The sequence below is a fragment of the Oceanobacillus sp. FSL K6-0251 genome (assembly GCF_038004725.1).
GTDB classification, from domain to species: Bacteria; Bacillota; Bacilli; order Bacillales; family Amphibacillaceae; genus Oceanobacillus; species Oceanobacillus oncorhynchi.
This window is the reverse complement of sequence record NZ_JBBORS010000001.1, coordinates 4520159-4577829: the sequence shown is the minus strand read 5'-3', so window position 1 is coordinate 4577829 and position 57671 is coordinate 4520159. Positions and strand designations below refer to the sequence as shown.

50 protein-coding genes, 1 pseudogene and 1 riboswitch (2 of these 52 running past the window's edge) are annotated in these 57671 nt (G+C 37.6%); of the genes and pseudogenes, 43 read left to right on the top strand and 8 right to left on the bottom strand.

Annotated elements, in window-relative coordinates:
- Positions 1–1584, bottom strand: the 5' portion of a protein-coding gene (locus MKY45_RS22235; RefSeq protein WP_341173415.1) for a sigma-54 interaction domain-containing protein. It extends 66 nt beyond the left edge of the window; 1584 of the gene's 1650 nt are visible here — the first part of the coding sequence; the start codon lies at positions 1582–1584; its stop codon lies beyond the left edge, outside the window.
- A 180-nt stretch (positions 1585–1764) separates the two neighbouring features.
- Here MKY45_RS22235 and MKY45_RS22230 point away from each other — a divergent pair, with 180 nt between their 5' ends.
- The 30 genes from MKY45_RS22230 to MKY45_RS22085 all read left to right on the top strand — a co-directional run bounded on the left by MKY45_RS22230 (position 1765) and on the right by MKY45_RS22085 (position 36500).
- On the top strand, positions 1765–2745 hold the full coding sequence (locus MKY45_RS22230) for a thiamine pyrophosphate-dependent dehydrogenase E1 component subunit alpha (RefSeq protein WP_341173414.1): 981 nt from the start codon (positions 1765–1767) through the stop codon (positions 2743–2745).
- Positions 2746–2762: 17 nt separating this feature from the next.
- Positions 2763–3743, top strand: coding sequence for an alpha-ketoacid dehydrogenase subunit beta (locus MKY45_RS22225; RefSeq protein WP_256705359.1), 981 nt, complete (start codon positions 2763–2765; stop codon positions 3741–3743).
- 12 nt (positions 3744–3755) lie between these two features.
- Positions 3756–5099: a dihydrolipoamide acetyltransferase family protein gene (locus tag MKY45_RS22220; RefSeq protein WP_256705358.1), complete on the top strand. Its 1344-nt coding sequence runs from the start codon at positions 3756–3758 to the stop codon at positions 5097–5099.
- Between the two features lie 11 nt (positions 5100–5110).
- Complete coding sequence (gene lpdA, locus MKY45_RS22215; protein ID WP_256705357.1) at positions 5111–6499, top strand: dihydrolipoyl dehydrogenase; 1389 nt, start codon at positions 5111–5113, stop codon at positions 6497–6499.
- A gap of 20 nt (positions 6500–6519) precedes the next feature.
- Complete coding sequence (locus MKY45_RS22210) at positions 6520–7269, top strand: SDR family NAD(P)-dependent oxidoreductase (RefSeq protein ID WP_256705356.1); 750 nt, start codon at positions 6520–6522, stop codon at positions 7267–7269.
- 42 nt (positions 7270–7311) lie between these two features.
- Positions 7312–8742, top strand: a complete 1431-nt coding sequence (locus MKY45_RS22205) for an aldehyde dehydrogenase family protein (protein WP_256705355.1) — start codon at positions 7312–7314, stop codon at positions 8740–8742.
- Positions 8743–8754: 12 nt separating this feature from the next.
- Positions 8755–9588 carry a shikimate dehydrogenase gene (aroE, locus tag MKY45_RS22200; RefSeq protein ID WP_256705354.1) on the top strand — a complete coding sequence of 278 codons (834 nt, stop codon included), beginning with the start codon at positions 8755–8757 and terminating at the stop codon, positions 9586–9588.
- A gap of 347 nt (positions 9589–9935) precedes the next feature.
- Positions 9936–10958, top strand: a complete 1023-nt coding sequence (locus MKY45_RS22195) for a LacI family DNA-binding transcriptional regulator (RefSeq protein ID WP_256705353.1) — start codon at positions 9936–9938, stop codon at positions 10956–10958.
- 28 nt (positions 10959–10986) lie between these two features.
- Positions 10987–11763 (top strand): SDR family NAD(P)-dependent oxidoreductase, encoded by a 777-nt coding sequence (locus tag MKY45_RS22190; protein WP_256705352.1) that lies wholly within the window; start codon positions 10987–10989, stop codon positions 11761–11763.
- Positions 11764–11838: 75 nt separating this feature from the next.
- On the top strand, positions 11839–13026 hold the full coding sequence (locus MKY45_RS22185) for an iron-containing alcohol dehydrogenase (RefSeq protein WP_256705351.1): 1188 nt from the start codon (positions 11839–11841) through the stop codon (positions 13024–13026).
- Positions 12992–14440: an aldehyde dehydrogenase family protein gene (locus MKY45_RS22180; RefSeq protein WP_256705350.1), complete on the top strand. Its 1449-nt coding sequence runs from the start codon at positions 12992–12994 to the stop codon at positions 14438–14440. The genes MKY45_RS22185 and MKY45_RS22180 overlap by 35 nt, the downstream gene beginning before the upstream one ends.
- A gap of 83 nt (positions 14441–14523) precedes the next feature.
- On the top strand, positions 14524–15789 hold the full coding sequence (locus MKY45_RS22175; RefSeq protein ID WP_341173413.1) for an ester cyclase: 1266 nt from the start codon (positions 14524–14526) through the stop codon (positions 15787–15789).
- 67 nt (positions 15790–15856) lie between these two features.
- Positions 15857–17152, top strand: coding sequence for an ABC transporter substrate-binding protein (locus MKY45_RS22170; RefSeq protein ID WP_341173412.1), 1296 nt, complete (start codon positions 15857–15859; stop codon positions 17150–17152).
- A 56-nt stretch (positions 17153–17208) separates the two neighbouring features.
- Positions 17209–18087, top strand: coding sequence for a carbohydrate ABC transporter permease (locus MKY45_RS22165; RefSeq protein WP_256705346.1), 879 nt, complete (start codon positions 17209–17211; stop codon positions 18085–18087).
- Positions 18087–18917, top strand: coding sequence for a carbohydrate ABC transporter permease (locus tag MKY45_RS22160; RefSeq protein ID WP_256705345.1), 831 nt, complete (start codon positions 18087–18089; stop codon positions 18915–18917). The genes MKY45_RS22165 and MKY45_RS22160 overlap by 1 nt, the downstream gene beginning before the upstream one ends.
- 53 nt (positions 18918–18970) lie before the next feature.
- Positions 18971–20230: a histidinol dehydrogenase gene (gene hisD / locus MKY45_RS22155; RefSeq protein ID WP_256705344.1), complete on the top strand. Its 1260-nt coding sequence runs from the start codon at positions 18971–18973 to the stop codon at positions 20228–20230.
- A gap of 58 nt (positions 20231–20288) precedes the next feature.
- Positions 20289–20900 (top strand): cupin domain-containing protein, encoded by a 612-nt coding sequence (locus MKY45_RS22150; protein WP_256705342.1) that lies wholly within the window; start codon positions 20289–20291, stop codon positions 20898–20900.
- Positions 20901–21015: 115 nt separating this feature from the next.
- Positions 21016–21744 (top strand): alpha/beta fold hydrolase, encoded by a 729-nt coding sequence (locus MKY45_RS22145; RefSeq protein ID WP_256705341.1) that lies wholly within the window; start codon positions 21016–21018, stop codon positions 21742–21744.
- 23 nt (positions 21745–21767) lie between these two features.
- The gene (locus MKY45_RS22140; protein ID WP_256705340.1) at positions 21768–22520 is read left to right on the top strand and encodes an HpcH/HpaI aldolase family protein; all 753 of its coding nucleotides are present in this window, start codon (positions 21768–21770) and stop codon (positions 22518–22520) included.
- A 166-nt stretch (positions 22521–22686) separates the two neighbouring features.
- Positions 22687–24021 (top strand): amidase, encoded by a 1335-nt coding sequence (locus MKY45_RS22135; RefSeq protein WP_256705339.1) that lies wholly within the window; start codon positions 22687–22689, stop codon positions 24019–24021.
- Between the two features lie 400 nt (positions 24022–24421).
- Positions 24422–25423, top strand: coding sequence for a LacI family DNA-binding transcriptional regulator (locus tag MKY45_RS22130; protein WP_256705338.1), 1002 nt, complete (start codon positions 24422–24424; stop codon positions 25421–25423).
- Positions 25424–25595: 172 nt separating this feature from the next.
- Complete coding sequence (locus tag MKY45_RS22125) at positions 25596–26501, top strand: dihydrodipicolinate synthase family protein (protein WP_256705337.1); 906 nt, start codon at positions 25596–25598, stop codon at positions 26499–26501.
- 26 nt (positions 26502–26527) lie between these two features.
- Positions 26528–27556, top strand: a complete 1029-nt coding sequence (locus MKY45_RS22120; protein ID WP_256705336.1) for a TRAP transporter substrate-binding protein — start codon at positions 26528–26530, stop codon at positions 27554–27556.
- 223 nt (positions 27557–27779) lie between these two features.
- Complete coding sequence (locus MKY45_RS22115; protein WP_256705335.1) at positions 27780–28298, top strand: TRAP transporter small permease; 519 nt, start codon at positions 27780–27782, stop codon at positions 28296–28298.
- Positions 28295–29563, top strand: coding sequence for a TRAP transporter large permease (locus tag MKY45_RS22110; RefSeq protein ID WP_256705334.1), 1269 nt, complete (start codon positions 28295–28297; stop codon positions 29561–29563). Before MKY45_RS22115 ends, MKY45_RS22110 begins: the two co-directional genes overlap by 4 nt.
- 23 nt (positions 29564–29586) lie before the next feature.
- Entirely contained in the window at positions 29587–30549 is a 963-nt protein-coding gene (locus MKY45_RS22105) for a phosphoglycerate dehydrogenase (RefSeq protein ID WP_341173411.1), read from the top strand.
- 47 nt (positions 30550–30596) lie between these two features.
- A complete protein-coding gene (gene rbsK, locus MKY45_RS22100) occupies positions 30597–31496 on the top strand; it encodes a ribokinase (RefSeq protein WP_341173410.1) in 900 nt (299 codons plus the stop codon).
- A 167-nt stretch (positions 31497–31663) separates the two neighbouring features.
- On the top strand, positions 31664–32932 hold the full coding sequence (locus MKY45_RS22095) for a lactate racemase domain-containing protein (RefSeq protein WP_256705330.1): 1269 nt from the start codon (positions 31664–31666) through the stop codon (positions 32930–32932).
- A gap of 47 nt (positions 32933–32979) precedes the next feature.
- Positions 32980–34791, top strand: coding sequence for an L-fucose isomerase (locus MKY45_RS22090; protein WP_332094045.1), 1812 nt, complete (start codon positions 32980–32982; stop codon positions 34789–34791).
- Between the two features lie 47 nt (positions 34792–34838).
- On the top strand, positions 34839–36500 hold the full coding sequence (locus MKY45_RS22085; RefSeq protein WP_341173409.1) for a ribulokinase: 1662 nt from the start codon (positions 34839–34841) through the stop codon (positions 36498–36500).
- Positions 36501–36768: 268 nt separating this feature from the next.
- Here MKY45_RS22085 and MKY45_RS22080 read toward each other — a convergent pair whose 3' ends face one another.
- From MKY45_RS22080 to MKY45_RS22065, 4 genes are all read right to left on the bottom strand, one after another.
- Positions 36769–37545 carry a sulfite exporter TauE/SafE family protein gene (locus MKY45_RS22080; RefSeq protein ID WP_212929220.1) on the bottom strand — a complete coding sequence of 259 codons (777 nt, stop codon included), beginning with the start codon at positions 37543–37545 and terminating at the stop codon, positions 36769–36771.
- A gap of 124 nt (positions 37546–37669) precedes the next feature.
- Positions 37670–38998: an amidohydrolase family protein gene (locus MKY45_RS22075; RefSeq protein ID WP_341173408.1), complete on the bottom strand. Its 1329-nt coding sequence runs from the start codon at positions 38996–38998 to the stop codon at positions 37670–37672.
- A 99-nt stretch (positions 38999–39097) separates the two neighbouring features.
- Positions 39098–39547 carry a hypothetical protein gene (locus MKY45_RS22070; RefSeq protein ID WP_212929218.1) on the bottom strand — a complete coding sequence of 150 codons (450 nt, stop codon included), beginning with the start codon at positions 39545–39547 and terminating at the stop codon, positions 39098–39100.
- A complete protein-coding gene (locus tag MKY45_RS22065; RefSeq protein ID WP_212929217.1) occupies positions 39544–40407 on the bottom strand; it encodes a DUF3100 domain-containing protein in 864 nt (287 codons plus the stop codon). Before MKY45_RS22065 ends, MKY45_RS22070 begins: the two co-directional genes overlap by 4 nt.
- Positions 40408–40664: 257 nt before the next feature.
- Positions 40665–40766: riboswitch (purine riboswitch) on the bottom strand.
- Positions 40767–40981: 215 nt separating this feature from the next.
- Here MKY45_RS22065 and MKY45_RS22060 point away from each other — a divergent pair.
- The 4 genes from MKY45_RS22060 (at position 40982) to MKY45_RS22045 (ending at position 44993) form a co-directional block, all read left to right on the top strand.
- Entirely contained in the window at positions 40982–41662 is a 681-nt protein-coding gene (locus MKY45_RS22060; RefSeq protein WP_212929216.1) for a sigma factor-like helix-turn-helix DNA-binding protein, read from the top strand.
- A 36-nt stretch (positions 41663–41698) separates the two neighbouring features.
- Positions 41699–42271 carry an ATP-dependent Clp endopeptidase proteolytic subunit ClpP gene (clpP, locus tag MKY45_RS22055; protein WP_341173407.1) on the top strand — a complete coding sequence of 191 codons (573 nt, stop codon included), beginning with the start codon at positions 41699–41701 and terminating at the stop codon, positions 42269–42271.
- A 349-nt stretch (positions 42272–42620) separates the two neighbouring features.
- Positions 42621–43517: a macrolide 2'-phosphotransferase gene (locus MKY45_RS22050; protein ID WP_445667632.1), complete on the top strand. Its 897-nt coding sequence runs from the start codon at positions 42621–42623 to the stop codon at positions 43515–43517.
- 633 nt (positions 43518–44150) lie between these two features.
- Positions 44151–44993 (top strand): aldo/keto reductase, encoded by an 843-nt coding sequence (locus tag MKY45_RS22045; RefSeq protein WP_193064444.1) that lies wholly within the window; start codon positions 44151–44153, stop codon positions 44991–44993.
- A gap of 90 nt (positions 44994–45083) precedes the next feature.
- On the opposite strand, the gene MKY45_RS22040 is transcribed toward MKY45_RS22045, so the two are convergent.
- Both MKY45_RS22040 and MKY45_RS22035 read right to left on the bottom strand, forming a co-directional pair.
- Positions 45084–46511, bottom strand: coding sequence for an amidohydrolase family protein (locus MKY45_RS22040; protein WP_341173405.1), 1428 nt, complete (start codon positions 46509–46511; stop codon positions 45084–45086).
- Positions 46512–46545: 34 nt separating this feature from the next.
- Positions 46546–48096, bottom strand: coding sequence for a Na+/H+ antiporter NhaC family protein (locus MKY45_RS22035; RefSeq protein ID WP_193064446.1), 1551 nt, complete (start codon positions 48094–48096; stop codon positions 46546–46548).
- Positions 48097–48603: 507 nt separating this feature from the next.
- Between MKY45_RS22035 and MKY45_RS22030 the strand changes: the two genes are divergently transcribed.
- Together MKY45_RS22030 and MKY45_RS22025 are read left to right on the top strand one after the other, a co-directional pair.
- Positions 48604–49887: an IS110 family transposase gene (locus MKY45_RS22030; RefSeq protein ID WP_341035585.1), complete on the top strand. Its 1284-nt coding sequence runs from the start codon at positions 48604–48606 to the stop codon at positions 49885–49887.
- 720 nt (positions 49888–50607) lie between these two features.
- On the top strand, positions 50608–50940 hold the full coding sequence (locus MKY45_RS22025; protein WP_042528966.1) for a general stress protein: 333 nt from the start codon (positions 50608–50610) through the stop codon (positions 50938–50940).
- A 119-nt stretch (positions 50941–51059) separates the two neighbouring features.
- Here the strand turns inward: MKY45_RS22025 and MKY45_RS22020 are convergent, their stop codons facing one another.
- Positions 51060–51491, bottom strand: a complete 432-nt coding sequence (locus tag MKY45_RS22020) for a pyridoxamine 5'-phosphate oxidase family protein (RefSeq protein WP_193064447.1) — start codon at positions 51489–51491, stop codon at positions 51060–51062.
- Between the two features lie 490 nt (positions 51492–51981).
- Here MKY45_RS22020 and MKY45_RS22015 point away from each other — a divergent pair, with 490 nt between their 5' ends.
- The 7 genes and pseudogenes from MKY45_RS22015 to MKY45_RS21980 all read left to right on the top strand — a co-directional run.
- The gene (locus tag MKY45_RS22015) at positions 51982–52926 is read left to right on the top strand and encodes a sugar kinase (RefSeq protein WP_042528972.1); all 945 of its coding nucleotides are present in this window, start codon (positions 51982–51984) and stop codon (positions 52924–52926) included.
- A gap of 19 nt (positions 52927–52945) precedes the next feature.
- Positions 52946–53596 carry a bifunctional 4-hydroxy-2-oxoglutarate aldolase/2-dehydro-3-deoxy-phosphogluconate aldolase gene (locus tag MKY45_RS22010; RefSeq protein WP_212929210.1) on the top strand — a complete coding sequence of 217 codons (651 nt, stop codon included), beginning with the start codon at positions 52946–52948 and terminating at the stop codon, positions 53594–53596.
- A pseudogene (locus MKY45_RS22005) lies at positions 53596–54758 on the top strand (pyridoxal phosphate-dependent aminotransferase). The gene MKY45_RS22010 and the pseudogene MKY45_RS22005 overlap by 1 nt, the downstream one beginning before the upstream one ends.
- A 92-nt stretch (positions 54759–54850) precedes the next feature.
- The gene (locus tag MKY45_RS21995; protein WP_212929208.1) at positions 54851–55612 is read left to right on the top strand and encodes an IclR family transcriptional regulator; all 762 of its coding nucleotides are present in this window, start codon (positions 54851–54853) and stop codon (positions 55610–55612) included.
- 121 nt (positions 55613–55733) lie between these two features.
- Positions 55734–56195: a RidA family protein gene (locus tag MKY45_RS21990; RefSeq protein WP_042528979.1), complete on the top strand. Its 462-nt coding sequence runs from the start codon at positions 55734–55736 to the stop codon at positions 56193–56195.
- Between the two features lie 81 nt (positions 56196–56276).
- Positions 56277–57302 (top strand): TRAP transporter substrate-binding protein, encoded by a 1026-nt coding sequence (locus MKY45_RS21985; protein WP_042528980.1) that lies wholly within the window; start codon positions 56277–56279, stop codon positions 57300–57302.
- A 71-nt stretch (positions 57303–57373) separates the two neighbouring features.
- Positions 57374–57671 carry the 5' portion of a TRAP transporter small permease gene (locus MKY45_RS21980; RefSeq protein WP_052484858.1) on the top strand. Its footprint extends 218 nt past the window's final position, so 298 of the gene's 516 nt are visible here — the first part of the coding sequence; the start codon lies at positions 57374–57376; the stop codon falls past the right edge of the window.

The window sequence follows — 57671 nt, the reverse complement described above, 5'->3', positions numbered from 1 at the left end:
AGTTGCTGCTTTCCGAATACTTGGATATTTTCCAACCATATCCTCAATAATAGCTGCTTCATGGTTTTCTATCTGTTCTTTTAATGACTTTACTTCTTCTAATGAGATAGTCGGTTTAGTCGGATTTATATTTATCTGTAACTCTTTCTGTACATCCTTCATTTCCACTTCCGGTTCGGTGGACATTACTGCTACTCGTTCTACGAGATTTTGTAATTCGCGCACATTTCCAGGCCAGTCATAATTACGGAAACTTTGTAGAACATCTTCTGAAAACTTACGCTCAATGGCGTATTTTGCTTTTATGTCTTTTAAAAAGTGATAGACTAAAGGGATTATATCTTTTTTTCTATTTTTTAAAGGTGGTATGTGGATAGGGATGACATTCAGAAGATAGTATAAATCATTTCGAAATGTTCCTATCTCAACCATCTCAGCTAAATTACGATGTGTAGCAGCTATAATTCTAACATCAATAGGGATGGGACGAGTATCTCCTACTCTGGTAATTTCTCTTTCTTGGATAACCCGCAGTAATTTTACCTGTAAATCTTTATTCATTTCTCCAATTTCATCAAGTAATATAGTACCTTTATTAGCCGCTTCAAACAACCCGGCTTTTCCTTTTTGACTTGCACCCGTAAATGCACCAGATATGTAACCAAATAATTCTGATTCAAGAAGAGCTTCAGGAATAGCGCCACAGTTTACTTTAATCAAAGGCTTTTCACTTCTGATACTATTCTTATGAATCAATTCCACTATCTTTTCTTTTCCTACACCAGATGGTCCTTGTACAATGACGCTAGAGTCAATATGTGCAACTCGTAAAGCGCGGTTCAACACCTCTTGCATTCCCTCTGAATGTGCAATAATCGAATCTTCTGGGGACTTTTGGTGTTTTAATAGTTCCAATTCTTCGTGAATCGCTTGATTTTTCTTTTTTAGGTTCTTTATTTCTGTTTCTAGCATGTTTAATTCGGAAAGATCACGGACATTATTTACAACTTTTTTAATGTTACCATTTTTATTACGGATAGGTACAGCTGAAATAAGCACAGAAGCCCCTGTATTAATTTTCTGGATAATTGTTATTTCTTTATTATCCCGTAATGCTTTTAAACTGCTTGATTCATCAATCACTTTTTCATCCTCCAGCTCTTTCAAGCTTCGTCCAATCAGTTCTTCACTGCTTAGGCCAGTTATTTTTTCATAGGAGGGGTTTTGATGAATAATCGTACCTCTTTCATCAGATATGACAATTCCGTCAAAAGAAGAATTAATTACCTCATTTAATTCCTGACGCAGTTCTTGTAATGTTTCTTTCTCTTTTGATAACCGTACAAAATCATCCCGAGGATTGACGCAAACAACAATATATTGATTATAGTTGAAGGTGGATATCTCCGCCGGATAGTCTAATATACAAAAAGAATTATCTTCCGATATAACAGAATCAAGGATCGTTCCCAGGTAATATGTATATTGCTTTGCCAGTTTATTTTGAAAAAGTATTTTCTTTTGCTGATTTAATAGTAGAACGCCCATATGATCGACTTTAGAAACAAAATGCTCTATTTTCATAAATTGCCTCCTTGCATCAATAAACTATAAATGATGTTAATATGCAACGTTGATTCTATTATACATCAATGTAAGCGGATAACATAGGGTTATATCCTCTTTTTAAGTAGTTCGTAACTGGCATAATATTTGCAAGAATAAAAAGAAAAGGTTTACAAAAAAATGTGGGAGGTTAACTGGATGGCAGATATAAAGGAACTTGGATATTCTCAAGAAGAATTAAAAAAGATGCTTTACGACATGATGTTGATTAGAAGTTTTGAAGAAAGGGTTGAAAAGCTCTTTCAGCAAGGTAAAATTCACGGAACAATGCACTTATGTATTGGACAGGAAGCGACTGCGGTAGGCGCCTGTGTTCCGCTAACGAAAGAAGATAAGATTACAAGTAATCATAGAGGTCACGGACATAGTATTGCAAAAGGAACAGAAGTGAATGGAATGATGGCGGAATTACTTGCAAAGGAAACAGGCTATTGCAAAGGCAAGGGCGGATCAATGCATATCGCTGATTTTAATGTTGGAAATCTTGGAGCCAACGGTATTGTAGCAGCTGGATTGCCATTAGGTGTTGGAGCGGCAATGACATCGAAAATGAAAGATTTGGGATATGTCGTCGTTTGCTTTTTTGGAGATGGAGCTACCAACGAAGGGGCATTTCATGAAGCAGTCAATTTGGCTTCAGTATGGAAGCTGCCTGTCATCTTTTTCTGTGAGAATAACCTTTATGGAATGTCAGGCTCGATAAAGGAAATGGTCAATATAGAGAATATTGCAGAACGTGCAAAGTCGTATGGTATCCCTGGATGCACCATTAATGGGAATGATGTATTGGAAGTTGCTGAGACAACACGAAAGGCTGTGGAAAGAGCAAAGAATGGAGAAGGACCAACATTAATTGAAGCCCAAACATATAGATGGAAAGGACATTCAAAGAGTGATGCAAGAGAATATAGAACGAGGGAAGAAGAAAAATTATGGAGAAAACAGAAGGATCCTATTGCCCTCTTTAAAGAGAATTTAATTCAAAGCGATGTTATTACAGAAGAGTTGTTTACAGAATACGCTGAGCAGGTAGAAAAGAAGATTGATCAAGCAGTAGAATTTGCTGAAAGCAGTGATGAACCAAATGAAGACACGCTTATGAAGGATATCTATTTGTAGAGGGAGGATCATTTTCAATGAGAGAAATTACTTATGCAGAAGCTATTAAGGAATCGATGAGTCAAGTAATGCGGGAAAATAATGATGTGTTTATGTTGGGGGAAGATATTGGAATTTACGGTGGAGCTTTCGGGCTTACGAATGGAATGACGGATGAATTTGGCGATGACAGAATAAAAAATACACCCATTTCTGAAGCGGCCATAAGCGGTGCTGCAGTAGGTGCAGCTATTACAGGGATGCGCCCGATTTTAGAAATCCAATTCTCCGATTTTATTATGATTGCAATGGATAATATTGTGAATCAAGCAGCGAAAATCCGCTATATGTCTGGCGGTAAGGCGAATGTACCAGTGGTCATCCGATTACCAGGAGGTTCTGGTGCAGGATTTGCGGCACAGCATTCGCAAAGTTTGGAAGCTTGGACAGCGCATATTCCAGGGCTGAAAGTAGTTCAACCATCTAATGCTCGTGATGCGAAAGGCTTGATGAAAGCTGCGATAGAGGATGATAATCCAGTCTTGTTTTATGAGCATAAGCTGCTTTATGGAGAAAAAGGAGAAGTACCGGAAGAACAATATACTATTCCCTTAGGTGAAGCGGATATCAAAAAGGAAGGGACAGACATTACCGTTGTAGCAACTGGAGCGATGGTAAAAAGAGTTCTGGAAGCAGCTGCTGAATTAGAAAGCGATAACATCCATATTGAAGTAATTGACCCAAGAACGCTAGTACCCTTAGATAAAGAGACGATTATTCAATCTGTAAAGAAAACCAGTAGAGCGTTAGTTGTCTATGAAGCAGTGGAAAGAGGCGGATATGGGGCAGAGATTGCCAGTATGATAGGTGAAAGTGATGCGTTTGATTTTCTGGATGCACCAGTTAGTCGTTTAGGAGGGAAACCAACTCCAATACCATACAATCCTACATTGGAAAAAGCAGCTGTTCCACAAGTGAATGATATTATCCGTGAGTGTAAGAAGTTAATGAATAGATAAGGAGGTGTTGAAATGGCTGAAAACGTGTTAATGCCAAAATTAGGAGCACAGATGGAGGAAGGAACTATTGTTTCCTGGCTAGTTCAAGTTGGAGAAGCAGTCGAAGAAGGCGATCCGCTTGTTGAGGTACAAACCGATAAAATCACCATGGAAATCGAAGCAGAGACAGAAGGAACGCTTCTGAAAACCTTGTATGAAGCAGATTCAATAGTTCCTGTACAGACACCCATAGCAATTATTGGAGAAGAAGGAGAGAATATCGATGACTTAGAAGGAAGTGATTCCTCTTCTAGAGAAACAGAGTTAAAAGAAATAGAAAAAAAAGAAAAGAAAATAGATAGCGTTATAGAAAAAGAGACCTCTCCCAATCAGGCAGAAGAAAGCAAGGTGAGAAGAACTCCTGCTGCGCGAAAGCTTGCAGAAGATACTCAGATCAATCTGAGTGAAGTGCAAGGTTCCGGGCCATTGGGAAGAATTCAAAAAGAAGATGTACAGAATTATATCAATGAACATAGCAAAAAGGTAACTCCTTTAGCGAAGAAAATTGCTGAAGATCAAAATATCAACTTAGAGACGATTCAAGGCACAGGTGACCGTGGAAAAATTCAAAAGAAGGATTTATTTCTACCTCAATCGAGTCAGAGTCAGGAAGGTCAACGTAACGAAGAAAATAAGCGTGTACCATTTAAAGGAATGCGGAAAGTGATAGCTGATCGTATTTCTGAAAGCGCGTCTATATCTCCTCATGTGACATTAAACTCTGAAATTGATATGACAAGTGTGGTGAGGCTTCGTAAGCAATTACTGCCAGTGATTGAAGAGGAAGCCGGGATTCGTATTTCTTTTAATGATATCTTAATGAAGGCAACTGCAGTCGGTTTAAAAAAGAACCCAGGAATCAATATTCAGCTCGAGGGGAATGAAATTATTTATCACTCGAAAATTAATTTAGCGATGGCTGTAGCAGTAGAGGATGGCTTGGTTGTACCAGTTATCAAGGATGTGGACCAGAAGGGCTTGGCTGCTATAACAAGAGAAACAAAAATACTTGGAAAAAAAGCTCGTGATGGAAAACTTCTTCACGATGATTTTGCAGGAAGTACATTTACGGTTAGTAATTTGGGGATGTATGCAGTCGATGGATTTACACCGATTATAAACAGTCCAAATGCAGCAATTTTAGGTGTTGGAAGAATACAGAAAAAGCCAGTAGTACTGGAGGATGATATTTCTATTCGCTCTATGATGAGTTTAAGTTTGTCTTTTGATCACCGGATTATTGATGGTGCACCGGCTGCACAGTTTTTAACCGATTTAAAGGACTTGCTTGAAAATCCTTATAAATTAATGGTTTAGAGGTGATAGCTATGACAAATTTTGATGTTGTAATTATAGGTGGAGGACCTGCCGGATATGTTGCTGCCATAAGAGCTGCTAAGAATGGAAAGAAAACAGCACTGGTGGAGAGTGATTATTTAGGAGGGACATGCCTCAACAGGGGATGTATTCCCTCCAAAACCCTGTTGAGGCATACAGAAATTATTGAGGATATAAAAAAGGCGGATGACTGGGGAATAAAGGTTTCCGACCTTTATTTTTCCTTGGAAGATATGATTTCCAGGAAAGATAAAGTCATAGAAACACTTCGAATGGGGATCAATCAGCTTTTAAAAAGTGGAGATATATCCGTTTACAATGGAATGGCTAGTGTGGAAACGAACAAGCAGATAAACATAAAAAAAGCAGATAATGATACATTAACTCTATTTGGAGATAAGATTTTAATAGCAACAGGGAGTACACCAGTCATTCCGCCTATAGAAGGTGTCAATACAGTAGATTATCATACAACAGACACCATCTTTCATATTACGGAAATACCGGAATCTATCCTGATTATCGGTGGAGGAGTAATCGGTGTGGAAATGGCGAATATCTTATCCAGCTTAAATACAGAAGTAACGATTGTTGAAATGAGTGGTCGAGTTATTCCTTCAGAGGATAAAGACGCTTCGAAAGCGTTATTGAAAAGTCTAAAGAAAAAAGGAATTAAGATACTGTTGAAACATCAGGTACGTTCTATGTCTGAGAAGAACGGCGTTAAGAAAATAAATCTTTCTTCGCAAAAAGGAGAAAATAAACAAGTAGAGACGAGTGAAGTCTTAATTGCGGTTGGACGCAGGCCTAATTTATCGGCTGTTGATTCGCTTCAGCTAAATAAGAATGGTTCTTTTATAGCAGTGAATGAACAGTTGGAAACAAGCATTGATGGCATCTATTCAGCAGGTGATGTTATTGGCGGTTTACAGCTCGCCCATGTAGCAAGTGAGGAAGGGTTAACAGCAGTGGAGAATATGGATGGAAAGAAAAAAAACATCAACTATCAATGGATGCCCCGTTGTATTTATACAAAACCAGAGATAGCAAGTGTAGGTTATAATGAACAGGAACTAATAGATAGGAATATGGATTATCGTGCAGGTAAGTATGATCTCTCAGGGAATGGAAAAGCTTTGGCGATGGGAGAAACTGAGGGGTTTATCAAAGTACTGATTGATTCGAACTATGGAGAAATATTAGGCGTGACGATGGTTGGTTCCCACGTTACAGAAATGATTGGTCAATCTGCGTCCTATATGCAGCTTGAAGGCACTGTGGATGAACTTGCTAGCCTAACCCAAGCACATCCATCCATTTCTGAAGGGTTAATGGAAATCGCTAACGCACTGATAGATAAAGGAATACACGTAAACTAGCAAACCAAGAGGGTGATAATGTGTTTGAAATAACAGGTAAAAAAGTGCTTATAACAGGAGCTGCTCAAGGAATAGGCAGAGTGTTAACAGAAAAATATTATCAACAAGGTGCAGAAATAGCAGCTATTGATATATCTGATCAGATCCATGATTTAAAGGAATTAGAGACGAGTGAAAATCAAATTCATCCTATACAAGGAAATCTAATGGATCTGGAAAGAATCGAAGAAGTATTCTATGAGGCGATTGATAAATTAGGTGGAGGCGTAGATATTCTGGTGAATTGTGCGGGATTAATTGAAAGAAGACCGGCTAAAGATTTCCCGCTTGATAAATGGGATAGAATTATTACCTTAAATGTTACAAGCGTATTTGCGTTATCGAGATTAGCAGCAATAGCAATGAAGGAACAGAGTTCCGGGAAAATTATCAATTTTGGATCAATTGTATCTGTTTTTGGAGCCTACCATTCATCAGCGTATTCAGCGAGCAAAGGGGCAGTATTACAATTAACAAAATCCTTGTCCAATGAATGGGCTTCATATGGTATTCAAGTTAATGCGATTGCTCCGGGATATATGTTAACTTCTATGAATTCAGATTTAGAAAGTGACCCTGCAAGAAGACCACAAGTAGATGAAAGAATTCCGGCAGGACGGTGGGGAACCCCAGAAGATGTTTGTGGTGTTGCATTATTTTTATCTTCTTCCGCATCGGATTATGTAACAGGAGCATTGATTCCTGTTGATGGTGGAGTTTTGGCCAGATAGTGGGTAAGAATCAGAATAGATATTTTTGTGAGGAGGAATATGATGAGAAAAAAACTGTTTATTAACGGGGAATGGTGTGAAGCTGAACGATATAAAGATCTATTTTCTCCTTTTACAGGTGAAAAAATAGCTGAAATTCCAGAAGCATCTGATGGTCAAGTTAAAGAAGCGATAGAGGCTGCTTATCGAAACAGGGAAGTAATGCGTAGTTTAACTGCTTTTGAAAGAGCCGATATTCTTGAGAATTTAGTGAAGTTATTAGAGGAAAGTAAACAAAAGATAGCGGAACTTATCTCATTAGAAGCAGCAAAGCCAATGAAATATTCTAGAGCAGAAACGGAGCGAACGATTGAAACATATAAATTTGCTGCAGAAGAGGCGAAGCAGTTGTGTGGGGAAATGATTCCAATGAATGCAGCCCAAAATGGAGCAAATAAAATAGGATATACACTTAGAGAACCTGTAGGGGTAGTTGCTGCTATTACACCATTCAATTTCCCTTTGAATTTAGTAGCTCATAAAGTTGGACCGGCAATTGCAGCAGGTAATACAATTGTTTTAAAACCGGCATCTCAGACGCCTTTATCGAGTTATTTTTTAGCAGAATTACTTGATAAAGCAGGACTGCCAAAAGGCTGTCTGAATATCGTAACAGGAAGTGGTAAAATTGTTGGAGATCAGTTGGTGAATAGCGAGAAAGTAAACATGATTACATTTACAGGAAGTCCTGAGGTAGGAAAAAGAATTAATGCGCAGGCAGGTTTGAAAAAAGTGGCTTTGGAATTAGGTTCTAATGCAGGCCTGATTATTGATAAAAACACAGATATAGAAAAAATTGTTCCTAAGTGTGTAGTGGGTTCGTTTTCCAATCAGGGGCAGGTGTGTATTTCACTGCAACGTATTTATGTACATGAAGAATTATATGACCAATTTATTGCGAAATTCAAAGCGGAAGCAGAAAAACTCGTACTAGGTAATCCATTGGATGAAGAGACCGACGTTTCTTGTCTTATTTCTAAAAATGATTTGGATAGAGCGGTAAGCTGGGTTAAGGAAGCAGCTTCAGCAGGAAGTAAAGTCATTGCAGGCGGGGAAGTGGAAGGTAATATATTACTTCCTACAATTATTACAAATGCGGATCGGGATTTAAAGGTCTCTTGTCAGGAAGTATTTGCTCCGATTGTTATTGTTAATACCATAAAAACCGTAGAAGAAGGTATTCAAGAAGTGAATGCTTCACGGTATGGTTTACAGGCGGGTATTTATACAAAAGATATTCAAACCGCTTTACAAGCATCTAAATCTCTAGAGACAGGTGGCGTGATGATTAATGATATCCCCACATTCCGAGTTGACCAAATGCCTTATGGCGGTGTGAAAGATAGTGGTAATGCCAGAGAAGGACTGAAATTTGCAATCGAGGAAATGACAGAAATTAAATTAATTGTATGGAATGAAGAAGACGCATCGTAGAGAGGTGAAGATTTGAAAAAATTATTTGGCGTACTAGGTAACCCTATAGCACACTCACTTTCCCCGCTGATTCAGAATAGAGCTTATGCATCTGTTAATATTCATGCTTATTTTCAACCTTTTCATGTAGAACAGAAAGATTTAGAAAATGCCGTAAAAGGTATGAAAGCGTTAGGAATAGAAGGTTTTATGGTAACGGTACCCTTTAAGAGTGAGATTCTTTCCTATTTAGATGAATTAACCCCTACTGCATTAACAACGGGTGCTGTAAATGTTGTACATTTAATTGATGGAAAGTATGTAGGCTTTAATCTCGATGGTCAAGCGTGGCTCAGTGCTGCAAAAGAAGATATGGGCATTTCGGAATTAACAAATGAACATGTGCTGTTAATCGGAGCAGGTGGTGCTGCACGCTCCATCTACTATACCCTTTCTCAACATAATCATGTCAAAATAGACATAGCAAATAGAACGCTAGAAAAAGCAGAAAATTTAAAAGGGTTAAACGAGAACCGTATAAAAACAAGGACGATTTCCTTGGAGGAAGCAGAAGACAATTTAGAACAATATGATATAATCGTTCAGACGACCTCGATAGGAATGTGGCCGCATAAGCATGAAACACCTATTCAAGTGAAAAAATTAAAAGAAAATGTATTTGTATCAGATATTATTTATAATCCATATGAAACTGCATTTTTGAAACAAGCAAGAAATAAAGGGGCATTCACTCAAAATGGCATAAAAATGCTTGCTTCTCAAAATGCATATTGTATTGAAAAATGGACAGGGTCTTGTGTTGATTCAGGTAAAATGGTTGATATACTTGAAGAATCGTTAAGGTAAGAATGAGTACTGTCAACGAATTTCGGAAGCCCGTAGTATTTTATGGGTAGATTAACTGTAGCGGTTAAGAGGGAAGCGGATAGAAGGGAAAAGAATAGAGACTTTATGAAAAATGCCAAATTATCATGAGTGAGAGATGATAATTTGGCTTGTATTATACGATTGGGTGTTACCAGACTAAACATATATTATTTAGAAGTTATCATAATGCATGAAAACTGTATTTGATTTTATTCGAAAAAACATGTTGCAATAGTCAGAAACATATGATAAATTATAAGAAATCAAATTATATGAATCCGCTTTCAATAAATTGAATCCGCATTCAAGAGAGGTGAAATGATATTTTGAAGGGAAGAGTGAGTGCTTATGATGTAGCAAAATTAGCAAAAGTTTCTCAAACTACCGTTTCAAGAGTTCTTAATAATTACCCGCACGTAAGAAAAGAAACGAGAAAAAGAGTGCATGATGCTATCAATACGTTAGGTTTTTCACCAGATGAAATTGCCAGAAGCCTTGCAAGCAAGAAAACAAATACGATTGGACTTATTGTGGAGGATATTTCAAACTCTTTTTATGCGGAAACAGCTCATATTATCTTGCGGGAAGCTCAGAAATATGATTATGAAGTCATTATCATCGATGCAGAAACAGATGAAAATAGTTTTGAAAGAGCAATTAACACGCTTAATGGGAAAAGAGTAGATGGAATTATTGTTGCCTCAGCCCGGATGGATAATCAAAAGGTAAAAGAATTCTACGATAAAGGATTTCCTATCATTTTTTATAACCGGCGTATTTACGGTATTGAAGAAAGTCATTATGTAGAAGTAGATAACAGACTAGGAGCTAAAATAGCTGTTAACCATCTGGTGGAAAACAAGCACAGAAAAATAGCGTTTATTTCTGGCCCTACAATATATTCTACTTTTTATCAACGCTTCGAAGGGTATAAAGAAGCACTTCAAGAAAATGGTTTAGAATATGATGAATCGCTGATTTATAAGGGAGAAGTAATCTATGAAAAAGTTTTTCAGTTTGCATTGAATCTAATGAGGGACAAAGAAATGCCGACTGCGTTTTTTGCTTCAACGGACCAAATGGCATTAGCAATCATGGATGCAGCAGCTAGAAGCGGAAGACATATTCCATATGATATCTCTATCATCGGCTTTGATGATATTGAGATTGCGAGTAATCCTTATATTGGCTTAAGTACTATTTCTCAAAGAAAAAGAGAAATGGCTGTACTAACATTACAAAAGTTATTTTCACTTATTAACAAGGATGATTCAAATAGTGAGCCAAATAAAATTACGTTAGAACCAGAACTAATTATTCGTAAAACAACAGGTGTTAACAATCAGTAGAATACCGCTTATTTCAGGAGGTAGAGAAATGGCTAGATATAAAGCAAACGAGCTTTTTAATTTATCTGGTAAAACAGCTATTGTTACTGGAGCAAGCAAGGGAATTGGAAGAAGTATTGCTTTGTTGTTAGCTCAAAATGGAGCTGATATTGCCTTAATGGCAAGAAATGAAGAAGGATTAAAAGAGGTTGCCAAAGAGATTGAAAGCACAGGTCAGAAAGCGCTGCCAGTTTCCGTTGACTTAACAGATATTGATAGTATTCCCAATGTGGTAGAGAAGGTGTATGATCATTTTGGAAAGATAGATATATTGGTGAATAATGCTGGAACGAATATACCGAAGAAGGCGGAAGAAGTTACCGAAAAAGACTGGGATCAGATTATTGATATAAATGTAAAAAGTGTATTTTTTATAAGTAAAGCTGTAGGAAAATACATGAAAGCTGCGGAGCAAGGAAAAATAATTAATGTTTCTTCGCAAATGGCTTTTGTAGGTTATTATAAACGGGCCGCATATGCTTCCAGCAAAGGGGCTATTACACAATTGACAAAATCTTTATCGATTGAATGGGCTCCATATCATATAAATGTCAATGCTGTAGCGCCAACTTTTATTGAAACACCAATGACAAGAAAGATGCTGGATGATGCGGATTTTAAAAAAGATGTGTTAAGCCGTATTCCTCTAGGAAGGTTAGCAAAAGAGGAGGATTTATTTGGCGCATTTGTATTTCTGGCATCCGAGGCAGCGGATATGGTAACCGGCCAAACGCTGATTGTGGATGGCGGGTGGACTGTTTGGTAATTTTTGAATGCGGATTCAATAAAAAGAGAAAACAGGTTAAAAGTAGTGATGAGTAAGGATAAAGGAGAGGAAAATATGATGCAGTTTAACGATTTTCAAATACCAGGCGTTATTCGCTTCGGGGAAGGAGCTTTAGCAACAATAAAAGATGAGGTGCTATCCAAAAACCCTTCCAAGCTATTTATTATCAGTGATAAAGGTGTGGAGAAAGCTGGATTGGTAGATGAATTAAAGGAAGTATTGGAGACGTGTGAGATTCCAATGGAGACAATGACGGATATTGCAGGAGAACCGACCTTTTCGCTTGTTGAAGAAACAATTAAAACACTAAATCAATCTAAAGCTGATTTTGTAATTGGAATTGGCGGAGGAAGTGCGCTGGATGTCGCAAAAGCGAGTGCTGCCTTGCAGGATAAGCATGATTTGGAAAATTACTTTAGTGGAAAGAAAACAATAGAAAATCGAACTGTACCTTGTATACTACTGCCAACAACATCTGGAACAGGTGCAGAGGTGACCAAAAATGCCATTTTTGGGGATGAAGCGGAAGGAGTAAAAAGAGGAATCGTCAGCCCTGCGTTATTACCTGATGCAGCTATCGTAGATCCTGAGCTGACCCTTTCCTGTCCATCAAGAGTGACGGCAGCTTCTGGAGTAGATGCTTTTACACATGCAATTGAATCGTATATCTCGACGAATGCTACAGAGCAGACACAAATCTATTCCGAAAAATCGATGAAATTATTTGCAGAACATATCACAAATGCTGTACATAACGGCAGTAGCATAGAAGCGCGAACAGGTATGAGCTGGGCAAGTTTATTGGGAGGTGTCTCCTTAGCCAACGCAGGTGTAGGAGCGGTTCATGCAATGGCTTATCCATTGGGAGGTACGTATCATATTGAACACGGTGTAGCCAATGCGCTGTTAATGCCTTTCGTCTTTAAAGTGATTGGGAAAACATGTACAGACGATATGGTTAGAGTTGCTTCCTTTGTGGAGATTGGCGATTTTACAAGCTCTAAACACCAGGCACTGGAAGCTGTGGTCCATTATTTATTACAGCTGTTGAAGGATTTGAACCTACCGACTTCTTTAAAAGAATTGGGAGTGGAGAAAGCGGATTTACCTAAATTAGCTGAGCAGGCATCGCAGGTTAAAAGATTGTTGTCTAATACGCCTTACCGGTTAAATGCGGACCAGATTCTTGGTATTTATGAGGATGCTTATGAAGGAGGAAAGGGTGGAAGTAATGGAAGTTAAACAATATCGATTTCTTATAGATGGTGAGTGGAAAGAAGCAACAGAACATTATGATTTGGTAGCTCCATACAGTAAACGTGTAATTGCCAAAATACCGTTGGCCGATGAAGAAATCGCTGAAAAAGCTGTCAAGAGCGCTAAAGCAGCTGCTGGCAGTATGAGAAAGCTTTCACTTTTAGAGAGATCCAATATTTTAGAAAGAGTGTCTATTATCTTTACTGAAAAGCTGGAGGAATGTGCTGAGATATTAGCTTGGGAAAATGCAAAACCAATTCAGGCAGCAAGAGGAGAGATTCAACGAACAATTGAAACTTATAAATTTGCAGCAGATGAAGCTAAAAAAATTGCTGGAGAAATTATTCCGATGGATGCAGCTAAAAATGGATATGGCAGATTTGGATTCACTAAAAAAGAACCACTGGGAGTAATTGCTGCAATTACACCATTTAATTTCCCGTTTAATCTTGTAGCTCATAAATTAGGTCCTGCATTTGCTATGGGAAACACGGTTGTTTTAAAACCAGCTTCTCAAACACCATTAAGTGCTATTATGACTGCAAAGATTTTTGAAGAAGCAGGGCTGCCCAAAGGAGCGCTAAATCTAATTTTTGGATCAGGGAAGACAGTGGGTGATTTTCTAGTAACGCACGAAGATATTAAAATGGTTACTTTTACCGGAAGTGTGCCAGTAGGGAAGGGGATTCGGGAAAAAGCAGGGTTGAAGAAAGTGACGTTGGAATTGGGTTCAAATTCAGCAGTAGTTATTGATAAGACAAAGGATATTCGTTCTGCTGCTTTGAAATGTGCTCAGGGAGCATTTTCTTACTCCGGTCAAACTTGTATTTCTGTACAGAGAATCTATGTTCAGACTGATTTATATGATTCTTTTTTGGAAGCGTTTGCTGAAGAGGTGGAGAATATCAAAGTAGGCGATCCATTAGAAGAAGATACAGTTGTATCTGCACTCATTCATGATAAAGAAGCAGAGAGAGTAGAACATTGGATAAAAGAAGTCAGAGTTGAAAATGTATATCGTGGTGGAGAAAGAACAGGTTCTGTAATCAAACCTACTATCCTAACAAATATAGATTCAGATGCATCTGTTCTAAAAGAAGAGGCTTTTGCCCCTGTAGTAGTAATTAATAAATACGAGAGGTGGGAAGAAGCGATTCAATTGGTAAATGATTCACAGTATGGACTGCAAGCAGGCGTGTTTACAGATTCACTGGAAAAAGCTTATCAGGCGGTAGATGAATTAGAAGTTGGGGGGGTGATTATTAACGATATTCCATCTTATAGAGTAGATCATATGCCCTATGGCGGTGTCAAAAACAGTGGGACTGGTCGTGAAGGAATCAAGTATTCCATGGATGAAATGTCTGAATTGAAGCTGGGCGTATTTAACTTACTATAGAGCTTTGTATTGTGATATTAGTGTGTGTAGTGATGAAGTGAAAAAACTACTATCCAATTTATTTATAGAAAGGAAGATTTCACATGAAGGAAACAAAAAATAATAATTTTACAGAAAAGGAAGAACCAACAAAACATCTGGAGAGTTCCGATAATAATATAAGTAAAGCTGAAAAAGAAAATCATCAAAATGAACTTTCGAAGCTTGTATACTATGCAGATAGTTCAGAAGTAAATATGGTGGACTCTAAAGATGACGATGACTATTTAAATATAGATGTAAAAAATATTAAAAAACAAAGTATGCAGGGATTTGGAGACTATCATAATATTATCGATTATATTATTCGGATAACACGACAAATTTGGAAGGAAAAAGATATCGGTTTAATTTACGATACCTATAGCCATGGTGTACAAATACATCGAGGACTTATTAATAGCCATGGTGTAAATGAAGTTATTGCAGGAACGCTGCAAACTTTGCAATCTTTTCCGGATCGTACAGGATTGGGGTGGAGTGTTGTATGGTCAGGAAATGATAAAGAAGGTTTTTTTACCTCGCATAGAGGAAGATCGATTGGAACAAATTTAGGTAATACTTTGTACGGTCCTGCAACAGGGAAAAAAGTAGTCTTTCGAACGACAGCTGATTGTTTGATATATGAAAATAAAATCTATGAAGAATGGCTGGTAATGGACACTTATCACCTGGTGCAACAGCTTGGATTTGATCCAATAGAAATTGCAAAACGCACTGCAAAACAAACGAGCAAATTAGCTCCAACCCTTCAATTTAATATAGCGCAATCGGCAGAAGAAGGGTTACAGCCACAAGCTTATAAACCCAAATACGAGGGCTTTGAAATTGGAGATTTTATGTTAATGCTCTTTAATCAAGTGTGGGACAGACGCTCTATTAATAAAGTCAAGGATTTTTATGATGAAAATGCTGTTATTCATTATGTATGTAATAGAGATATGATTGGTCATAGTGAGATACAGGGAATGTTTATTAATCTATTTGCTTCCGTTCCGAACTCAAAAGTTATTTTAGAACGCGTAACTTGTAATAAAAGAGATAATGAAAAAGATTGGGATGTTGCGGTTCGTTGGAGAATACAAGGTCTGCATAGTGGTATTGGGTATTTTGGCAATCCAAGTGGAAAACCTATTGAAATCCATGGAATGAACCATTTTAAAGTAAGAAATGAAAAAATCCAAGAAGAGTGGATGCTCTTTGACGGAATGGAAGTACTTCGTCAAATTTATACAGAAAGCGAAAATGATACTGAAAATGATAGTGAAGACAATGGATATGACGATGGGAACTTCACAGGTGTATCTTAAGTAATTAACGTTTCATATATGATTTAAAGCTAGTAGGGCTCACAATTAAACATATGAGGTGATTCGTTTGAAAAAGAATATTTTATTCATCATGCTGCTAGTATTCGTTGTTCTATTGACTGCCTGTAATAATAATAGCAGTGAAGATTTAGAAGACCAGACTGTAACAGTTGCAGTTACAGAAGGTAATATTGGTCAGTTTAATGCTTGGGAGGCACGCAGCGAACAGTTTACAGAAGAAACAGGTATTGAAGTCGAGTTTATAGGGATTCCATATGATAATTTGTTAGATAGAATAACAGCTGAAGGAATCTCTGGAGACGCATCTTTTGATTTAGTTACTCATTTGGACGTGATGGGACCTTCTATTTCACAATTTTTAGAGCCGTTAAGTGGATATGCGGATGAAGATTTTTTTGAGCGTTTCCCAGAATCAATTGTAGAATTATCAACTTATGATGGTGAAATCTATAGTTTGCCTCTACGTGCTAATGCACAAGTATTGTTCTATAGAGAAGATGTTTTCGAGGATTTGGGTATTGAACCCCCAACTACATGGGAAGAACTTGAAAACGTTAGCGAAACAATCACTTCAGAAACAGATAAATCTGCTATAACACCGTACTATCAAGCGGGAAATAATGGGCAGAACCTTGCGATATGGGCAAGTTATCTATGGGGAAATGGAGCTGAAATCCTAGACGAAAATAATACTCCTGTTTTTAATAGCTCTGAAGGTGTTGAAGCAACAGAAAAATATATAGATTTGCTAAGAGAAGGCTTTGCTCCAGAGGGATCTGTTTCCTTTGCGGAACAAGAGTCTAGAACTCATTTTAAGCAAGGAAGATCAGCAATGTGGATAGGATGGTGGTGGGTCTATTCTGACTTTAATGCTAGTGACTCGTCGGCAGAGGAAGTACGAGGAAACGTGAACTTTACCACTATTCCAACATGGGATGATGGTGAACAAGTTGCAAGTGTATCTACTTTCCCGCTTGGGATGATGGAAAGTTCAAAAAATAAAGAAGCTGCATGGGAATTCATGGAATGGCTCAGTAATCCTGAAAATGAAAAAAGTATTGTTATGGATTCGTTAAATGAAGAAGTACCAATGGATCAATTCTCTACAGATATTGTTCAGTTGGAAAATCTTAGAGACGAAGAATTAAATGAACTTGGAGACGATTTGTTTAATATTGGTGGAGACAGTTTTGAAAATGCGGAAACGTTTCCTACTATACCAGAATGGCCACAAATATCAGATATTCTAAGCAGAGCAATATCCAATATGGCGACTGGAGAGGATGTACAGAGCCAGTTAGACGCAGCAGCAGAAGAAGTGGAGCTGCTATTACAAGAATAATATCGAAAAATGAAAAAGGTATTTAATACAAAATGTGTATTAGTGGGAGGGTAAGAATGGAAAGTAAATTTTTCAAATACATTTTATTAGCTCCTGCATTACTGATTATGGCTACAATCACTATTTTTCCATTAGCTAGGTCACTTTGGATAAGTCTTCATGAGTGGAACCTGACAGAAAGTCTTGAAATTGGTTCTTTTATCGGTTTTGATAATTATGTAAGAGCGTTCAATGACCCAAATTTTTGGAATAGTGCATGGGTAACATTAATATTTACAGTTGCTACTGTAATAGTGACAATTGTTTGCGCTATTTTAGTTGCGCTTCTATTAAGTAAAGAAAAAACCTACATTTCTTATTTGAGAGCAGTACTGATTATTCCATTTGCATTAAGCCCTGCTCTCGTAGGTTATTCCTGGAGGTTTATGTTAAATCCTGATTATGGTGTGTTCGCAGCGATAATTGGTTTCTTTATCCCTCCGTTATCCGATGTTGTTTGGTTGGGAAATGCTGTAACAGCAATGATTGCGCTTATTTCTATAGCAGTATGGATCTGGCTTCCGTTTATGTCCTTAATGTTTATAAGCGGAATAATGGGATTACCAAAAGAAGTATATGAAGCGGCAAAAATGGACGGTGCTAATGGTTTTCAAACTTTTTTTCGCATCACCTTGCCGATGATTCAACCAATTGTTCTTATTGCAACAATATTAATGACGATGTTTGCATTAAAACAATTTGATCCGATAGTTACGTTGACTAGCGGAGGGCCAGGAAATTCAACAGAAGTATTAAACTTCTTGGTATATAATACGTCCTTTAGATACTTTGATATGGGATACGGGGCAGCTCTAGGATATATCTTGGCTATTATAACAGTAGCATTTGTGTTAATCTACATGAGGAAATTGGTAAAAGGAGATGATTGGAACTAATGAATACAATAAAACGCAAAAAAACTATTTATTCTGTTCTAGAACTAATTGGTGTATTATTAGTTGTTATTTTTCTCTTTTTCCCAATTTTATGGATTTTATTAACCGCCTTTAAATCTGGTGAAGACGTTTATTCCATCAGTATTATTTTTGAGCCGACACTAGATAATTTCCGTAGATTATTCAGTTCAGCATATAATTTTGAAAACTATTATATGAATAGTTTAATCGTCGTATTTTTCACACTTATTATTACCGTTCCAGTGAGTATTTTAGCAGCATACAGTATATCAAGATACAGAATACCGGGTAAAACGCTGCTTATGTTTGCCATCTTAGCAACTCAGTTTATTCCATTAATTGTTAACGTTATTCCATTCTTTTCAGCATTTAGAAATTGGGGACTATTGGATACAACTGTGGCACTTATCATTGTCAATTTAGGGCACACCATCCCATATGCAATATGGCTGATTAAAGGTTTTATGGATAGTATTCCAAAAGATATGGAAGAAGCAGGAGCAATCGATGGTGCAAGCAGATTAAGGATTATATGGAATATTGTTTTGCCAATGGCTAAGCCAGGAATTATAACAGCAACTGTATTCTGTTTTGTTGTTGTATGGAATGAGTTTATGTTTGCTCTAATTCTTACAAGCCAAGAAGCAGTTACACTTCCTGTAGCTCTGTCCTATTTTGTTGGAGAAAATGGAGTTATTTGGAATGAAATGGCTGCAGCTGGGGTAATTTACGTTATCCCTACTATTATCTTTATGCTTATTGTGCGTAAACAATTTGTAAAAGGAATGAGTGCAGGAGCAATTAAATAAACTGCTATGTGACTAACATATATTGCCTTAAAAAGATTGAAAGGGGAATTGTTTTGGAATTCATTAAAAAGTCGTCTTATGAAAAAGCAGAAACATCAGAGGAAACCGAACAAACTGTAAAAGATATATTAAAGAACATCCGATCACATGGTGACGAAGCAGTAAAGGAATATGAGAAAAAGTTTGGTAAGTCGGAAAGGACTTCGATTCGTCTGAGTGAAGAAGAAATAGAAATTGCAATTAGAGAATTAACAGATGAAGAAAAACATTTAATAGACAATGTCGTAAAGCGCGTTTCTGAATTTGCTCAAGCACAGTTGGATTGCCTACTACCATTGGACAAGGAATTTGGAGATGGAATTCGTTTGGGGCACAAAGTAATCCCAGTGGAAACAGTAGGAACCTACGTGCCAGGAGGGCGCTACCCACTACTTTCAAGCGGGCCAATGGTTGCTGCTCCTGCTAAAGTTGCCGGAGTAAAGAAGATAATTGCTTGTAGCCCAGCTAACTATAATGGCAGTATTCATCCAGCAGTTATATACGGATTGAAAAAATCTGGAGTTAGTGAAATCTATGCGATTGGTGGTGCCCAAGCTATAGGAGCGATGGCGTATGGAACGGAAACTCTTCCACAGGTTGATGTGATATCTGGGCCAGGAAACCGGTTTGTAGCTGAAGCAAAGAGACAGGTGTTTGGAGAAGTGGGAATAGACTTGGTTGCAGGTCCTAGTGAAGTAGTAGTTTTTGCTGATGAGTCCACCAACCCGGAACTAGTGGCTGTTGATTTATTAGCGCAAGCTGAGCATGATCCTAATGCGAGGGCTATTTTAATCAGCACCTCAAAAAAAATGGCTGACAAAACGCTGGAAGAGGTAAACCTGCTTTTAGAGACATTTAACGAAAATTCTCCCGCACACGAATCATGGGAGCGATTGGGAGAAATTATTGTGGTGGAATCGGTTGAGGAAGGAATCAGTGTGTGTAATAAAATTGCAGGGGAACACCTCCATTTACATTTGAAAAATAGTAAAGATATTATAGATCAAATATATAATTATGGTTCTTTGTTTATCGGTGCGAATAGTTCTGTTGTATTCTCTGATAAAGTTTCGGGGACAAACCATACATTACCCACTAATAGAGGGGGGCGATACACAGGTGGTTTATGGGTAGGCAGTTATGTGAAAGTGGCTACTTTCCAAGAAATAACCGGAGCAGGAGTTGATTATTTAGCGACACATTCAAGTAGACAGTCTGAAATAGAAGGACTAGAAGGGCATCATTTATCCGCATTTAAAAGAAAATCAAATTAAATTTGCATGGAAGAGAAATAATTCATTTCATTATACAGATATCAAGGAGGAAAAATAAATGAATTCAGAAAAAACAAATTTCACAAAAGAAATTATCGAAAGGGATTGGGTTGTACGTTTTGATGAAATAAAGGATAAAGCCATTCCGTTAATGTTTATTGATAGTATTATTCCAGGGCATAACCGGCTTAATTATGCTTTGATTGGTGACACCGCAAGTGAAAATGAGAATTATAATCCAGTCATTACTGAGCCGCACGGCTTTCAAATTGGTATGGTAAAGGCACCTAAAGGAAATGGGCCAGCTTATCATACGCACGAATATATCGAAACATTTTTTGTATTAACAGGAGAATGGCGCTTTTATTGGGGGAACAGCGCAGATGAGATTGAAGGAGAAACGATTTTAAAACCGTGGGATATGATTTCTTTACCTCCTTACATGTATAGAGGTTTTGAGAATATTGCAGAGGAAGATTCGTGGTTATTTTCTATATTGGAACAACATGAAGTTTTCGACCGTCCCGATCCAATCTGGGATCCAAAGGTAGTGAAAAAAGGGGAAGAATATAATTTCCGTGTAGACGATAAGGGTAAAATGATACCACCAGAAAACTTTAGCCAGCTTGAAAAAGAAATGGCAAAAAAGTTGAAAATGGGTCAGAAGTAAACGAAAGCACAACTTTTAGTTTTGGATGGACGTCTGCCTGACCTGCCGGCCGTAGTTTTTATCTGTGCCGGTCAGGCAGATACAATCAAAAATTTTTATAGAGGGGGACATATCCTTGAAACAAGAGGATTATTTAAAACGAAACAATAAAATTCCGCTTCTATTACTTCCAGGAACACTTTGTAATGAAAAATTATGGGAGCATCAGATGTCGTATTTAGCAGATATAGCATCTATTACAGTTGGAGATTTAACACAAAATAATACAATTGAAGGTATGGCATCTAACGTGTTGGATAAAGCACCTGAACGCTTTGCACTTGCAGGCTTATCACTGGGCGGGATGGTTGCAATTGAAATTATGAGACAAGCACCAGAGCGTGTCATGCGGCTGGCTTTACTTGATACCAATCCCAGGTCTCCAACAGATGTTCAAATTGAAACATGGCTTAAATTTATACAAATTAGTAAAGAAGGAAATTTTACAAGTGTAACAAAGGACTACTTAATGCCGGGTTTAATACGGCGAGCTAACCAGGATACATCGCTTGTTCAGAAAGTAATTAATATGGCTGAAGAAGTTGGAGCAGACGCAATGGAAAGACAAATGACCGCATTGATGTATCGACCTGATGCGTTTGAAGTATTGCCAACAATCTCATGCTTCGTAAGCGTAATGGTTGGAGAAGAGGACAGTGTCTGTCCCGTTGCAATGAGTAATGAGATAGTCCATCAAATTCCAAACTCTGAATTGACGGTGATTAAAAATGCGGGACACCTCAGCAGCTTAGATAATCCGTTGGAAGTTTCTCGTAAATTAAAAGTTTGGTTACTGAAAAATTAGCTTAAAGGGAGTATTTGAACTGTATGACAAAAAACTTGAAAGAAAAAATTTTTAATAATGAAAAAGCATTAGGTGGATTTGTAAATTCATATAATCCCTCACTTGTTGAAATGCTTGGATTTAATGGATATGACTTTGTTGTTATTGATAATGAACATGGAGCATTCAGTCAATCCGAAATTACAGAGATGATACGAACTGCAAAACAAGCCAATATGTCACCGGTTGTACGTACCTCCTATGACCCATCATCTATACAAAAAGCTTTGGATAATGGTGCAGAAGGTATCCAAGTGCCGATGATTAGTAATTCGGACCAGGCGAAAGAAGTTGTTTCTAAAGCGAAATACCCGCCAATTGGAATGCGTGGCGTTGCCTATTCAATTCCAGCAGCGCAATATGGAGTACTGAATGGAAGGGATTATTTAGATCAGGCAAACAAGAATAATCTTATTTCTGTACACATTGAAACAAAAGAAGCTGTAGAAAACTTTGAAGAAATCATCACTATAAATGAAATTGATGTAGCTTTTATAGGTTCAACAGATTTAGCTGTAAATTTAGGCTATGACAATCCTAATCATCCAGAGGTACAGAACGTCATATCAAGTATGTTTGAAAAAGCAAAACGACATGATATAAAAATGGGATTGGTAGCATCTGACTCGACTTCAGCAGCAAAAGCTTTTGATCAAGGCGCCAGCTATGTTGCTGTTGTGATAAATAAGATAATAATGGAGGCCTTGAAAGAAGTAGTATCCAATTCTAAAAACTAAGTGAATGAATTAAATGGGAAGTACATCTCCACTTAAAGTGAATGTTTCTAACTTCATTTACAAAAGTAATTAATAATTAGGAGATGTGCTTTTTCTTGTTTTATGGGAGATACAAATGAACGATTAAATGTAAAATATTTGTGCTTCGGAAAAGAGGGATTTTTCTATGGGATTTACGATAAACGACCTGTTAGATGGATATCAAAAGCGTAAATATACTCCTGTTGAAGTTATCAAGGAATACATACAAAAAATTAGAGAAAAGGATTCAAACCTTCATTCTTATATTACTCTAATGGAAGAAAGAGCGCTTGAACAGGCTAATAAAATAGAAGTTCATCAGGCAAATAAGGAAAAAATGCGTTTGTATGGTATTCCAATTTCATTTAAAGATGCAATCAACATTTTAGGGTTTCCTACAACAAATGGCTCAAAAATAGACATCCAAAATATTGCTGAAAGCAACGCTGAAATAGTAGATTCGCTGGAAATGGCAGGGTGTATTACCCTGGGGAAAAATAATATGTCTGAATATGCGGCAGATGTCACTTCTAAAAATAAACACTTTGGGGATGTACTTAATCCTTTAAATAAAAAAAGAATTGCAGGGGGATCCAGCAGCGGGTCTGCTGTATCGGTAGCTGCAGGTTTATGTGTTGGCTCTATTGGGACAGATACCTCTGGTTCCATACGGATACCAGCAGCATGTTGTGGAGTTGTAGGAATCAAACCTACCTCTGGTTTAATAGCAATGAAGGGTGTTACAGCTCTTTCTTGGACATTAGATCATATCGGAGCCATTGCGAACAATATAGAAGATGCGAAATACCTAATAGAAAATACGATTGATACAAAATATCGCCCATTTGATCATGAAAACGGACTAAAAAATATAAAAATTGGTCTTCCTAACGTTTACTTTAATGAATTTAATGATAGAGTTACGGATTCGATGATGAAATTGGTCATAAAGAATTTGAAACAGTTGGGAGCACAGATTAAAAAGGTTGATGTATCCTTTCTGAATGATGATACGGTAAAGTTGTCCAGAACAATAGGAACCTCCGAAATGACGGTTATTCATAATGATAACTATAAAATTTATAAAGATCAGTACAGTAAAGAGCTGATACAAACTTTTAAAAGAGGAAATGAGATTCTTGCAATCGACTATTTAAATGCCCTTAAGACAAGGAAAGATTGGAAGAGAAAAATGGAGAGCATTCTAAAGGAAGTTGACATTATGATAACTCCGACAATGCCAATTTTACCTCCGTATATTGATGAAGAAATAGTGTTTAAAGGGGCAGGAAATGAAAACATTGGAGATTTTATGGTTCGGTATACTTCGCCGTTTAATTTTACGGGACACCCTGCATTGACGCTGCCATCTGGAATGAAAGAAGATGGTTTGTCACTGGGATTTCAGATGATTGCGAGTTATTATAGAGAGGATATTCTTTTTCAAGCAGGAAAAGTTTATGAACAGTTTGTCAAATAGATTTTTACATTGCTATATAAGTTGGAATAGAGATTTTGTCATCTAGCATTCGCTCCAGAAAAATACTATGCTTTTCATAAGCTTGAGTTCAGTCTCCTCGAAAAAGTTCCCTTTTTCTACGAGCGCCTTCTTACTAAGACAGCAATTGATTGTCTCCATGAAGACAATTGCATTTTTCCATAGGAGTCTGCGTATTATTTTTCCGATAGCGATAGTGTTTAATCCTAAAATAAATGATTTATTACGTTACGCACAAAAGATAGATTTATTAATTCAACTTATATAGTTATATGTTCTAAATAAAAGTAAAAATAACTCATTGACAAACAAATGAAAACGTTCTATTATAATAACATGCTATAACGTTTTAGCAAACATTAAGTAATTTAGGGAGACAAGAATGGCTACAATTCGAGAAATCGCGGAAAAAGCAGGAGTTTCATCAGGAACTGTCTCTTTTATCTTAAATGGAAAAGCAGATAAAATGAGAATCTCAGCTTCCACGCAAAAAAGAGTATTAGAGGTAGCAAGAGAGATGGGGTATCTTCCAAGTATATCAGCAAGAAGACTTAGGAACGAGGGCGAGAAGAACATACCAATAATTACTCTCTTATGGACCTTAGATGCCAGAGCTTCTTTAGTCAGTCGTTTTTTACAAGGGATACAGAACTTATCTTTATACAGAGATGGATTATTTGAACTTTTAATTCAACCTTATGAAAATGGAAAACTGCATGAAGTAGACAGCTTATATACAGGTACAAGGTTTAATGGGGCTATTATAACAAATGCTTCGAATGAGGATATGGATTTTCTAGAAAATAATAAACTGAAGGTTCCTCTAGTGGTATATTTACGTGAAACTAAAAAGTATAGTTCTGTTACAGTTGACGGAAAGCTGACAGGAAATATGGTAGCAAGCTATCTAGCTGATAAAGGCCATAAAGAAGTAGGTATTGTTATTCCTAATATTTCTTCACAAGCTATTGAGTTGCGGCAAGAAGGTTTTTTAAACGGTATAACAGAATATAACTTAAAGAACACGCATACGTTGTCAGGAGATTTTTCCGAAGATGGCGGCTATAAAACAATGCGAGCATTAATAAAACAATCAGGTGAATTGCCCACTGCTCTTTTCTTCTTAAGTGACCCTATGGCAATAGGCGCTTTGTCTGCTTGTAACGAGTTTGGCTTACGTGTTCCAGAGGATATAGAAATTATAGGACATGATAATAATGAACAAGCACCTTATACATATCCTTCATTAACGACAGTTCATCTACCTGTAGAAGAAATGGCAATAGCTTGTGTTCATCAGCTCATGGATACCATAAATCATCAAATTGAATCTCCCGTTTCTTTGCAATTTAAAACAGAGATTATTGAACGACGAAGCTGTTAATCTATAAGTCAGTTAATAACTGACTACCTTTTTACTAGCTATAACGTTTTAGCAATTATTTTTTACCTTTTGCTATAACGTTTTAGCAGTAAAAAATAATTTAAGGAGGTGATTTTACTACAAGATAAATAGAAAGCGCTTTAAGAATAATGGGAATAGAAGGAGATTGTAAATGAAAAAATTATATGGTGTAACAACAGCAATGGTAACTCCATTTGATGAAAATGGAAGCGTTAATCTAGAGAAAGTAGCTCAATTAACAGAATTTTTAATTGGAAAAGGTGTGCATTGTTTATACCCGTTAGGGACAACTGGAGAAATGATTAAATTAACTATTGAAGAGAGAAAAGCAATCGCTGAAACGGTCGTTAAAACAGCTAATAAAAGAGTAACTGTATATATTCATGTAGGTGATGTTCATGTTGAAAACATTTTGGAACTAGCATGGCATGCACATGAGATTGGTGCTGATGGTATTGGGGTTGTTACGCCTATTTATTTCGGTGTAAATGAACGAGAAATGGAGAATTTTTATGTGCGAATTGCTAATAGCTTGCCAGAAAATTTTCCTATTTATCTATACAGTATTCCGCAATGTGCATCCAATGAGCTGGGAATCGAAGTAACAAGGAAGATTGTTGCTCAGTGTAAAAATATTATTGGTATTAAGTTTAGTTATCCTGATTTTACTTTAACAAGTCAATATTTAAATGTAAATAATGATAATTTTGATGTTGTATTCGGGCCAGATCACCTATTTTTACCTGCTTTAGCATTAGGCTGTACTGGCACTGTATCAGGTGTTTCTGGAGTTTATCCTGAACCTTTTGTAGCTATTTATAATGCATATCAAGAAGGTGACATTGAAAAGGCTAGAAAATATCAAAAAATAGCTACTAAATATTGCGACGTACTAAAAAATGGAAGTAATATGTCTTATTTTAAAGAAGCATTAAAAATTCGAGGTTTGGATGCTGGAGTAATGAAAAAGCCACATCTAGACATAGAGTTAGATGAAATTGAGAAATTAAAAGCAGCTTTACAGGATTTAGATAAAGAACTAAGTGTCAATAGTTAAAAAATAAAAGAAAAGGGGTTTTAATTATGAAAAAGCTATTATTAGGAATGGTATTAATCTTAGTATCAATTATTGCTGCGTGTGGCAGCAATGATTCATCAAATGCAAATAGTGAATCAGCAAATGGTGAAGACGATCCAATAACATTTAGAATTGCTGGTGGTTCAGTTGGTCCCGACCATTCACTTACAAAAACATATAATTTTTTAAAAGAGGAGCTTGAAGAAAAGTCTGACGGCAGATTACAAGTTGAATTGAATGTTGCAGGAGAATTAGGAGAAGACAGGGAAATTATCGAGGCAATGCAGATGGGACAAGTTCATTTAGCTGGACCTTCGCCGGCAGCATTAGGCGGATTTGATAGTTCAGTTGTTATTCTTGATATGCCTTATTTGTTTACTGACCGGGAGACAGCATATGAAGCCTTAGATGGAGAACCTGGACAAATGATTTTAGATAACTTAGAAGAACATGGTTTTAAGGGGTTAGGTTATTTTGAAAACGGATTCAGAAATCTAACGAACAATGTAAAACCTGTTGAATCAATTGAAGATATACAAGGTCTGTCTTTAAGAACTATGGAAAATCAAACGCACATTGAGGCGTGGAAATTATTAGGTGCAAACCCAACACCAATGGCATTAGGGGAATTATATACAGCTTTACAACAAGGAACAATAGATGGGCAGGAAAATCCATTTGGTTTAATTTATGCCAATAAATTCTTTGAAGTTCAAGACTATTTAACAGTGACAAAGCATGTTTATGCTCCGAATGTAATGATCACAAATAAAGAATTCTATGACGAATTACCAAGCGATTTGCAAGAAGTTATTTCAGATGCGATTGGTGCAGCTACTGAATATAACCGTGAATTGGCACAGGAAGAAGAGGTTGAGGCAAGAGAAGCACTGGTTGATGAAGGAATGGATATATATGAATTTTCTGATGAACAATTGCAAGAAATGCAGGAGATAACAGAGCCTGTTTATGAAATGTTTAAAGATGAAATTGGTGAAGATGTTGTAGAAACGTTCCTTAATACTCGCCAGTAAAAGAGCAATTAAAAGGAATACAGCAACGCTATATAAATTATGAAATAGTTATCCCGCTAGCTCAGAAGAGAAATAACTTTAGAAGTTATTGATATGAGAAAAACACCAGCTTATTTTTAAACATACACTTGTTTACAATAGCAGAATTTGTTTAGAAAATTATTCTGAGCAAGTGGGATATTATAAACGATTATAATTTTAAGGACCTCTAGGAGGTATTAATATGAACATCATACGAAAATTGAATGAACATATAGAAGAGTGGATTGTAGTTATGCTTCTAGTTATATCTCTATCCGCAATTAGTTTACAAATGTTTATGCGATATTTTTTGAACAATTCGCTAGCATGGTCGGAAGAACTTGCAAGGTACTGTTTTATATGGCTTATTTACATTGGGATTGCCTATGCTGTAAAAAAATCTAGACATATAACACTCGACATTGTATATGACTTAGTACCAGATACACTTAAGAAGATATTTATATTGGTTTCAAATATTTTAGTGGGTATTTTTGCGGTGGTTGTGATTTACTATAGTTATTTTTTGATTGAGCAATTAATGAACTATGGACAAACTAGTGCTGCAATGCGTGTTGACATGGTATATGTGTATCTTTCTGTACCCATTGGAATGACTTTGACCTTAATAAGGTTATTACAAAATACTATTTATATTATAAAACATTGGAGGACGCTTAGTCTAAAAGAAGAGGATATAGAAGGGGGGAGCAGCTTATGATGACATTAATTTTGTTTGGTTCATTTATATTATTTATGGTTGTGAGGGTTCCAATTGGTTTTGCGTTAGGTTTAGCTTGTCTGGTAACTATTTTTTATAGCGGCTCCGTTTCACCAGAATATTTAGTGCAAGGCTTGGTCACATCTGCGGACTCTTTTCCCTTAATGGCTATTCCTTTTTATATTCTTGCTGGGGAAGTCATGGGGCGAGGCGGTATCTCAAAGCGTTTATTTGGATTCGCGAAAATCTTTGTTGGCAACATAACTGGCGGGCTAGCTATAGCTACTGTCATAACTTGTATATTTTTTGCAGCTATTTCTGGTTCTGGTCCAGCAACCGTAGCAGCAATTGGAGGTATGGTTATTCCTTTAATGGTCCAACAAGGGTATGATAAAAAATTCGCGACAGCATTGATTGTTTGTGCAGGTACAATAGGTGTTATCATACCTCCAAGTATACCAATGGTTATTTACGGAATTTCTGCATCTGCTTCTATTGGAAGTTTATTTTTATCCGGTATTATTCCAGGTTTATTAGTAGGAGCTTTACTTGTTTTTTATAGTTATTTCTATGCGAAAATACACGGCTACCAAAAAGATGATCAAAAGTTTTCTTGGAAGTATGTAGGAAAGGAATTCGGTAGTGCTTCTTGGTCATTGGCAATGCCAGTTATTATTCTTGGTGGTATTTATGGCGGTATTTTTACACCCACTGAGGCTGCAGTTGTTGCAACCGTTTATGGCTTAATTGTTGGCGTATTCGTATATAAAGAGTTGAAGCTTAAAGATTTATTTAGTGTATTCAGCAATTCAGCGTTAACAACAGCGATTATTTTAATCATTACGGGAACAGCGACATTCTTCGGAAGGATATTATCGATAGAAAGTATTCCAACTATGGTGGCAAATGCGATTACTAGTATTTCTGATAATCCTATTATCCTTTTATTAATCATTAATTTATTTCTATTATTTATAGGCACATTCATGGATGTTATTGCTTCCATCATTATATTGACGCCTATCCTTTTACCAGTTGCTGTAGAGATTGGAGTAGATCCAGTTCATTTTGGCATTATCATGGTTGTGAATTTAGCTATCGCTTTGATAACCCCTCCAATTGGCGGAACATTATTTGTTGGAGTAGGTATTTCTAGGCTTTCAATATGGGAGGTAAGTAAAGCAGCTGCTCCAATGTTCGTATTAATGGTGTTAGCTTTAATGGTTGTTACATTCTTGCCTCAGATTAACGTATTTCTACCCTGAAAATGAATTTGGAGGAAATTAAGATGAGTCAGCAAAAAAAAGTTTTAGTTACTGCTACTAATTATTCTCAATTGTGTGCAGAAGCCAAACAATTATTAGAAAAAAACAATTTTGAAATTATTGAAAACCCGCATGACAGACCGATGAAATTTGGTGAGTTAAAAGAAATTATTGGTGATATCGATGCAGTTGTGGCAGGAGTTGATACATGGGACGAGTCTATAATTAAGCTTGCGCCTAACTTGAAAGTTATTTCAAGGTTTGGAGTAGGTGTTGATAATATCAATTTGGACCAGGCAAAAGAGTATGGAATTCAGGTTACAAATGCACCGAGACTTAACTCGAATGCGGTTGCGGAATTAACGGTAAATCTTATTTTAAATAGTTTACGTAATACTGTAAATTTACATGTCTCAACCAGACAAGGTCATTGGGAGCGTTTTGTAGGCACAGAATTAAAAGGTAAAAAAGTTGGTTTATTAGGATTTGGAAACATTGCGCAAAGTGTGGCAAAAAAATTATACGGTTTTGATGTAGAATTACTAGCTTATGATAAGTTTCCTAATAAAGAGATTGCTGCTAGATATGATGTTCAATTTACTTCATATGAGGAAATATTACAAGCCAGTGATATTGTTAGTATGCATCTTCCGAACTTGCCAGAGACACATCATTTTATGAATAAGGAAAGATTCAATCAAATGAAGCAAGGTTCCTATTTTGTTAATACATCTCGGGGTGCTCTTGTAGACGAAAAAGCGTTGTATGAAGCACTGGAAACAGGAAAATTACAGGCTGCAGCAATTGATGTTTATGAAAAAGAACCAATCACTCGTGATAATCCACTGTTTCATTTCGATAATATTATCACTACGCCACATACAGCTGCAGAATCTTATGAAGTATACCATTCCGTAGGCTTAATGACGGCTCAAGCTATTATAAGTGTTTTTCAAGAGAAAACACCTGATAATCTATTAAATTAATATACTTATTGAGGCTCATTAAAGAATAGATATGAGGAGTGAGTAACGTGGGACGAGAACCAATTATTACTGTAATTGGAAGTATTAATATGGATTTAGTTGTTTCAGTTGACAGAAAACCGAATCGTGGTGAAACGGTTAAAGGAGAATCATTTGATACCCTGCCTGGAGGTAAAGGGGCGAATCAAGCGATAGCCTTAGCCAGATTAGGAGCAACTGTAAATATGGTTGGCATGGTAGGCGATGATGCATTTGGGTATGAATTGAAAAGCAATCTGGAGAAAGAAAATGTTCAAGTGGAAGCAGTAGGAGTAACAGAGGGAATTTCTACTGGTGTAGCGGTGATTACGATAGCTGAAAATGACAATAGTATTGCAGTTGTCTCTGGAGCCAATGAAAAGGTTACGCCAGCTTATATTCGTGAATATGAGAAAATTATTAAACAAAGCGATATTGTATTAACACAATTTGAGGTTCCGATAAGTACCGTTGAAGAAGCGGCTATGATTTGTGAGAAGCATGGTATTCCAATCGTGTTAAATCCAGCTCCATTTGAAAAACTGTCAGATTCTCTTTTAGATAAAGTAACATATTTAACTCCAAATCAACATGAATATGAGCTTATTAAAGGATATAAAAGATATTTTGAAAATGACTATCAATCTAAATTAATTATAACTAAAGGAGAAGTTGGAGCTGTTTTTTTTGAGAATGAAAAGCCGCAAATAGTATCTGCATTTACAGTTCAGCCAATCGATACAACAGGTGCAGGTGACACCTTTAATAGTGCATTCACTTATATGATGACTAAGACTAATAATATTGAAGAGGCATGTCGATTTAGTAATGCTGCTGCTGCGCTATCTGTATTAAAGAAAGGAGCTCAGTTAGGAATGCCAACAAAAGAAGAAGTCAACAGTTTTCTTTCTGAGCAACAATCTGAGTAAAAAAATTTATTTAGCAAATCATTCAGAAAAAGCTTCGGTAATAGTGGGAAACAGGAATTTAATGAAATAATAAGACTGGAGCAGTGCTACACATAATTAGAAGTGCTTACGGTCTTTTCATTTTTAAATATAGCGCTTAAGAAAATATGCTATTTTGGAGGACTCAAATGTTTAATAATTTGGAAACTCAACTTAATGTAAAAAAGGTAGCATTGCCTGAAATGTATCCAGTTACTCAATTATTTAAAAGCTATAAGTTAGAGAATATAGAAGAAAGGATTCAAAAACAATTCAAAGAAGAGTTGATTCAATCGAAAGTTAAACCTAATTCTTCTGTTGCCATTGCTGTTGGCAGCAGAGGTATTGCTCAACTAAAACAGGTTGTATCGGTTGTGATTGAAGAAATTATAAAGGTTGGTGGAAAACCATTCATTGTTCCAGCAATGGGGAGCCATGGTGGTGCAACAGCTGAAGGGCAGGCACGTGTTCTTGAAAGCTTCGGAATATGTGAACGAACAATGGGTGTGCCAGTTGTTTCTTCAATGGAAACAGTAGGGGTTTGTAATTATAAAAAAGATGTTACATTGCATTTTGATAAGCATGCTTTTAGAGCTGATGCAGTCGTTGTGGTAAACAGGATTAAAGCACATACTGATTTTAATGGCCCAATTGAAAGCGGCTTGTCGAAAATGGTTACTATAGGTCTCGGAAAACATAAAGGAGCTTCATTATTGCATCAGTTGGGCTTCGATAATTTCCATGAAGTGATTCCTGAGGCAGCACAGCTATTGATTGAAAACACTCCAATAGCCTTAGGCGTTGCTATATTAGAAAATGGCTATCATGATGTAGTAGATATTGAGATACTACCAGCAGAAGAGATTTCCGAAAGGGAGCCCTTATTGTGCAAGAAAGCAAAAGAGTTTATGCCCTCTCTTCCGTTTGCTAATTTGGATGTTCTTTATATTGATGAAATAGGTAAAAACATTAGTGGATCAGGTTTAGATACAAATATTGTAGGGAGAAAAGCAGGGATTGTAAAGCCTAAAATAAATAAAATTATTGTAGGTGATATTACTGCTGAATCGTATGGGAATGCAACGGGAATTGGTTTGGCAGATATTACAACGCAAAAATGCTTACAGAAAATCGATTTTATCAGCATGTACTTAAATTGTATTACCTCGACGGATTTAAGAGGTGTAAAAATTCCTTTGGTTGCTGAGTCAGATCAACAAGCCTTAGAAATAGCTTGTCAAACTAGTAATCAAACTAATTTAGAAAAATTAAAAGTAGTTCGAATCAAAAACACATTATCGTTAGAAACTTTTTTTGTTTCAAGAGCATTATTACCAGAAATAGAACAATTAGAAGGAGTTCTGGTTGTTGGAGATCCGACTAAGCTTGAATTTGATCAAGATGGATATTTATCTTGATGTAGTTTAATGAACTGAAAACAAATAACAAAACAGGAGGAATGAACATGTTAACAAACAAAGACAATCTTTCTAAAAGCACCGGAAAAAGATGGGTGGGAGAATTTTCCAAAATTGGGATTCGTCCTGTCATTGATGGTCGGCAAGGTGGAATTCGAGAATCTTTAGAAGAGGTTACAATGAAAATGGCAACAAGTGTGGCAAGTCTTCTAAAGGAGCAGTTGCGTTATCCAGATGGATCTCCGGTAGAATGTGTCATTGCAGATACGACCATTGGCGGCGTTGTAGAAGCAGCTCAAGCACAAGAAAAGTTTAAGAAAGAAGGGGTTGCAGTAACGATTACCGTCTCTCCCTCCTGGTGTTATCCAACAGAAACAATGGATCAAGACCCTCATACGATTAAAGCAATATGGGGATTTAATGGTACGGAAAGACCAGGAGCTGTCTATTTAGCGGCTGCCTCTTCTGCGCATAATCAAAAGGGCTTGCCAGTATTCAATATTTATGGCCGAGATGTACAAGAGATGAGTGATTCTTCCGTTCCTGAAGATGTACAAACGAAATTATTACAGTTTTCCAAAGCTGCGCTTGCAGTCACAACGATTCGGGATAAATCATATCTTTCCATCGGTTCGGTATCAATGGGGATAGCAAGCAGTATCGTCATCGAAGACTTTTTCCAGGAATATCTAGGAATGAGAAATGAATACGTAGATATGAGTGAAATCATAAGAAGATTACAGAATGAAATTTATGATGAAGAAGAATATGAGTTAGCTTATACGTGGGTACGGGAAAATTGTCAAGAAGGAGAAAATACGAATTTACCAGAGGCACAACGAACGGAAGAACAAAAAGAAGAGGATTGGAAAACCGTTGTCAAAATGGCACTTATTGCAAGAGACCTTATGGTTGGAAACCCAAAACTAGCCGAGAAGGGCTTTGGGGAAGCTGCATTAGGACATAATGCGATTGCAGCCGGTTTCCAGGGACAGCGGGCATGGACAGATTTTATGCCAACTGGCGACTTTATGGAGGCAATTTTAAATTCGTCCTTCGATTGGAATGGAATAAGAGAGCCATTTATGATGGCAACGGAAAATGATACATTAAATGGAATTACGATGCTGTTTGGACATTTGTTGACAAATGCAGCACAAATATTTGCGGATGTTCGCACTTATTGGAGTCCGGAGGCTGTTCAACGTGTAACGGGTAAAGAATTAACAGGGGCAGCATCAAATGGAATCATTCATTTGCTGAACTCTGGACCAGCAGCTTTGGACGGAACAGGACAGCAAGAAAAAGATGGTACACCTGCCATGAAACCATTTTGGGAAATCTCAGAGGAAGAGGTCAATAAATGTCTGGATGCAACAAAATGGTGCCAAGCCGTTGATTTCTTCCCCGGAGGAGGTTTTTCGACGGATTACACAACTAAAGGCGGTATGCCTGTAACGATTGCACGAATCAATATCATTGATGGGCTTGGACCTGTTCTACAACTTGCGGAAGGTTATAGTGTAGAGCTAGAACAGGATGTACATGATGTGTTAGATCAAAGAACAGATTCTACTTGGCCAACGACCTGGTTTGTTCCTAAACTAACAGGAGAAGGTGCATTTAAAGATGTTTATTCCGTTATGTACAATTGGGGGTCCAATCACTGTGCAGTAAGCTACGGACATATTGGCGATGATTTCATCACGTTAGCTTCGATGCTTCGGATTCCAGTTTCGATGCATAATGTAGATGAAAGTCGTATTTTCCGTCCTAGTGTTTGGGGTGCGTTTGGGAGTGGAGACTTTACAGGAGCCGATTATCGCGCTTGTCAAACTTATGGACCTTTATATAAGTAATGATAAATCATTTTAAGCTTAATACAGCGATGAAGGAGGGGAAAGGCTTGTCACGAAAATATACCATCGGTGTTGATTTTGGGACAGAATCAGGCAGAGTTCTCTTAGTGGATGTACAGAACGGAGAAGAGATTGCCACACATGTTACGCATTATAAACATGGTGTTTTAGATGAAAGTCTGCCAAATGGGAAAATGCTTCCGCCGGACTGGGCATTGCAGCATCCTGGAGATTATTTAGATGTGCTCTATCAATCTATACCGCAAGTAATTGAAAAGGCGCAGATTGAAAAAAGAGATATTATTGGGGTAGGAATAGATTTTACATCATCTACTATCTTACCATTAGATCAAGCAGGGGAACCGTTATGTTTTCAACAGGAGTGGGAAAGTAACCCGCATAGCTGGGTGAAGTTATGGAAGCATCATGCGGCGCAAAAAGAAGCAGATGAAATAACACAGCTTGCGAAAGAGCAAGATGAAGATTTCTTAAGCTTATATGGCGGAAAAATTTCTTCGGAATGGATGTTTCCTAAAATATTGCAAATTGTTAAAGAGGCTCCTGAAATCTATGAAAAAACAGATTTATTTATGGAAGCATGCGATTGGATTACTTCTAAATTAACAGGAAAACTAATACGAAGCAGTAATACCTGTGGTTATAAAGGATTCTGGAGCAAGAAAAATGGTTATCCGGAAGCATCTTTTTTTAGCATGTTAGATGCTAGATTGGAAGGTGTTTTAGAAACAAAAATGCGGGGGGAAATTCAATCCATTGGAGGAAAAGCAGGAGCACTGACAGAAGAAATGGCAGAGAAAATCGGTCTCCTCCCAGGAACTTCTATTGCCGTAGGAATTATTGATGCGCATGCCGGCGTAGCTGCAGTTGGTGCGGTGCATCCTGGACAGTTTGTGATGGCAATGGGGACGTCTACTTGTCATATGTTGATTGCTGATAAAGAAGAGAAAATCGAAGGTGTATGCGGGATTGTAGAAGACGGGATTATTCCAGGTTACGTTAGTTATGAGACAGGGCAGGTGGCTGTAGGAGATTCATTTGCATGGTATGTGGACCATGCAGTTCCAAGCTATATTTTACAAGAGGCAAAGGAACAGGAAACGAATGTACATGCATTATTGGAGGAAAAAGCGTCAATTTATAAACCGGGGCAATCTGGTCTGATAGCTTTGGACTGGTGGAATGGGAACCGTTCTGTTTTGGTCGATGCTCATTTATCTGGGATAATTGTCGGTTTGACACTAGCCACCAAACCAGAAGAAATATACCGGTCCTTATTGGAATCTACGGCCTTTGGAACAAAGAGAATTATTGAAGGGTATCTCCAAGCCGGTATTAAAGTAAATGAAATTTTTGCAAGTGGCGGATTGCCGCAAAGAAATAGATTGCTCATGCAAATCTATGCGGATGTAATTAATAGAGAAATTAAAATACCAGATTCCAGTCAAACTACTGCGCTTGGAGCAGCTATGTATGCAAGTGTTGCAGCCGGAGGGGAGAATGGCGGCTATGATACCATTTTTGAAGCTGCTGAAAAAATGGCGAAAGTAAAAGAAGAAGTGTTTACGCCAATTCCAGAAAACGTGCAGCTTTATGATGAACTTTACCAATACTATCTTGATGTGCATGATTATTTTGGAAAAGAGAATAGTAGCGTGATGCATGGTTTGAAAAGAATGAAATTGGGATAAGAGATAATAAAAGTAGTAAAAAGAAGAAATGTCTCTCCGTCTTTAAATACATAGAAGAAGGGACCTCCTCACCAAAGGTCTCTTCTTCTACCCAATCAAAGACCCCAAACATCATCTCTTTAATTTCTTCCCTTGCATGGCTTCTCTGGTAAGGTATCCCCGAGATTATGCATCCTTAGAGACAGGGAATGCCCTATTAGTGTTGCAAGCAACCCGAATAATTTTATTTTGAAATATAAAAAAGCGGACCTGCACGAGGTACGCTTTTTTAGCCTCCAAATGCTAAACTTCCAAGCATATAAACAGAAGAAATAATGGTAATCACAGCGATAAAGATTTTCAATTGGTCCACAGGAACCTTGTTGGTAAGGCGGGACCCGGCTAAGATACCAATCGTTGTGCCAATCAGGCTAAAGAGTATAAATAAATGCATGTCGTCGATGCTTGCATACGTGAAATAGCCAAATATAGACGGAAGGGCGATGATAACAGAGTTTAACAATCCCACGCCGACTGCTGTCCGGATATTTACACCAAGGCTTGCGAGCAATGGTACAACTAAAATGGGACCGCCTGCACCTGTTAAAGCGCAAATGGCTGCGGTCAGAATCCCAAGCAGTATAACCCATACGGGCTGCCGTAAAATAAGTGATTTGCTGTCGTCTGCTTCGTTGGCAGAGGCAGCTTTGTTTTTCTTAAGTATAATCGAAAGGCCGGCGAACAAAACAAACAAGTAAAGCAGCAGCTTCGCCAGGGTTTCGGAAATAAGCACATTGATTTGTACACCGAGGAAGGCCCCAGGGAGGCTGCCGATGCTCAAATAAAGTGCTAATTTAAAATCCATATATTTCAGCTTCCAGTAGGAATAGGCCCCGATAACGCCTGCGACGAGAAATGCCAGAAAGCTGAGCGCCAGGGAGTCATATACGGGAAGACCTAACAAACCGACATAAATAATTGGCAGCAGAAAACCGGAAACGCCGGAGAGGCCTACTAATACGCCGATAATTAAATTTGCTATAAATACAATAAAAAACGTTAACATAGAAGTGACCTCAACTCTCTAATAACTTTTCTTCCTGAATGCGGGAGGGAGCTCCTCATACAAACAAGGAGAAGAGCGCTTCAACATGACGCTGTTAAACCGCTCGTATGCTTTGGTACAATATCTAAATTTTAGCACGAACGATGAGATCGTCCATAGCTTTTTTACTTTCATATTTTATTCTTTCTTCATCCAGAGTCAATACTTCTCTATTTTTCATTAAAATACGCCCATTTACAATCACATCTGCAACGTCATTGCTGTTCGCGGATTCAATTAATGTATTTGTCAGCTGGTGGGTCGGTTCGATATGCGGCTGATCGGTATTGATTAAAATCATATCCGCTTTTTTGTCGACTTCAAGACTTCCAAACTGTTCCTCCTGCAGCATGGCTTTTGCACCGCCAAGTGTCGCCATCTCCAGAATATTTTTAGATGGCATCACAACCGGATCAAAAATCGGAACGCCCCAAAAAGCGCGCATGAGGGATTTGAAAACCTTCATTTGATCGAATAAGCTTAATCCGGAATGGGCAGAGCCGTCTGTTCCTAAGCCAATACTTACGCCCTTTTGCATGAGGCTTGGAGACTTGGTAAATCCTTTTCCTGCATTACTGATAGGGCTGTGAGCTACTTTACTGTCGTATTTCTGAATGAGATCCATCTCATTCTCGGATAAGAGGATACTGTGCGCACCTAAGAAATTTTCGTCCAGCACGCCTAATGATTCTAAATATTCATATGGACGCATTTGAAAGTTTTCTAAGCAATAGCTGATTTCATTTGGATATTCATTCATATGTGTCTGCATGCCTGTTCCGGCTGCATTTGCTGTTTCATAGACCTTCTGAATTAATTCAGGTGTACAGGTAATAAGCGATCGTAAAGAATACCACACGTGGATTCGCCCATCTGCTTTTCCATGATAAGCATCAAACAGGTTTGTATTTCTTTGAATATTATGTTCCATCGTTGTTTTCATCGATTCTGGAATGGCGGCGCCTGTATCCATTGTAGAGCAGGTAAGCACACCGCGTAATCCAGAGGCTTCCACAGCTTCTGCCACCTTATGCATATAGCTTCCGCCTGCATCAACAAAGCCTGTCGTACCAGCCTTCAGCATTTCTAAGCAGCTCAGTTCTGCACTGATTGCTACATCTTCTTCCCGGAGGTTACTTTCAAATGGAACCATGATACGTGTCCAAATCATTGGATATTCATCTGAAATTCTGCCCCGCAGAAGCTGTTGATTTGTATGCGTATGTGCATCAATCAAACCTGGCATGACAAGTTTACCTTTTCCGTCTATGGTTTCTTTCGCATCATAGGTTTGTGTAAGTTCTTTTTCGATAGCAATAATCTTTTGATCCTTGATAACGATATGTTGCTCGTGAATTACTTCAAAATCTGGGGTTAACATAGAACAGTTTTTAATCAGTATATCTGCATGCATTGTTATTTCTCCTTTAGGACACGTTGAAAAAGACTGTGTGAACAGCCTTCTCAACATGGTTAGTATAAGTGTAAATAGATTTTTAAGTTTTCTTTTAGCTTAAAAAGCGTTTGTAACTGTTAAAAATACTTGAGCAAAGACAGCTTGAAGCAGGAATGTTCCGGTGAATACAAATACGGCGATAATGACCATTTTCCAGCTTTGGCTCATAAACGCTTTGAAATCAAGTCCAATTCCTGCCAGGGTGCCCACAACAGTAATTGGGGCTGTAAAAGAAATTAAAGAGGTATAGTAAATAATCGGGTCCGAAATCGGCGAAATCGGGCTGGCTAATAATAAACCAGTTAAAGCAACATACACAACGGCAGGTATTTTTAAAGGAACGAGCTTGGCGATAAATATACCGATAAATGCAATGCTGGATAAAATTAATACACCAGGAATGGATTCTAAAATCGAAATATCATTTTGAAAAAAGTTCGCAATAATCGTTGTAAGGACAGATGTGAATAAAAGGGAAATCGTCCAGTCTTTCATGCTCATATTCATTGTGAAATCCTACTTTCTGTGGATGTTTTAGGGCTGTGATTTTTATTTCGTCGTCCGATTTTAGGCTCTAACCAGCTATACATTTTGTTGACAAGCGGCAATGAAATAAATAGTGTAAAGTAAATTCCGGTAATTGCTGATAACATATCGCTCATGCCGGCCAGCATGATGATTTGATCCGCATAGGCTGGATAAATGGTCGCCAGCGTACTGGAGGCTGCGGCCATCATTACGCCGCTGCCGATACCGCATGCCATTGCCAAGGCTAACGGGTGGAAGAAATCAAATGATGCAACAATACTTGCTAATAAACCGAGATAGGTTGTACCAATCAGAAATCCAATAATATAGATAGAAAGGGAGCCGCGGGCTTCTGGAGAGTTTGCTCCATATTTACTGCAAATCAGTCCATAATCTTTATCGCGGTTGGTAGAGCTTGTTGCGCCGATAGATTCTCTTTTAAGACCAAGAAGCAGCGCAATAGGAAGAGCAAATAACATCGTTCCTATGGTTCCAAATTCCTGAAAAACGAGTGCCGGGCCAACATTCACAAGCTCGGGCAGGTTAGACCCTGCCATGACACCAATCTTTGCCATGAACGGGGAGATGGCCACCAGGACGAGTTGCGATGCTTTTTTTGCTTCTTTCTTTTTAAGAAATTTGAGTACATCTTTTCCGAATAGGATACTGATAATAATGGCGAATAACATGGGGTAAAGCACGATTAATGCAGAACCGACATTAAATTGGATTGTTCCGATAAGTTCGGCGATAAGGACAATGCCAAATGCAATCGCATAGAGCCGGTAATTTTCCTTAAGATGTCCAATGATGGTTGTTTTTTTGGGTGCTTTTTCCATAGTGTGTTTTTCCTCCTTAGATGTAATGCCAAATCAATGCCGGTACAAATAAAAAAACGCTAGGAAGTTTCTTCTACTAGCGTTCCAGTTTGGCATATGAAAAACAAAAAAAAGACCAACGTAAACAGGTTGGTAAACGCTCTTCAGCAGTTTTCCTGAGAAAGGTGCGCTCCATATGCTGAAAAATGAATGAAAAGCATACATTATTTTAACAGCAGTGGATACCTGTTAGATGAAAAAGATAAATCTAATCCGATTGATCGTTTGTGATTTTCTATAGTCAAACCATTTACGGTAGTTTGGTAGAAACTTTTGGACCATATTTCCAAATTTATATAGATGATCAAAATACGAATATTAAATTGTTTTCTTTGTTTAATGTTCGTGTATTAGTAACTTACATCAATATGATAAGAATGTCAAAGGTTTTTTATGGGAAATAGAATGAAGTTTTACATTTCATCACAAAAATATAAAATAAGATGAATTAGAGAAGAAAAAATTAAAATCTCCCGTATCTTTTTACCGTAGAAAATCGTTTATATTATTGAGAAGCGTAAAAGGAGTGAGTGGCATGTGCGCTAGGCCTAGCACAAATCGAAATGAAGAAGATACGACCTTTCACACGATGTATCGTCAGCTTTTCCATTACTGCTTTTTCCTGTCTCAAAACAAGTGGGACGGAGAAGAATTAGTGCAGGAAAGTCTAAAGAAAGCACTGATAAGCTATGGAAACCCGAATTCCTGGAATGTTACGTTACTGAAGAAAATAGCTTATCATGCCTGGATTGATACAAAGCGAAGGAAAACAGCTGAAATAGAGCATGTTGTGAAAGAGGAATCAGAACAAGAAAGTCATTATGAGGAAATCGAGGCGTTGGTGACAAAACTGCTTTCTTTCATGACAGTGAAACAATGTATGGTGTTTTTGTTGAAGGATGTATTTCAGTATCAAATCAATGAAATCGCTGAGAACTGTGGTATGTCTGATACAGCAGTAAAGGCGATGTTGAACAGGGCTAGAAAACAGATACAGAACATGAAAGAGGAAGAAATGCTGGATTCATCCGATGAAATTCCTTATGAGAATACCGCGGAAAGCTTTGTTCAAGTAGTTGTTTACGTTATCAAAGCAAATGACCCGGCTAAATTAATGGAGCTGATTCCAGAAATCTTTATGTCAGGTTATCCGGCACATAAATTGCGTCATCAAACACATCGCCCTTCTTCTTGCGTTCTCTCGTTGGCAGCATAAATTGCCATAATCCACGCGTTTACAGGGAGGATGTATATGAATACAGTTCCATATGTTATTGAACAGTCAGGCCGTGGCGAGAGGGCTTATGATATTTTTTCCAGGTTGTTAAAGGACCGGATTATTATGATTAGTGATGAAGTGAATGATCAGATGGCAAATAGTATTGTTGCACAGCTGTTATTTTTAGCTGCGGAGGATGCAGAAAAGGATATTTCTGTGTATATCAACAGTCCTGGAGGCTCTACTTCTGCAGGCTTTGCCATTTTTGATACGATGCAGTTTATAAAACCGGATGTTCGTACGATCTGCACAGGCTTAGCGGCTTCGATGGGAGCATTGCTATTGCTGTCTGGAACGAAAGGGAAACGTTTTGCACTTCCAAACAGTGAAATCATGCTTCATCAGCCGCTTGGAGGAGCGCGCGGGCAAGCGACCGAAATTGATATTTCAGCGAAGCGGATTATCAAGCTCCGGGAAAAATTGAATCATATTATTGCGGAGCATTCCGGCCAGCCTGTGGAGAAGGTGGAGACGGATACGGAAAGAGATTATTTCTTAAGTGCAGAAGAGGCGAAAGAATACGGTTTGATTGATGAAATTATTTAGATGAAAAGCGGGCTGTCAGATGAAGTTGAGCAGCTCGCTTTTGTCATGTAGGCGTAAAGCGATACGTCAGGGATGTTGTTGCGAATCAATCCTCGTTATGCTAGGATGAATGTAATTAAAAATGAGGAGGGATTCTTTTGATCGATAACCAATCTTTGCATCGCTAATGCAGACGCTTCAGACACGATATGTGCCCAGATGAAGGATTGGTCTATCTTTTTTGAGAACCCTATACGGTTAAAAGTAAGCGTAGGGGCGGAGTCTATCTGTCCCTGCTTTTTTAGTTTTAATAGTGTCCTTCATTGATTGGCATGTATAAAACAGAATAAAAAAGAAGGATGTGGCAGATTTGGATAAACAAACTGTTTCAGGATTAGCTTACAAATACGGGTTAGAATTGAAAGAGGATTCTATCCGCTTTAATGAATCCGGATTGGATTTTCTCGCTGCTTTTGCAGAGGATTCAGATGGAGCGGAATGGGTCTTAAGAATACCGAGACGCGATGATGTGATGGGAAGAACAGTCGATGAAGGGAAAGTGTTAGCGCTCGTTCATCAGCATGTATCCTTTCAGATTCCTGTCTGGTCCATTTATGAAGAGGATGTAATCGCCTATAAAAAATTGAGCGGGGTTCCAGCAGGCACGATTGATCCAGAAATTCAAAACTATGTCTGGGAAATGGATATTGAAAACATACCTGAAGCCTTTCACCAGAGCCAGGGAGCGGTTTTAGCATCTTTACACACAGTTCCTGTAAAAGACGCAGAAAAAGCTGGAATTCCTGTCCAAACGGCAGAGGAAGCAAAGGCCTCCATGAAAGAACGAATGGAAAAGGTAAAGAAACATTTTGGCGTGGCTGATGCCCTTTGGAATCGCTGGCAGGGCTGGTTGAATAATGATGAAGTATGGCCAAAGCAAACAGGATTGATGCATGGTGATATGCATGCCGGCCATATGATGATCGATAACGATTCAAGGGTTATTGGTTTAATTGACTGGACAGAAGCGAAAGTAACAGATGTTTCCAATGATTTTGTCTTCCAATATAAAGCATTTGGAGAAGATGCGCTGGAGAAGCTTCTTCATCACTATAAAGAAGCTGGAGGTATTTACTGGCCAAGAATGAAGGAGCATATCATAGAGCTGGATGCTGCGTATGCTGTAGCGATTGCGGAGTTTGCGATTGTTTCTGGTGTGGAGGAATATGAGCAGATGGCGAAGGAAGCGTTGGGTGTTGGAAGATAAATATAAGGATAATCACGTCTAACTTTGAGCGATAGATTCATTTTAACCCGAAGAACTGAATTTATTTCGCTTCCATAGTAATAAGGTTATTCATGTGAAAATGACTTGTTTTTAAATATGTAAATAGGGTATACTATCAGTAGAAAGACATATAATTAAAAGACCGTTCCATGCTGGTACATGAAACGGTCACAATAGACTGAACCCCATCAAGAGGGGCTAGGTAGCGGGAAAAATAATCCCTCACTTTCCTACGACAAGGCATGAGGGATTATTTTTTATGGTCTTTATCAGACATGATGAACGCTATTAACATCCCAAAAGATATCATTAGCGTTAACACGCTTTCTAGATCCATAGGCAAACACCTCCCTCCCTAGGAAGTCTCCTAATAAAGACTACCGACAGGACGACAAGTGCTACCATAACCCTCATGTGAAGCCAGCTTATTGATGCAACTATTATAACACAAATTAATTATCTAACAGATAGAATGGTTATATTTTTAATAAGGAATAGTATAAAAAACTGTAAGTCTGATAACTCTCGGCGGAAGCAAGATGCTTCGTCGTCTATTTGCATTTTCATAAGGGAATATTAAAAATAAACGAAAGCGAAAAGAGGTGCTGCTGAATGGTTCAATTAGGAAAAAAAGAATTGTTTCCAATTGGAATGGGAACCTGGCATATGGGAGATTATCCAGAAAAAAGGAAGCAAGAAATAGAAGCCCTAAGATACGGAATGGAAAGCGGCATTGAAGTAATTGATACGGCGGAAATGTACGGGGAAGGAAATTCAGAAAACCTTATTGGCGAGGCGATTCAAGATGTAAAGAGGGAGGATATTTACCTGATTTCCAAGTTCTATCCGTTTCATGCACAGGAGCCGGATTTGGAGCGCTCGCTGGAGAATTCATTGAAACGGCTAGGTACAGATTATCTGGATTTATATTTATTGCATTGGAAAAGCAGTACACCACTGGAGGAAACAATCGAATCGCTTGAAAAGTATGTAAAGGACGGGCGCATTCGTGCGTGGGGTGTTTCCAATTTCGATACAAAAGACGTTGAAGAAATGAGGCAGACTGCTGGCGGGGAAAACAGTACTGCGAATCAAGTATTATATAATATAGCGAGCAGAGGGATTGAATATGGTTTACTGCCGATGCAGAGAGAAAAGGGATTGCCAACCATTGCCTATTCCCCAACTGCGCAAGGGGATACGAGAGGCGATAAAATCACATCGAACAAAGTCCTGCAAAAGATAGCAAAGCATCATGATGCAACTGTATTTCAGGTGATGCTGGCATGGACGATTCGTCACGATGATGTACTGGCTATCCCGCAATCCAGTGATAAAAAGCATATTCAGGAAAATATAGATGCCGCATCGATAAAGCTTTCTGAAGAAGAGCTGCAGCTCATTGAAAAAGAATTTCCTGCGCCGAAGCGGAAGATGCCGTTAGATATTATCTGAGGCCGGCTGCCCGTTCTTTAATGATGATAGGAAAAGAAACCAATGAAAAACCCGGATAAGTTCGGATTTTTTCATTGGTTTCTATTTTCACTATAATAATCCATCTCTGACCATTTGTAAGATGTCGCTGTCTGCTTTAAGTATATCTTCTTCTGCGCGGGAGGCGATATTCTCTGCTGTTTGTTGCGCCTTCGAGATTTCCTCTTTTTCATGGATGGTTAAGATTTGTTTATTTTCCATAATTACTTTCCCATCAATGATGGCTGTATCTACTTCGTCTCCTCTTGCGGAATATACCAGGTTTGGAACGATATTACGAATGGGCTTGGTTAGCACAGGATAGAAGGCAGGAGCAGTTAAATCTACTAAGATGATATCTGCTTTTTTCCCGCTGCGCAGACTTCCCACTTCATGATCGATGCCCATGACTTTAGCAGCTTCAATGGTAGCCATCCGAAGTGCTTGTGTGGCATGGAAGGCTTGCGGATTTTTATATTTTACTTTGTTCAATATGGCTGCAAATTTCATTTCGTTGAACATGTTATTGCTGTTGTTTCCTGGTGCTTGATCTGATCCTAAGCAAGCTGTTCCTCCGGCATCTAGAAAATGCTGTACGGGCGGGACCATTCCATCGATGATGCCAATACTTCCAGCACAGTAAATCATACTGGCACCGCTTTTGGCTATAAATGCAGTCTCTTCGTCTGTGGCCTCGGTAAGATGTACCGCAATTAATCGCTCATTTAAGAAATCATGCTCATCCAGAAATTCAATACTTCTTTTTCCATAACGTTTTTCCATCTGATTGATTTCCCGGTCACCCTGGGCTACATGCATGTGCAGCTTGGTGTCTAATTTCTCTGCGTGATTTTTTACTTCCTTCAACAACTCTAAGCTCATCATATCCGGACCATGCGGGCCAAGAATAACCGTAATGCGTCCGTCTTCTGTATCATGGTGTTTCTCATATAATTCAAGGTTTCGATTTAATTTTGTCTCCCCAATAGACGACTCAAATGTATATAATTCTCCTACTGGGAGGTCGCCGATGTTATCCGGGATTTCATTGACCAGCTCAGTGACTCGGGCACGGGCGCCGATTTTTTTATAGTTGTTTACGATGAGGTCCATTCTTCCGTCATAGTCACAAAATGTTGTGGTGCCTGCTTTTATCCCCTCGATAATATTCACCATAGAACCGATAGCACTTTCGTCAGGGCGGAGGTGTTTTTGGAATGGCCACAGGCCCTTCTGCATCCAGTTTGACATATCCTGTGCGACTCCTCTAAAGATAGCAATGCCTGTATGGATATGCGCATCAATAAAGCCTGGCATAATTAACTTGTTTGCAGCATCAATATGTCTTTCAGCTGTATATTCCCGTAAAATTTCCTGTGTTTGTCCGACTGCTTCGATTTTATTATGTTTTATGGCAACTGCTCCGTCCGCAATATAGCCGACTCCTTTTCCTTCCATTGTCATCAGGTGTCCATTGTGAATGATAATATCGACTTTCATGTGAGCAACTCCTTGTACCGTATGATTTTATGCCTTAGGAGGTCTTCTCTAAGGAAACTTTCAAATTCTCTTTCTTCGCTTTCCGATTTAAGAAATATAGAATGGATAATAATACTGCTGCCGTAATAACCATGCTTACAATGGCATTTTGTGTTAATCCTGCAGAAAGAAAACCGGTTGCAGCTGAGATTCCAATAATAATAGCATATGGTAACTGGGTTTTTACATGTTCAATATGGTCTGCCGCAGCTCCTGTTGAAGCCATGATAGTTGTATCTGATATGGGAGAGCAATGATCTCCCATTAGTCCGCCGCTTATAACCGCACCAATAGCTATTGGCAAACTGATGTCTATCGCAGCAGCCATTGGCAGGGCAATTGGCATCATAATAGAGAATACTCCCCAAGAACTTCCGGTAGCGAAAGCAATGAAAGCTCCAACCAGAAAGATAATTGCCGGGACGATAAAGGATGGCAGGTAGCTGCCGGTAATATGAGCGATATATTCTCCTAATCCCATCGTAGTGGCTATGGAACCAATCGACCAAGCCATAATAAGAATTAATGTTACAATCATTAATTTTAAAAGGCCATTGGTGAAATCTTCAAATAAATTCACTAAGGATTTGCCGTAACGCAGTCTTGCATAGATAATGCCGCCAGCAGAACCGCAAATAAATCCGCTAATGATACCAAGTACAATATCTGCATTTAAAAAGGCGCCTCTAAACCCATTTTCTCCAATATTGCCTGTCCAGAAAATAACTGAAAATATGGTTCCCAGCAACAGTATCATCGGAATCAAAAAGCTGAATATATCTGCATCGTTCCTTTTATTCCCCTTTTCTGTTCCTTCGTCTTCATCCATCATCAATTTATCATGATCTCCATACAATTTCCCGGTTGTTATTGCTTTTTTCTCTGCTTGATACATGGGGCCGATATCTAAATTTAAGTTAATGACGAACAGCACGCCAATCATCGCAAAAACGCCATATAAATTAAAAGGAATCATCTGTATGAACATCCCCCATGGATTATCGCTCAAGCTTAGTGCAGCTAATTGTGTGGCGATTAATCCTGTAATAAAAGGTCCGTAACTGCTGATGGGAGACATGGCGGCCATCGGGCTTCCCATGGAATCGAGTATGTATGCCAGCTTTACTCTCGAAATTTTTATTTTATCGGTAATGGGCCGGGTGACTGCTCCAAGAATTAGGACTGGTTCTGTATAAGAGAAGAGAAAAGAACTTCCCCAAACAAAATTTTGAGCCTTCCTTCTGGTATTGATTTTTTTCGTAGCAGCTTCGGCAAACGCCTGCGCAGCTCCGGTCGTGCGAAGGATATTAACAAATCCTCCTGTCGTTGTAACTAGCAGTAACAGGCTAGCATTCCATGGATCTGCGATAGAGGGAATCATGGTGTCTGTAATGGTATATGTAAAACCCACAAGCGGATTCCAACTATTGATGATGGTTGCTCCAAGCCAGACACCGATAAATAAAGATATAATCGTTTGCTTTGTTATGATGGCAATAATAATTGCGAGTATCGGAGGTAACAGCGATAAAAAACCATATTCCATATGTTCCATCTCCTTTTTGTTTATTAGCGCTTTCAATTGAGTGGTGAAACAAGCAACTGCCAGAGAGTTCAGCCAATATAACATGAAAAATGTTTGGTGTAAGCGCTTTATTTGTGCGATTGGCTGTTTGTAGAGAACGGATGTGGTTTTCCATTTTCTATAATAGTTTATAACCTTTATCTATCAGCACAAAACCTTGCGTTTGAATCAGCTTTGACCATGATTCTTTCGATTCGGCGAATCAAGAGAGTTATTTGATATGGATAGGTATGGAAGAATAATATAATCACTTCAACCAGATTTTAATCAAAAGTAAGCATTTCATTTATGTGCCTGCTGATAATCTTTCTTCATTCTCCGTTCCCCAAAGCGTATATTTTATAATTATATAGGAGCATTCCTGTAATGAAGAAATTTGAGGTTTGAACAAAAAAGAGCCCTCTTGGTATAGTACAGGGTGTCATTGCAATGACCCCGAAATTAAAAAATACCAAGGAGGACTCATCCATGAATTATAATCAAAATCACAAAATATCGCAAATCACACCATCTACACTTGTAGTGGGAATAGACATTGCCAAAGACAAACATGTGGCACGAGCACAGGACGACAGAGGCTATGAATTTGGGAAAAGATTGATCTTTGAAAACCGAATAGAAGGCTTTGAAATCCTACTGGAATGGATTTCAAAGCTCCAGAAAGAACACGATAAAAACCATGTCATCATAGGAGCTGAGCCAACAGGTCACTATTGGATGAGTTTAGGTTATTATCTGATCAGCAAGGATACGGATTTTGTATTGGTTAATCCGATGCATGTCAAGAAAGCAAAAGAACTGGATGATAACTCGCCAACGAAAAATGATACCAAAGATGCGCGCGTGATTGCCCAGCTGGTGAAGGATGGGAGATACTCTATACCAAACCTTCTCGACGGCATCTATGCCGAGTTAAGAGAAGCCATGAAACTACGAGATCAACTCATCAAACAGCAGACAGTTACGGAAGGACGTATACAAAATAACATGCAGCGCTATTTTCCAGAGTTTCAGGATGTATTTAAACAATGGAATGGAAAGGCCGCATTATATACGTTACGGGCATTTCCATTTCCATCTGATATTCGTGATAAAACGCCAGAAGACGTACTGGAGGAATGGCAAACGGTCGTTAAACGTGGTGTTGGTATCAAACGAGCAACCAAACTGGTAGACAAAGCGAAGAAGAGTGTTGGCATAGAAATCGGCTTACGCTTTGCCAGACAAGAGCTACACAGCTTATTAGACCAATATGAGCTGTATGCAGAACAATTGAAAGAGCTGGATTTGGAAATAGAGGCGCTCTTAGGAGAGATACCAGGAGCAAAAGAAATGCTGGCTATCAAAGGACTGGGAGTAACAACCGTAGCTACCTTTTTCGCGGAAGTAGGAGATATATCAAATTATCATCATCCGCAACAACTCGTGAATCTGGCCGGCTTATCGTTGCGGGAGCACAGTTCCGGGAAATTCAAAGGGGAAACGAAAATAACGAAACGCGGACGGAAGAAACTGCGAAAGGCGATTTATTTAGCGATACGACCGCTCGTAGCGAATAATCCGACGTTTCAAACCTTGCATAGGTATTACACGACCCGCCCGGAAAATCCATTAAAGAAACAACAATCATTGATTGCGTTGTGTGGGAAATTATTACGTGCCTTGTTTGTCATTGGTCAAAAACAGTGTGAATTTGATGGAAGCAAGTTATTGAAAGGTTTACCTCAGATAGAAACTTTACAGGCAGCTTAAGCTGTAGAAGAAAGAAATAGCAACAAATGACCTTGGGAACTTAGAATACACAAACACCAATAATGCGGAGTCGGAGCTTATTTTTTCCATTCGGGCTAGACCCAGCATAGGAGCTTATTCCGACCTCCACCTTGTGGATACGCAGGACGAGGGAATGTATGGATACCAATCCCGTGATACATGGGAGGGTGAGCGACCATAAGAAGTGTGGAGTTACCAAGCATGGTTACACCATTTTTTACCAAATACTACCTGTTTGGTCGTTAGGATGGCTAGGAGTGCATTAGAATATTCTGTATTCTGACAAACGCTCCACCCCCACTATCCAACCCCAAATTGGATGTTTAAGAAATTCTAAGAAAACAAGAGCATTTCGGAGATATTTTAAGTATATAGAGGGAGGCGTAATTGATTGTATAGTGTTTATTTTTTGAATATTTATTAATTATTTTAGGTAAATCATATTTTAATTGAAACAGTGAACGCAATGTGATAGTCAATGGGAGCGACTAAACATTCAGTTGAAGGGCAGAGAGGCAAGTTTTTAAATAACATAGTAAAAAGTATTTCAAGAGCATTGCAGCTGATTAAAAACCTTTGCTGAAGCGGAAAATGTCACTAGAAATGATGTAGGCTTTAAATTTTTTTCAAAAAAAATGATTAGTTTTATGTGAGTCGGGAAGACATCTAATGTAGCATTTTATAGGAGGTAGTTAAGATATGACATTCGTAAAATCTTATACAAACGATGAAATGTTAGAAAAAGATGTGAACAAGCTAAAGGATAATAACATCAGCTCCAATAATATTTTCATCCTCTCTCACGATGATGATCGCACTGCACGCATTGTAAATAATACGGAAGCATCCGGTATTGATTACAATAAGCAGGATATCGGAGGAGATTTTGAAAAACCAGGTGATGAGTTAAGAGAAAAACTCCGTGAACTGGGAGTTGCTGATGCAGATGCCCATGAATATGAAGAAGATATGGATGAAGGAAAAGTCTTTTTAATTGTAAAAGATGAATCAGCGAAAAGTATTGTGGGTTAACTGTAAGCCACAATAAACGAAGCAGTTAAGCATAAATCCGGACCAATCCTAATCTCTATGGAAAAGGGAGGGGGCCGGATTTTGGTGTTTTAAAGAAGGACTTTTCTATGTGATAACTCTTAAATATCTTCCATGTTAATTATTTCAGGCGTATCAAAGTTATCACTATTCATGATTTTAATTTGTTCAGGGATGAGTTTGAGAACAGTTAAATCAGGGTCATTTTTAGAATCAAAGTACGCTTTATCCTGTGTTTCCCATAACCAGTCAATGGTTTCTTGATTATTAATAACCTCGACCTTGGCTCTGATTTCTAAGAAGCTTTTATTTTTTGTTTCTTCGTATCCCAGTAAAATATGCGCCTGTGGGTTGCTTTCCACTTCTTCTACCTTTGGAGAATCCTCATCTGTTTTTGTGTATAATACCGCTTCATCATGGTAAAAGACCATATATCGGCTGTTTGGTACATTATTATGGGAAGTAGATAGAACGCCGACCTTTGAAATATCTAAAATCTTTTGAATTTCTTTTATTACTTTTGCTTTATTCATGTTGTCACCTCTTTTAAATGAGCTCATATAGTTTGATTCCAAGATTAAGTTTCCCTTTGCGATAAAAAGATATACGTCATCATGCAATGATTTTAAATCTTAACGTTAGAGGACTATTGTGTAAAATAGTGCAGTTTCAGCTTTAGATTATTATTTTTGAAACAACTGAGCGTCTAATATTTCCACTAATATAACAGCTGGCATTTGGCATTCACCCAAGATACTGATGACAGAACCATTGCTGAAGGACGCCGATTGTTTTAGTAAGAAATTTAATACATTTCACACGGAAGAGTTCTTGAATATTGAGAAAAGATTTACTACAAAACAGGAAATAAAACTTAAAAAAGGGTTGACAACTCCAATGATATCGCTTACATTAATAAAAAGAAATTTAAGAAAATTTGATAATTATATATTTTTTACCCTTATTGAGGAACGATGTTCCTCAATAAGGAACGAAGAGTGTTTAGAGGAAGGTGGATATTAATTGGATGTTGTAACAATTGGTGAAACAATGATTTTACTTTCAACTAATACAAGATTAAGGTATGCTAATAATTTTTCAATGGGAATAGGGGGGGCTGAAAGCAATGTAGCTATCGGGTTAGCACGATTAAATCATAAAGTCGGTTGGATTAGTCGTTTAGGTAATGACGAGTTTGGTAAATATATTCTTTCTGTTATTCGTGGGGAAGGGGTAGATATTAGCAAAGTTCAATTTGATAACCAGGCACCTACTGGAATTTATTTCAAAGAATTAAGAAAACCTAATGATGTACGAATTCAATATTATCGAAAAGGTTCTGCTGCAAGTAAGATGGATAAAAATGATCTCGATAAGAACTATATTAAACGTGCCACATACCTTCACATAACAGGTATTACCCCAGCCTTAAGTGATAACTGTTACAAAATGATTTTAGAAGCAATTTCAATTGCTAAACTTCATGGAGTTAGCGTTGTATTTGATCCCAACTTAAGAAAGCAATTATGGAAAGAAGATAGAGCAAAAAAGATTTTACTAGAAATTGCATTACAATCAGATATATTTTTACCTGGTTTAAACGAAGGAAAGTTCCTAACAGGATATGAAAATCCTAAAGATATCTGTGAGTATTTTACAAATTTAGGTGTATCTACAGTGGTAGTTAAAGCAGGAAAAGATGGAGCTTACTTGATGTGCGATAAAGTTTTTAAGCATATAAAGGGTATTAAAGTTGATGATGAAGTTGACCCTGTAGGGGCAGGTGATGGATTTGCCGCAGGGTTCCTATCTGGTTTAATTGATAAACTTTCTACAGAGGAAGCTGTTAAAAGAGGTAATGTGATTGGTGCTTTTGTTATAACTCAACATGGAGATGTGGAAGGCTTACCTGATAAACAAGAAATACATGATTTCCTTTCAGATAAGGAAGAAGATGTGAGAAGGTGATCATAAGAGGAGGGCTAGAGTGAATACATTTGAAAAAATAAAAGACACTGGAATTATAGCAGTATTAAGAAATTTAGATCCAGATAATGCAATTGAAGTAGCCAAAACATTGGTTAATAACGGTGTAAATGTATTAGAAATAACAATGGAAACTCCTAATGCTATTTCCATCATTGAGAGTATAAATTCAGAATTTCAAAAGACTGCTGTAGTAGGAGCGGGGACAGTTTTAGACACTGAGACAGCACGAACAGCAATTATCGCAGGAGCGCAGTTTATATTTTCACCTACTGTCAACATAGAGACGATTCGGATGACAAAGAGGTATGGACTGGTTAGTATACCAGGAGCCCTAACTCCTACAGAAATTTTAGAAGCATATGAGAATGGGGCAGATGCAGTAAAGGTTTTTCCTGTGAGAACGCTTGGCCCAAGTTATTTAAAAGATATAAAAGGACCATTGCCCCATATTCCTCTTGTTCCTACTGGAGGCATAGACATTCATAATATTCAAGAATATTTCGAAGCTGGTGCGGTAGCTGTTGGAGTTGGAAGTTCATTGGTTGATTTACGTTTGAAAAATGAACCCGTTTTTTTTAAGAATATTGAGATGAAGGCGAAAGATTTCGTTCATAACTTTCGTAATTTTAAAAATAAAGAAAGTGAGTGATGGGTTTGGAATTATCAGACACATCTAAAAATTATCCTGCTTCTGTGATTCGCAAAATGTTTGAATTAGCTAATGACTATGAAGGAGTAATTAAACTTACAGTTGGGGAACCAAACTTTGAGACTCCTGATCATATTAAAAAAGCGGCGAAAGTTGCTATTGACAAAGGATATACTAAATACACTTCGAATGCAGGTTTAGCCCAATTAAGGGAAGTAATTGCAGAAAAATATACAGAGAGTTTAAAAAGAAATATAAGTAAAGACCAAGTAATGGTTACAACTGGAGGGATGGAGGGGATTTTATTAGCTTTATATGCCACAGTTAATCCAGGAGATGAAGTTCTAATAACCAATCCCGGTTACCCAAATTATATAGGACAAATCGAAATGCTTGGTGCTAAAGCTGTACCTGTAAAGGTTTTAGAAGAAAATAAATTTAAATTACAAGCAAAAGATGTAGAAAAAGCAATTACTATCAATACTAAAGTACTTATTTTAAATTCGCCAAGTAATCCTTTAGGAACAGTGTTGGAAGAGAAGGAAATAAGAGAACTAGCAAAAATAGTAAAAAAATATAACCTATATGTTATTTCAGATGAAGTCTATGACAAAATAATATATGATGGAAAGCTTCACTTTAGTATGGCAGAAATAAAAGAAGTAAAGAATCAAGTTATTGTGGTAAACAGCTTGTCTAAAACATATGCAATGACAGGCTGGAGAGTTGGGTTTGTGATAGGAAACGAAGAAGTGATATCTGTTATGCCAAAATTACAAGAAGGTATAGTTTCTTGTATTCCAGAATTTATACAAATGGCTGCAATAGAAGCAATGACAGGTTCCCAAACGATTATAGAGAAGATGGTTAAAGAATATTCATGGAACGTCAGCTCGTTTATGAGAGTTTAAATCATATTCCGGGTATTTCCTGTATAAAAACTGAAGGTGCTTTCTATGCATTTGCAAATACAAAACAGTTTTCTGAATCATCTGAGTGTTTTGCGATAAAATTACTTAAAAATGCAGGTGTAGCTGTGGTTCCTGGTTCAGCATTTGGAAGCATGGGTGAAGGGTATTTGAGATTATCCTTTGCATGTGGAGAAGAGGAATTAGAAAAAGCTATATATCGTTTAGAACGATATATAGTGAACAATTATTAATTTGAAAATCTTATAAATATCCCCTTTAGTTAATAATAAGCTGATTATTGTATGATAAATTAAAGATAGTATGTATTTAGGAGGGGATCAATTTGGCAATAATTCAATCAGTAGAACGTTCACTTATCATTTTAGAAAAGTTATCAAAGAACCCTAAAGGTATGGGAATAACAGAACTAGCGAATCAGTTGGATGTAGCTAAAAGCACAACACACAGGCTATTGACTACGCTTATGAACAAAGGATTTGTTATACAAGACGAAGAAACAAAGAACTATATCTTAGGAATGAAAATTATAGAATTATCAAGTTTAATGCTGGAGGATATGAATATAAGATCTATCGCAAAAAAAGACCTTGAAGAATTAGGGCAAAAAATTAATGAAGTAGTTCATTTGTGCATTCATGAAAATGGAGAAGTTGTTTACATTGATAAATTTGAGAGCGACCAGACGATAAGAATGCATTCAAAAATTGGAAATAGAGGAATGATGCATAGCACAGGGGTAGGTAAGGTTATTTTATCTGGCATGACAGATGAGCAAGTACGAAATATTATCACAGCAAAAGGGATGCCTGCTAAAACACATCGCACGATTACAGATGAAGAAATATTAATTAAAAGATTAAATAAGATTAGAGAGTTGGGATATGAGATTGATGATATTGAAAATGAAGATGGAATACGTTGTGTAGCAGCTCCAATATATGATTACAGAGGGAAAATGATTGCTGCATTTAGTGTTTCGGGTCCTGAAAATAGGATGCGATTAGAACGTATAAAATCTGAACTGGTAGATTTAGTATTAGAAACTAGTAAAAACATATCTTGGAAAATGGGATATACCGGGTAAAGAAAGCATTGATCAAATATATATGCGCAACGACGAATAAATCATGATATTTTCAAGAAAATGGTTCTTGAGTTTAAAGGAAGCACTATTATTAAAATTTTCTTTACAGGAGGCAGATTAAATGAGTGTTTATAAAAAATTAGAGAAATTAGGAATTGAATTGCCTGATGCGCCTAAACCTGCTGCGGTTTATGTTCCTGCTAAAAGGTTTGGTAATTTAGTATATACTTCCGGACAAGATTGCAGAAAGGAGGGAAAACTAATATATGAAGGGAAAATAGGAACTGATCTATCGATAGAGCAGGGATATGAGGCGTCAAGACAAGTAATGATTAACTGTTTGGCCGTCTTGCAAGAAGAAATAGGAGACTTAAACAAGATCAAGCAAGTTGTAAAATTACTAGCTTTTGTTAATTCTGCACCAGGTTTTGTTGAGCAGCCTTATGTTATTAATGGCGCTTCTGAATTTTTGGTTGATGTGTTTGGAGAAAAAGGAAAACATGCTAGGAGTGCATTAGCTTCTAATGAACTTCCATTTAATACACCAGTTGAAATTGAAATGATTGTCGAATTGGAAGATTAATTATTTTTAATCACTTAAGTGAGCAATTTAAACATATTTAATAGAATGGTGTTCTTTATTATGGAACTTAGGAGGGTCCAGATGAAAAAAACTGTAAAGATTTTGTTATTTACACTGTTAACACTTGTCTTGGTCGCATGCGGAAATGATACTAATGGGGATGCAGAAGGTTCAGGAGATAATGATGAAACTTATGAGTGGAATTTAGGATTTAACACAGCTGAAGATTCTGTTAGAGGAGTAGCTGCAGAAACCTTTAAGGAAATTGTTGAGGAAGAAACAGATGGGAGAGTTTCAATAAGTATTTATGCTGGGGAAACACTTGGTTCGGAAGCAGAAATGTTGGAACAAGTTAATTCAGGTGCATTAGCAATGCAGTTGGCTGGTGGAGGTGGAATGCAGAATTATATTCCAGAATATTCAGTACTAGCTTTGCCTTTTATGGTAGAAGACTTTGATGAAGCATATGCTGTCCTTGATGGTGAGATAGGTGATGAATTACGGGGATTGGCAGAAGAACAAGGATTTAAAGTACTTGCTCATACAGATCTTGGGTTTGCGCAAATAACGAATAATGTAAGACCAATAAGTATGCCGGAAGACTTAGCTGGAGTTCAAATCAGAAGTCCTGAAGAGCCAACTTCCATTGAGGCATTCACGCAATTAGGTGCAAATGTATCAACTATGGCATTTACAGAGGTTTATATGGGTCTACAGCAAGGAGTTATTGATGGGCAGTTTAATCCCTTAGATGCGATTTATGAGAATAATATTCACGAAGTACAAGATTATTTAACTTTGACAAACCATTTCTATTATCATGTTAATTTTATTATGAATAATGATTTATTTAATAGTTTAGATTCTGAACTGCAAGAAATTGTTCTAAACGCAGCGGAAGAGGCTGAGAAAGCATCGAGAGAATATACACAGGAAAAAGATGAAGAAATGCTGTCTATTCTCGAGGATGAGTTTGAAGATATAGTTACAGATCCAGACCTGGAAGCTTTTCAGGAGGCTATAGATTATGAAGCATTCCACGAATTTGTAGGTGGAGATATTATTGAGAGAACCCAAGAATTTTTAGATGATTATAGAGCTAATTAAAATTTGATCACACTTTGGCTGAATATAGCTTATTCGGCCAAAGATGGGTTTCAATAAGGAGAGATTTAAAAATGATATCAAAGTTGAAACCAATTATTGATGGAATATTCAAAATTCTGCTCGGTGCTTCTAATATATTATTAGTGATTTTAACATTACTTGTAGCTTTTGAAGTTCTTAGCAGGGCCTTATTTAATACTTCTTTAATTTTTGTAACACCGTTAACAGGAGTAGTTTTCCCCTGGATGGTATTTTTAGCAATTGTTGGTGCAACTAGAAACAACGAGCATATTTCCGTTAATTTCTTGTTAAATAAACTTCCTTCTAAGACTAAAAAAGGTGTTAAATTGATTAATAAGTTAGTGATGC

Bases quoted from the DNA above. Each gene is read 5' to 3' on its own strand.
- MKY45_RS22220 (WP_256705358.1), top strand. From the start codon at position 3,756: ATGGCTGAAAACGTGTTAATGCCAAAATTAGGAGCACAGATGGAGGAA.
- clpP (WP_341173407.1), top strand. From the start codon at position 41,699: ATGAATACAGTTCCATATGTTATTGAACAGTCAGGCCGTGGCGAGAGG.
- MKY45_RS22120 (WP_256705336.1), top strand. From the start codon at position 26,528: ATGAAAAAGCTATTATTAGGAATGGTATTAATCTTAGTATCAATTATT.
- MKY45_RS22125 (WP_256705337.1), top strand. From the start codon at position 25,596: ATGAAAAAATTATATGGTGTAACAACAGCAATGGTAACTCCATTTGAT.
- MKY45_RS22140 (WP_256705340.1), top strand. From the start codon at position 21,768: ATGACAAAAAACTTGAAAGAAAAAATTTTTAATAATGAAAAAGCATTA.
- MKY45_RS22040 (WP_341173405.1), bottom strand. From the start codon at position 46,511: ATGAAAGTCGATATTATCATTCACAATGGACACCTGATGACAATGGAA.
- MKY45_RS22185 (WP_256705351.1), top strand. From the start codon at position 11,839: ATGATGCAGTTTAACGATTTTCAAATACCAGGCGTTATTCGCTTCGGG.
- MKY45_RS22105 (WP_341173411.1), top strand. From the start codon at position 29,587: ATGAGTCAGCAAAAAAAAGTTTTAGTTACTGCTACTAATTATTCTCAA.
- MKY45_RS22180 (WP_256705350.1), top strand. From the start codon at position 12,992: ATGAAGGAGGAAAGGGTGGAAGTAATGGAAGTTAAACAATATCGATTT.
- MKY45_RS22165 (WP_256705346.1), top strand. From the start codon at position 17,209: ATGGAAAGTAAATTTTTCAAATACATTTTATTAGCTCCTGCATTACTG.
- MKY45_RS22175 (WP_341173413.1), top strand. From the start codon at position 14,524: ATGAAGGAAACAAAAAATAATAATTTTACAGAAAAGGAAGAACCAACA.
- MKY45_RS22060 (WP_212929216.1), top strand. From the start codon at position 40,982: ATGTGCGCTAGGCCTAGCACAAATCGAAATGAAGAAGATACGACCTTT.
- MKY45_RS22075 (WP_341173408.1), bottom strand. From the start codon at position 38,998: ATGCATGCAGATATACTGATTAAAAACTGTTCTATGTTAACCCCAGAT.
- MKY45_RS22090 (WP_332094045.1), top strand. From the start codon at position 32,980: ATGTTAACAAACAAAGACAATCTTTCTAAAAGCACCGGAAAAAGATGG.
- MKY45_RS22115 (WP_256705335.1), top strand. From the start codon at position 27,780: ATGAACATCATACGAAAATTGAATGAACATATAGAAGAGTGGATTGTA.
- MKY45_RS22080 (WP_212929220.1), bottom strand. From the start codon at position 37,545: ATGTTAACGTTTTTTATTGTATTTATAGCAAATTTAATTATCGGCGTA.
- MKY45_RS22110 (WP_256705334.1), top strand. From the start codon at position 28,295: ATGATGACATTAATTTTGTTTGGTTCATTTATATTATTTATGGTTGTG.
- MKY45_RS22035 (WP_193064446.1), bottom strand. From the start codon at position 48,096: ATGGAATATGGTTTTTTATCGCTGTTACCTCCGATACTCGCAATTATT.
- MKY45_RS22135 (WP_256705339.1), top strand. From the start codon at position 22,687: ATGGGATTTACGATAAACGACCTGTTAGATGGATATCAAAAGCGTAAA.
- MKY45_RS22030 (WP_341035585.1), top strand. From the start codon at position 48,604: ATGAATTATAATCAAAATCACAAAATATCGCAAATCACACCATCTACA.
- MKY45_RS22070 (WP_212929218.1), bottom strand. From the start codon at position 39,547: ATGAATATGAGCATGAAAGACTGGACGATTTCCCTTTTATTCACATCT.
- MKY45_RS22150 (WP_256705342.1), top strand. From the start codon at position 20,289: ATGAATTCAGAAAAAACAAATTTCACAAAAGAAATTATCGAAAGGGAT.
- MKY45_RS22225 (WP_256705359.1), top strand. From the start codon at position 2,763: ATGAGAGAAATTACTTATGCAGAAGCTATTAAGGAATCGATGAGTCAA.
- MKY45_RS21985 (WP_042528980.1), top strand. From the start codon at position 56,277: ATGAAAAAAACTGTAAAGATTTTGTTATTTACACTGTTAACACTTGTC.
- MKY45_RS22205 (WP_256705355.1), top strand. From the start codon at position 7,312: ATGAGAAAAAAACTGTTTATTAACGGGGAATGGTGTGAAGCTGAACGA.
- MKY45_RS22020 (WP_193064447.1), bottom strand. From the start codon at position 51,491: ATGAATAAAGCAAAAGTAATAAAAGAAATTCAAAAGATTTTAGATATT.
- MKY45_RS22160 (WP_256705345.1), top strand. From the start codon at position 18,087: ATGAATACAATAAAACGCAAAAAAACTATTTATTCTGTTCTAGAACTA.
- MKY45_RS22095 (WP_256705330.1), top strand. From the start codon at position 31,664: ATGTTTAATAATTTGGAAACTCAACTTAATGTAAAAAAGGTAGCATTG.
- MKY45_RS22230 (WP_341173414.1), top strand. From the start codon at position 1,765: ATGGCAGATATAAAGGAACTTGGATATTCTCAAGAAGAATTAAAAAAG.
- lpdA (WP_256705357.1), top strand. From the start codon at position 5,111: ATGACAAATTTTGATGTTGTAATTATAGGTGGAGGACCTGCCGGATAT.
- MKY45_RS21990 (WP_042528979.1), top strand. From the start codon at position 55,734: ATGAGTGTTTATAAAAAATTAGAGAAATTAGGAATTGAATTGCCTGAT.
- MKY45_RS22190 (WP_256705352.1), top strand. From the start codon at position 10,987: ATGGCTAGATATAAAGCAAACGAGCTTTTTAATTTATCTGGTAAAACA.
- MKY45_RS22045 (WP_193064444.1), top strand. From the start codon at position 44,151: ATGGTTCAATTAGGAAAAAAAGAATTGTTTCCAATTGGAATGGGAACC.
- MKY45_RS22065 (WP_212929217.1), bottom strand. From the start codon at position 40,407: ATGGAAAAAGCACCCAAAAAAACAACCATCATTGGACATCTTAAGGAA.
- MKY45_RS22130 (WP_256705338.1), top strand. From the start codon at position 24,422: ATGGCTACAATTCGAGAAATCGCGGAAAAAGCAGGAGTTTCATCAGGA.
- MKY45_RS22025 (WP_042528966.1), top strand. From the start codon at position 50,608: ATGACATTCGTAAAATCTTATACAAACGATGAAATGTTAGAAAAAGAT.